The organism is Pseudobutyrivibrio ruminis AD2017 (genome assembly GCF_000424305.1).
GTDB lineage: Bacteria > Bacillota > Clostridia > Lachnospirales > Lachnospiraceae > Pseudobutyrivibrio > Pseudobutyrivibrio ruminis_B.
The window spans coordinates 1-44,490 of record NZ_AUJQ01000014.1; the positions used below are offsets into that span (position 1 = coordinate 1).

48 protein-coding genes, 1 tRNA gene and 2 pseudogenes are annotated in these 44,490 nt (G+C 35.9%); 12 read left to right on the forward strand and 39 right to left on the reverse strand.

The window, feature by feature from the left end:
• The 15 genes and pseudogenes from G611_RS15635 to G611_RS0109450 form a co-directional block, all read right to left on the reverse strand.
• Positions 1 to 153, reverse strand: a pseudogene (locus G611_RS15635) (IS5/IS1182 family transposase); the annotation flags it as partial.
• Between the two features lie 215 nt (positions 154 to 368).
• Positions 369 to 524: a hypothetical protein gene (locus tag G611_RS15915; protein WP_155942278.1), complete on the reverse strand. Its 156-nt coding sequence runs from the start codon at positions 522 to 524 to the stop codon at positions 369 to 371.
• Complete coding sequence (locus tag G611_RS0109390; RefSeq protein WP_028243400.1) at positions 487 to 774, reverse strand: hypothetical protein; 288 nt, start codon at positions 772 to 774, stop codon at positions 487 to 489. The genes G611_RS15915 and G611_RS0109390 overlap by 38 nt, the downstream gene beginning before the upstream one ends.
• On the reverse strand, positions 752 to 1,504 hold the full coding sequence (locus G611_RS0109395) for a hypothetical protein (RefSeq protein WP_028243401.1): 753 nt from the start codon (positions 1,502 to 1,504) through the stop codon (positions 752 to 754). Before G611_RS0109395 ends, G611_RS0109390 begins: the two co-directional genes overlap by 23 nt.
• Positions 1,505 to 1,529: 25 nt before the next feature.
• Positions 1,530 to 2,741 carry an MBL fold metallo-hydrolase gene (locus tag G611_RS0109400; protein WP_028243402.1) on the reverse strand — a complete coding sequence of 404 codons (1,212 nt, stop codon included), beginning with the start codon at positions 2,739 to 2,741 and terminating at the stop codon, positions 1,530 to 1,532.
• A gap of 563 nt (positions 2,742 to 3,304) precedes the next feature.
• Positions 3,305 to 4,906 carry a hypothetical protein gene (locus G611_RS15415; RefSeq protein ID WP_051195196.1) on the reverse strand — a complete coding sequence of 534 codons (1,602 nt, stop codon included), beginning with the start codon at positions 4,904 to 4,906 and terminating at the stop codon, positions 3,305 to 3,307.
• 317 nt (positions 4,907 to 5,223) lie between these two features.
• Complete coding sequence (locus tag G611_RS0109410; RefSeq protein ID WP_028243403.1) at positions 5,224 to 6,171, reverse strand: bacteriophage abortive infection AbiH family protein; 948 nt, start codon at positions 6,169 to 6,171, stop codon at positions 5,224 to 5,226.
• A 20-nt stretch (positions 6,172 to 6,191) separates the two neighbouring features.
• Positions 6,192 to 7,037, reverse strand: a complete 846-nt coding sequence (locus G611_RS0109415) for a GIY-YIG nuclease family protein (protein WP_028243404.1) — start codon at positions 7,035 to 7,037, stop codon at positions 6,192 to 6,194.
• A 32-nt stretch (positions 7,038 to 7,069) separates the two neighbouring features.
• The gene (locus tag G611_RS0109420; RefSeq protein ID WP_028243405.1) at positions 7,070 to 7,687 is read right to left on the reverse strand and encodes a recombinase family protein; all 618 of its coding nucleotides are present in this window, start codon (positions 7,685 to 7,687) and stop codon (positions 7,070 to 7,072) included.
• A 246-nt stretch (positions 7,688 to 7,933) separates the two neighbouring features.
• Positions 7,934 to 9,262 carry an ATP-binding protein gene (locus G611_RS0109425; RefSeq protein WP_028243406.1) on the reverse strand — a complete coding sequence of 443 codons (1,329 nt, stop codon included), beginning with the start codon at positions 9,260 to 9,262 and terminating at the stop codon, positions 7,934 to 7,936.
• A gap of 245 nt (positions 9,263 to 9,507) precedes the next feature.
• Positions 9,508 to 9,987: a YbaK/EbsC family protein gene (locus tag G611_RS0109430; protein ID WP_028243407.1), complete on the reverse strand. Its 480-nt coding sequence runs from the start codon at positions 9,985 to 9,987 to the stop codon at positions 9,508 to 9,510.
• 124 nt (positions 9,988 to 10,111) lie between these two features.
• Entirely contained in the window at positions 10,112 to 10,456 is a 345-nt protein-coding gene (locus tag G611_RS0109435; protein ID WP_028243408.1) for a hypothetical protein, read from the reverse strand.
• Positions 10,457 to 10,486: 30 nt separating this feature from the next.
• The gene (locus G611_RS0109440) at positions 10,487 to 11,077 is read right to left on the reverse strand and encodes a helix-turn-helix domain-containing protein (RefSeq protein WP_028243409.1); all 591 of its coding nucleotides are present in this window, start codon (positions 11,075 to 11,077) and stop codon (positions 10,487 to 10,489) included.
• A gap of 574 nt (positions 11,078 to 11,651) precedes the next feature.
• The gene (locus G611_RS15920) at positions 11,652 to 11,795 is read right to left on the reverse strand and encodes a hypothetical protein (RefSeq protein ID WP_207636295.1); all 144 of its coding nucleotides are present in this window, start codon (positions 11,793 to 11,795) and stop codon (positions 11,652 to 11,654) included.
• Positions 11,796 to 11,817: 22 nt separating this feature from the next.
• Entirely contained in the window at positions 11,818 to 12,378 is a 561-nt protein-coding gene (locus G611_RS0109450; RefSeq protein ID WP_028243410.1) for a TetR/AcrR family transcriptional regulator, read from the reverse strand.
• Between the two features lie 111 nt (positions 12,379 to 12,489).
• Here G611_RS0109450 and G611_RS0109455 point away from each other — a divergent pair, with 111 nt between their 5' ends.
• A complete protein-coding gene (locus G611_RS0109455; protein WP_081657026.1) occupies positions 12,490 to 13,515 on the forward strand; it encodes a sugar phosphate isomerase/epimerase family protein in 1,026 nt (341 codons plus the stop codon).
• 305 nt (positions 13,516 to 13,820) lie between these two features.
• On the opposite strand, the gene G611_RS0109465 is transcribed toward G611_RS0109455, so the two are convergent.
• The 5 genes from G611_RS0109465 to G611_RS0109485 form a co-directional block, all read right to left on the reverse strand.
• The gene (locus G611_RS0109465) at positions 13,821 to 14,081 is read right to left on the reverse strand and encodes a type II toxin-antitoxin system Phd/YefM family antitoxin (protein WP_028243412.1); all 261 of its coding nucleotides are present in this window, start codon (positions 14,079 to 14,081) and stop codon (positions 13,821 to 13,823) included.
• Between the two features lie 492 nt (positions 14,082 to 14,573).
• A complete protein-coding gene (locus G611_RS0109470) occupies positions 14,574 to 15,050 on the reverse strand; it encodes a pyridoxamine 5'-phosphate oxidase family protein (RefSeq protein ID WP_028243413.1) in 477 nt (158 codons plus the stop codon).
• 281 nt (positions 15,051 to 15,331) lie between these two features.
• Positions 15,332 to 16,720 (reverse strand): AmmeMemoRadiSam system protein A, encoded by a 1,389-nt coding sequence (gene amrA / locus G611_RS0109475; protein WP_028243414.1) that lies wholly within the window; start codon positions 16,718 to 16,720, stop codon positions 15,332 to 15,334.
• A 15-nt stretch (positions 16,721 to 16,735) separates the two neighbouring features.
• On the reverse strand, positions 16,736 to 17,572 hold the full coding sequence (amrS, locus tag G611_RS0109480) for an AmmeMemoRadiSam system radical SAM enzyme (protein ID WP_028243415.1): 837 nt from the start codon (positions 17,570 to 17,572) through the stop codon (positions 16,736 to 16,738).
• A gap of 84 nt (positions 17,573 to 17,656) precedes the next feature.
• On the reverse strand, positions 17,657 to 18,769 hold the full coding sequence (locus G611_RS0109485; protein WP_028243416.1) for a 5-methyltetrahydropteroyltriglutamate--homocysteine S-methyltransferase: 1,113 nt from the start codon (positions 18,767 to 18,769) through the stop codon (positions 17,657 to 17,659).
• Positions 18,770 to 18,917: 148 nt separating this feature from the next.
• Here G611_RS0109485 and G611_RS0109490 point away from each other — a divergent pair, with 148 nt between their 5' ends.
• Positions 18,918 to 19,817, forward strand: a complete 900-nt coding sequence (locus tag G611_RS0109490) for a LysR family transcriptional regulator (RefSeq protein ID WP_028243417.1) — start codon at positions 18,918 to 18,920, stop codon at positions 19,815 to 19,817.
• Positions 19,818 to 19,966: 149 nt separating this feature from the next.
• Here G611_RS0109490 and G611_RS0109495 read toward each other — a convergent pair whose 3' ends face one another.
• The 7 genes from G611_RS0109495 to G611_RS15420 form a co-directional block, all read right to left on the reverse strand.
• Entirely contained in the window at positions 19,967 to 20,440 is a 474-nt protein-coding gene (locus G611_RS0109495) for a MazG nucleotide pyrophosphohydrolase domain-containing protein (protein WP_028243418.1), read from the reverse strand.
• Between the two features lie 44 nt (positions 20,441 to 20,484).
• A tRNA-Pro gene (locus tag G611_RS0109500) sits at positions 20,485 to 20,557 on the reverse strand.
• A gap of 208 nt (positions 20,558 to 20,765) precedes the next feature.
• Entirely contained in the window at positions 20,766 to 21,434 is a 669-nt protein-coding gene (locus G611_RS0109505) for a flavodoxin (protein WP_028243419.1), read from the reverse strand.
• A gap of 12 nt (positions 21,435 to 21,446) precedes the next feature.
• Positions 21,447 to 21,686 carry a flavin reductase family protein gene (locus G611_RS14560; RefSeq protein ID WP_028243420.1) on the reverse strand — a complete coding sequence of 80 codons (240 nt, stop codon included), beginning with the start codon at positions 21,684 to 21,686 and terminating at the stop codon, positions 21,447 to 21,449.
• 417 nt (positions 21,687 to 22,103) lie between these two features.
• Complete coding sequence (locus G611_RS0109515; protein ID WP_028243421.1) at positions 22,104 to 22,445, reverse strand: phenylpyruvate tautomerase MIF-related protein; 342 nt, start codon at positions 22,443 to 22,445, stop codon at positions 22,104 to 22,106.
• A 176-nt stretch (positions 22,446 to 22,621) separates the two neighbouring features.
• Positions 22,622 to 24,082 (reverse strand): carbon starvation protein A, encoded by a 1,461-nt coding sequence (locus tag G611_RS0109520; RefSeq protein ID WP_028243422.1) that lies wholly within the window; start codon positions 24,080 to 24,082, stop codon positions 22,622 to 22,624.
• 117 nt (positions 24,083 to 24,199) lie between these two features.
• Positions 24,200 to 25,210, reverse strand: a complete 1,011-nt coding sequence (locus tag G611_RS15420; RefSeq protein WP_028243423.1) for a LytS/YhcK type 5TM receptor domain-containing protein — start codon at positions 25,208 to 25,210, stop codon at positions 24,200 to 24,202.
• 172 nt (positions 25,211 to 25,382) lie between these two features.
• Between G611_RS15420 and G611_RS0109530 the strand changes: the two genes are divergently transcribed.
• Positions 25,383 to 27,383 carry a right-handed parallel beta-helix repeat-containing protein gene (locus G611_RS0109530; RefSeq protein ID WP_028243424.1) on the forward strand — a complete coding sequence of 667 codons (2,001 nt, stop codon included), beginning with the start codon at positions 25,383 to 25,385 and terminating at the stop codon, positions 27,381 to 27,383.
• A gap of 41 nt (positions 27,384 to 27,424) precedes the next feature.
• On the opposite strand, the gene G611_RS0109535 is transcribed toward G611_RS0109530, so the two are convergent.
• Both G611_RS0109535 and G611_RS0109540 read right to left on the reverse strand, forming a co-directional pair.
• On the reverse strand, positions 27,425 to 27,775 hold the full coding sequence (locus G611_RS0109535; protein ID WP_028243425.1) for a hypothetical protein: 351 nt from the start codon (positions 27,773 to 27,775) through the stop codon (positions 27,425 to 27,427).
• Between the two features lie 89 nt (positions 27,776 to 27,864).
• On the reverse strand, positions 27,865 to 28,695 hold the full coding sequence (locus tag G611_RS0109540) for a MerR family transcriptional regulator (RefSeq protein ID WP_028243426.1): 831 nt from the start codon (positions 28,693 to 28,695) through the stop codon (positions 27,865 to 27,867).
• A gap of 145 nt (positions 28,696 to 28,840) precedes the next feature.
• Here G611_RS0109540 and G611_RS0109545 point away from each other — a divergent pair, with 145 nt between their 5' ends.
• Positions 28,841 to 30,544, forward strand: a complete 1,704-nt coding sequence (locus G611_RS0109545; protein ID WP_028243427.1) for a carboxylesterase family protein — start codon at positions 28,841 to 28,843, stop codon at positions 30,542 to 30,544.
• Positions 30,545 to 30,630: 86 nt separating this feature from the next.
• Here the strand turns inward: G611_RS0109545 and G611_RS0109550 are convergent, their stop codons facing one another.
• Together G611_RS0109550 and G611_RS0109555 are read right to left on the reverse strand one after the other, a co-directional pair.
• Positions 30,631 to 33,888: a DEAD/DEAH box helicase gene (locus tag G611_RS0109550; RefSeq protein ID WP_028243428.1), complete on the reverse strand. Its 3,258-nt coding sequence runs from the start codon at positions 33,886 to 33,888 to the stop codon at positions 30,631 to 30,633.
• Between the two features lie 214 nt (positions 33,889 to 34,102).
• Positions 34,103 to 34,300, reverse strand: coding sequence for a hypothetical protein (locus G611_RS0109555; protein ID WP_028243429.1), 198 nt, complete (start codon positions 34,298 to 34,300; stop codon positions 34,103 to 34,105).
• A gap of 104 nt (positions 34,301 to 34,404) precedes the next feature.
• Between G611_RS0109555 and G611_RS15765 the strand changes: the two genes are divergently transcribed.
• Entirely contained in the window at positions 34,405 to 34,608 is a 204-nt protein-coding gene (locus G611_RS15765; protein ID WP_155942280.1) for a hypothetical protein, read from the forward strand.
• Between the two features lie 330 nt (positions 34,609 to 34,938).
• Here G611_RS15765 and G611_RS0109565 read toward each other — a convergent pair whose 3' ends face one another.
• From G611_RS0109565 to G611_RS0109590, 6 genes are all read right to left on the reverse strand, one after another.
• A complete protein-coding gene (locus G611_RS0109565) occupies positions 34,939 to 35,235 on the reverse strand; it encodes a DUF4298 domain-containing protein (protein ID WP_036948962.1) in 297 nt (98 codons plus the stop codon).
• A gap of 104 nt (positions 35,236 to 35,339) precedes the next feature.
• Positions 35,340 to 35,873, reverse strand: a complete 534-nt coding sequence (locus tag G611_RS0109570) for a histidine phosphatase family protein (RefSeq protein WP_028243431.1) — start codon at positions 35,871 to 35,873, stop codon at positions 35,340 to 35,342.
• Positions 35,874 to 36,151: 278 nt separating this feature from the next.
• Positions 36,152 to 36,367, reverse strand: coding sequence for a hypothetical protein (locus G611_RS0109575; protein ID WP_028243432.1), 216 nt, complete (start codon positions 36,365 to 36,367; stop codon positions 36,152 to 36,154).
• Between the two features lie 23 nt (positions 36,368 to 36,390).
• Positions 36,391 to 36,870 carry a cysteine hydrolase family protein gene (locus G611_RS15425; protein ID WP_051195197.1) on the reverse strand — a complete coding sequence of 160 codons (480 nt, stop codon included), beginning with the start codon at positions 36,868 to 36,870 and terminating at the stop codon, positions 36,391 to 36,393.
• Between the two features lie 89 nt (positions 36,871 to 36,959).
• A complete protein-coding gene (locus G611_RS0109585) occupies positions 36,960 to 37,208 on the reverse strand; it encodes a heavy-metal-associated domain-containing protein (RefSeq protein WP_028243433.1) in 249 nt (82 codons plus the stop codon).
• A 22-nt stretch (positions 37,209 to 37,230) separates the two neighbouring features.
• Positions 37,231 to 37,422, reverse strand: a complete 192-nt coding sequence (locus G611_RS0109590) for a hypothetical protein (RefSeq protein WP_028243434.1) — start codon at positions 37,420 to 37,422, stop codon at positions 37,231 to 37,233.
• A gap of 191 nt (positions 37,423 to 37,613) precedes the next feature.
• On the opposite strand from G611_RS0109590, the gene G611_RS0109595 reads away from it, so the two are divergent.
• From G611_RS0109595 to G611_RS0109615, 5 genes are all read left to right on the forward strand, one after another.
• Complete coding sequence (locus tag G611_RS0109595) at positions 37,614 to 38,267, forward strand: DUF4230 domain-containing protein (protein WP_028243435.1); 654 nt, start codon at positions 37,614 to 37,616, stop codon at positions 38,265 to 38,267.
• Between the two features lie 14 nt (positions 38,268 to 38,281).
• A complete protein-coding gene (locus tag G611_RS0109600; RefSeq protein WP_028243436.1) occupies positions 38,282 to 39,031 on the forward strand; it encodes a hypothetical protein in 750 nt (249 codons plus the stop codon).
• Positions 39,032 to 39,179: 148 nt separating this feature from the next.
• Complete coding sequence (locus G611_RS0109605; RefSeq protein WP_028243437.1) at positions 39,180 to 39,506, forward strand: hypothetical protein; 327 nt, start codon at positions 39,180 to 39,182, stop codon at positions 39,504 to 39,506.
• Positions 39,503 to 39,730 carry a hypothetical protein gene (locus G611_RS14575; protein ID WP_036948965.1) on the forward strand — a complete coding sequence of 76 codons (228 nt, stop codon included), beginning with the start codon at positions 39,503 to 39,505 and terminating at the stop codon, positions 39,728 to 39,730. The genes G611_RS0109605 and G611_RS14575 overlap by 4 nt, the downstream gene beginning before the upstream one ends.
• A 9-nt stretch (positions 39,731 to 39,739) precedes the next feature.
• A complete protein-coding gene (locus G611_RS0109615; RefSeq protein WP_028243438.1) occupies positions 39,740 to 40,363 on the forward strand; it encodes an SOS response-associated peptidase in 624 nt (207 codons plus the stop codon).
• Between the two features lie 87 nt (positions 40,364 to 40,450).
• Here the strand turns inward: G611_RS0109615 and G611_RS0109620 are convergent, their stop codons facing one another.
• Both G611_RS0109620 and G611_RS0109625 read right to left on the reverse strand, forming a co-directional pair.
• On the reverse strand, positions 40,451 to 41,713 hold the full coding sequence (locus G611_RS0109620; RefSeq protein WP_028243439.1) for a GntP family permease: 1,263 nt from the start codon (positions 41,711 to 41,713) through the stop codon (positions 40,451 to 40,453).
• 13 nt (positions 41,714 to 41,726) lie between these two features.
• Positions 41,727 to 42,863, reverse strand: coding sequence for a glycerate kinase (locus tag G611_RS0109625; protein ID WP_028243440.1), 1,137 nt, complete (start codon positions 42,861 to 42,863; stop codon positions 41,727 to 41,729).
• 151 nt (positions 42,864 to 43,014) lie between these two features.
• Here G611_RS0109625 and G611_RS0109630 point away from each other — a divergent pair, with 151 nt between their 5' ends.
• Positions 43,015 to 44,121, forward strand: a complete 1,107-nt coding sequence (locus tag G611_RS0109630) for a CdaR family transcriptional regulator (protein ID WP_028243441.1) — start codon at positions 43,015 to 43,017, stop codon at positions 44,119 to 44,121.
• A gap of 216 nt (positions 44,122 to 44,337) precedes the next feature.
• A pseudogene (locus G611_RS15640) lies at positions 44,338 to 44,490 on the forward strand (IS5/IS1182 family transposase); the annotation flags it as partial.

Consider the following 44,490-nt stretch of genomic DNA (forward strand, 5'->3'; position numbering starts at 1 on the left):
ATCAGGAGAATATTTATCTCTGACTAAATCATAAATAAAAGACCAATCAATGGCTTTATCTATGATTCTTAGAAGATGATCCTGGGGAACCAAGTCATCAGTACATACAAATTCAATCTGCTTTCTAGCCTTCTCATTTTGTTCTGTAATCATTATTCTAACCCCTTGTTTTGATACATTTATTATACCAAAAAAGAGGTGAGAAAGCTTGGAAAATCAAGGATTTCTCAGCTTTTAGTTAGCCTAAAAATGAAAGAACTGGAGTCCGCTGACTCCAGTTCCTCCTTATTAAAAAGAAAAGGTCGCGACGAAAGCCGCGACACTTTGTCTACACTCTGAGCACTTACCTAAGTAAGTGCTCATTCTTGCTACATCACGCCTTTAGACTCTTTAATATAAAAATCACCAATTTCTCTGTCAAACTCCAAGACATACTCTGGAGTTCCCTCGATGAATTGCCCATTCTTCATCCATTTTTCAACAATCTTAAGTTTTTCTTGCAATTCCTTTGGTAAAATTGGCATTTTTCAATCCCTCTACTGTTCTATATTCAACATATACCTCATCAAATCTCTTTGCATTATACATATGCCTTGCATATATACTTATCACACCTACATTTTCGGCTGTAATGCCTTTTTTGTCAAGAATTCTCTTACTTTTTTCACACATATAGTCGATAACATTCTCATCAGAATTAATAACATTTCCAGCGTTTATATACTGCTGTGTATCCTCCCAATGAAAGAGTTCATGCAGTTGAATGATAGTCACATTTGTGACCCCTGTATTTGCAAAACGGTTCTATTTTAAAATCAGCTATACCCCCATGTTCAGAAACTGAAATAGTAAAAACATTAACGAGCTTTGTTATTTTTTCCCATTCATTATGGTATCTTTCATCGAGCATTTTTATGATTTTATATTGATATGTCTCCCTTCCATCATCATTCTCCTTAAACACCGCAATTGCTGGTTTTAGAGATAAATCTGAATCATACGTAGATGTATAGGTCAACGTTTCTGCAACCATTCTACTAATTGTTTCAGTACTGTTTGGAGGCTTAACTTCAACGCCATATTTTTCACCATTATAGTTAATGACTAGATCTATACCCCCAACACTATCAACAACACTTTGCATTGGTACTTCATAATCTTCTATTTTTATTTTTCCAACGTTTCTCCAGCGAACTTTCAGCTTGCAATTATTACAATTCTTAGTCTTATCAGAAGCATTATAGTAATACATACAACGACATATTCTTTTTTCAGTCTGCCTTTCAGAATCACAACCTTCGCATAAGTTATGATTAGGATTGGTTTTCCCCAACCCTTGTGAATTTAATAGTTCGCTTTTGAGATAATTTGTTATATTTTCACTTTTAATTGCGTTTTCACATATTAGGGACAATTTTTCTATATTCTCTAATTCTTTCGAATGATGATTAATTCCGTCTCTATCTTTATAATGCGCACTGCTGTTCTTTTTTGAAATTGCCATTGTAATTTCCCTTTCTAGTCATTGACTATATTTCAAATACCTTCGTTTCCCCATCTTCAATAGAAATCTGATTCTTAAGTTTATTGATTTCCTCTGACTTTTCCGTATGTATTACAATCACCTTCTCTGGTTCCACCATCTCGACAAAACTTTCTAGGTCCTGTTTTGTTACATGCCCAGAAGAATGGATTATTCTTAAACATCCCTTGTCATGGGCCATATCTGTTAGTTCTTTAAGCTTCCCTTTTTTCATATAGCCTGACCACATGGAATAAATAAGGACTGTTTTCTCTGGACATTCTACTAGATATTTTCGTAGCAAAGCCTCATGATCTGCCTTACTTGGGCGGATCATCATGATAAATCCCTTATCTTCCATGCCCGCATCAATATTCTTACCATATGTAGTCTTGGTTCTAAATAAGTACCTATCTGGGAGCCTCTTCTCAGCTATCTCAAACAGAGATTTCTGAAATTCATCTATAACAAAGTATTTTCCTCTAGGATAGTTATCCATACGATACCTATCAACGCTATCTGAAATATCTTTAAATCTATCAAAGTTGGTTGATGAAAGAATGGTAAAGCAGTACTTATTCTCATAGATGCAATTCCGCATCAAATTTTCCACTACTTCTTCCGTATACGCTTTGTTCGCATCTTCTTTTCTGGATAACGTAGTCCCTTCTGTAATCAAAAGGTCTATCTTTCCTAACTTTTTTACACTTGAAAGAAGTTCTTCTCTGTACAAGCCATGCAGCCTAAAATCTCCGGTATGAAGTATTTGAAAATTGTCAGCCTGTATAAGAAACATGAAGGACTCAGCAGCCGAATGATCTGATAATATAGGCATTATCCGAAATGATCCTATTGTTATTTCATTTCCAGGGACGAATTCATCTATTCTGTCTATATCGACATCAGCAAAGAAATGTGGATTATACCTTTTATAAGCTGCTATAACATCTTTAGCAAAACCTCCCATATACACAGGTATATCAGAATTAATTCTTCCTATTTCACCAACGTGATCACCATGGTAATGAGTAAACAGCACAGCATCAAATGCACTTTTCCCTTTAGTCAGCCCTATAACATCCAGTTCCTTAGTAGCATCCTCTGGAAGTGGGCTACCAAAATCAATAGCTATACGAGTGTTTTTGTATGATATCTCCGTACAACATCCACCTATTTGTTCAGATCCTCGATAAACAGTGACTCTTATTTTATTATCCATATTATTACCCTACACAAGCTTTTCAGCTATACTTCTTATAAATCTGATAAGCAGCTTTCTTTACACATTCTCTCATACTATCTGGACTTAAAACTTCAGTATTCTGTCCATATTTCATAATCCAGTAGAAAAATGCATCCGGATTACATTTGAGATCAACTATAATATCATTGCCTCTCCCAGCGTTTCCCGGAAATCTTTTCCAAAGTTATCAATGAGTGTGTCCATGAGGTACTCGTTGGCACGCAGTTTTATATGCTCATTTATTGTAGTTAGTATATATTTTTTTTGTGATAAAAATGTATAAGTTCTAATTTACTGAGCTCATACATATTTGCCACACTGTTATTGTGTAATCACAGTACTAAAATAAACGTTCATTTAATTAGTATTAAATAGTGTTGTTACACACGGGGCATTCATATCAGATTATAGTATTAAAATAAACGAACACCTGTAATAATACAAAACAAACAGTACACATGATGAAAAAAAGCATCAGGAATGCCCTGTGCTTAACTTGGATATATATCTTTAGGTAATGTTTGTAAATTACCTATTAATTACAACCGATTAAATATACTTATCGTTTCTCGGCTATCTACATATAATACACCGTCCTCTTTTATAGAGGATAATTTACCTTCATCTACCAATGCTTGGATTTTTTCTTTGGACATACCATAACTAGCAAGCAACGAATATGCTTGTTCAAAGGAATAGTACCCTGGTTTCTTAGGATGCATTTTAGCTGGATGGACATATTCTCGTCGAGGAGGTCTTTTTCGATTGATAAAAGCTTCATCATAAATTGAGATATCAAGTCCTAATAGTTTTACCATCCTAAGTTCATCTAGAGCATCTCCCAATGCATTATGTGTTTCTATATAATTTATTTCTCCAAGATAATGCATCATATCTGAAACTTTGAATCCCTTTTTGATTTTACCTGTAGCACAAAGACTAATATTATTGGGAATTTGCTCATTGTATTGCTTGTAGGCTGCAATATCAGCAATATCGCACCAAGAATAATTACTCAATTCAGGCAATCTATCATAGTCAAATTTTCCACAATAAGCTAAAAGTCTATCTGTGCCGTATGTCTCTAGTTGATTCTTTATTATAGTCATAATATTAGGGCGAGAATCAATAATTGGGTCTTTAATATTTTCTAGGAAGAGCATATCCCCATACATTGAAGGAGTTTCGTAAAGGGAATTAACTATATAATATCCTGACCATAATTCGTGCATGTTTGTTTTATCAGCAATCACAACACCTAAAGAAATAACCTGATCCATAAAATTAGTTTCTATATCAATTATTGCAAAGGTATTCGTTGCTATTTGGGTATTTTTTACGGGAGCAGCATATGCTTGACCATATCCAATTACATTTTTTTCTATTTCATGAATGATGTCTTCTTTGATTTTACTAATCTCACATATATAAGCTTTATTTAAACGCGGGTTATAAATACCTATTTTTGAAATATTATTAAAACAATCAAATGTTGAGTGCTGTCCCATTATCCAATACATAAGGATTTGTAGGTATTGTGCTTCACTCGGATTATTTTTTATGGTTTTTATGTCCCATAAAGTATCTTCGGTTAAAATATCTCCATCCCCAGCACCTATCTTGTCTGTATATCCCCCATCGAAAGTAAAACCTAATTTTTTTATATCACTAGTTTCTATAAAAAATCGATGTGTTCTCATAACCATGTATCTAACGTGTTCACAGGTTACTTTACTAGGTTTTAGATTTCTGTAATCTACTATCTCAGTCGGATTCCTATAATATAGATCAAATGATGCTAGTTGATAAGCGGCTCGTATAGATTCATCGTCCAAATCAATAATAATTTCTCCTAATATCTCTGCAATCTTTAGAGCATTAGTGAATCCAAAAATAGTTTCAGCTATTTTTGCACCTTTATATGAAATATCAAATGCCTTTCGTACATCTTCACCGTTTAACAAAAAGCGACTTAAATAGTCAACAACCGTTCCTGTTAAACCATAATCCATATTTTCTTTTTTGTAATCAGTATCAATATTTGTCCAGTAGTCAGTATTGACGACTTCAAAATTAGAAATGCCTATAAAACCTCCTGAAGGTTGAGGATAAGTTTTTGCCACACTCCAAACGGTACTCATAATATTTTGCCTCCAATTAATTGATTTTTTTGTAAATAAACAAAAAGCACCTAATCCTGACCTAGCCTGTCCTGATTAGATGCGTACATTACCTTTAGTTATCGTATCGTTAGTCTGTATGCTTGTTCTTTTCTAAACTGTTCTGTTCCTTTTCAAAATGGAATTCTTCTTTCGGCTAAAGAATACCATTCTAACCTTTGTAAAAGCTCAAGTAGTGTGCCGAAATAACACCACTGTCAACACCTTGCTAGTATATTACATTAATAAACACAAGTATTCAACAATAATTTATACCATTGACAAAATTTTAAATTAGATTACCATCTTCGGCACTTACAAACTTTATAACCATAATTTCTAATTTTTTGTATGTATTCTGGATTATTATCCCAATCAAATTTATTAAAATACCATTTCACCTTTTTTGGATTGATTTGCTTACTAATTTCATCTATATAACACATATCAACATTAGAAAAAGAGAATCCATATGAATATATTCTATTAATTTTATTAAGATTATTGAAAAAAAACTGATTCCTTTTAATGGCGCCAGCAGTGTCTTTTTCCATAAACTCGACTAATGAATTAAAAGCGTCTTGTATTCCAAAGAATGATGATGGGGTTTGTAGATTTTCTTCTGTTCCATGCCCAAACAGTATCTCAGATTTTGAATCTTTTGCGAAACCATGTATATGACAAACTCGGTTTGCGGGTACTTTATATAAATCTTCTATAGTGCTAGTATAATTGAAATTCAAAAATAAGGCATTTCTAAAAGATGGTTTTCTTATTTTCTTTACTTTCTTAAAATCTATTTGTGCAAGTATCTCAAAAACCCATTCATTAAATAATTCTCTTATTTTAATAAAACCGTTTGTAACACTTTCAGCATTATCCTGGTTATTATATATGGAATTTTTGATTTCATCATCATCTTCTTCATTCCAATCTACATCGTTAAAAAACCAATCTGTCTTATCCAGTACATTGTTAGCATAATCAATACCAATTGATGCTTCTAAATTTCCCCAGGTTTCTCCTGCACAATTATCGATTGCAGAGATTATAGACCCAATAAGATCATCCATATCGTATTGTTCATCACCATCTGGCATAGTCACCGACTCAAGTATTCCATCAAACTCATAATTATAACTTGGATATTTTTCTACAAGATATTTTCGAAAATCGGAATACGTTGTACGTAATCCATGACCATAACAATCAAAACCATTTCCTATAATAAACAATTTTCTAGCCATAATCTTTTTAATACATGCTCCTAATTCATATTTAAACCATAAACAGATTCTCTAGTTAATAATTTATCCTTATAGAGATTTTCAATTTCCACAGCTTCATTAATGGTGATTGGCTTTTGTAAAACACGTAATATGGTGAATTGAAAATTTAAAAATGCATCTGGGTAAGATTTTAGATGTTCTTTTATTTTCGCATCACCGCCATCTTTGGACTTATAGTATTCTGACCATCTACCTAATAATCCTTGTTTACCATAAGTGGAACCAATATATTGTTTACCATTCATTGAATCACATATTAAATATATAGCATTTATGTTTGATAGTGCCTCATTCCATTTCCTATATCTTGGATTAGATATAACATCACCCAATTGGCTGTATTTTAGAATTACAGCCTCGTATCCAGGAAAGCTAATTTCTTCTCTACTAGCAATAGATAAGACCTCTTTATCATGTTTAGCCCACTGTGCCCATGACCTAGCATTAGGCCAGTAAACTATGAGTTTATTCTCCAAATCATTCATAATATCAAGCTTTTCAAGTTCATAATAAGTATGTGTATCATCAAAATGATTAGGATATGGATATCCTGCAGGCATCTGTTTAGCTACTTGAGCCCCACTGAAGAAACTAACAACTCTGTATACACCTATAAAAGTTGCTTCACTACCCATTTCACTTCCAACAAATGAAGCAATATACTCACAATCTTTGAAAGAGGTTTTTGTTTGGGTAGACTGATAAGCTTCAATCATCCCTTTTGCATATATTTCTGCAACATCGGTTTTACTAAGAGGATGTCTTAGAATTTTTGTTTTATTAATGTCTACTCCGTATTCTTTAAAAATTGATGATAAATGCATTAATATTTTCCTCCTTTTGCCGTATACATATCTTAATTGCTTATAATACTAATATATTTATAAATTGTCGTACGCGAACAGCTTAGCAAGTTGGCAAAATCAGTAACATTTATGCTGCCAGCTTTGTACATAGGATAGTATTTCAAAAACTTCTCCGGTAGATTTGAGGCATCAACTTTAGGTCTTCCTATTTTATGCCCCTTTGCCCTGGCGTTTTCCATTCCAGATTTAACTCGCTGCGAGATAATATCACGCTCCATTTCCGAAAAGACACCCCACATCATGAGCATGCCTTTTGTCATTGGATCTATTTCATCAGCAGTACAATCTACAACAAAGCTACCTATCATAAGTTTAAGCTTCTTGTCCTGGACTATCTGCATGATGTCACATAGATGTTTTGTGGAACGAGTTAGACGCGAAACCTCTGTAGTTACAATCGTATCACCTGGCAATACAGTATCGAGCAATTTCTGGAACTCAACTCTATCTGTTTTTGTTCCTGATTCATATTCCCAATAAATGTATTTATCATTGGTTACACCTAAAGATTTCAGCTCACGTTTCTGTCGATCAATATCCTGCCGCGATTCATTCGTGCTGCATCGAGCATATCCGTAAACTCGATTTTTAACATCTTCTTTTTTCATTGAGCACACTCCTGTCCAATAAATGGCTTCTATGTTTCGTGAACACTTTTTACAATAATTTTACGCTCCCCAGAATATCAATCAGATGAAAAAATCCGTTGATATTACTGGAAAACGCATCATTTTGATTAACATAGTGTTATTATAGCATATTTACAAGTTTATGTGTTCACGAAACCAACTGTTTTATTGAACAAACAATAAAACAAAACGGCTACATTTTTATCATATATCTTACTTTACGAGTTACTCTATTGAATTTATCCATTCGGCAGCTAAATAAAGTGGCACATTTACCATCCATTCTTGTTCTTTGTATCCAGACATAGAAAATCTAACTGGTTTTAATTCATTATTGCCATCATAAATAGTTTTTAAACTTTTTGATCTTAGGTTTTCTTCGGCCTTCACTTCTATAGGATATACTGCATCTTTTTGAACTAAGAAATCTAATTCCAACGTAGAATTTTCCTTAGAATAATAATACAATTTTTCTCCAAGAGATATTAGTTCCTGCGCAATGAATTGCTCTGTAAATGCACCCTTATATTCTTCAAAATAGTTTTCTCCAGTTAAAACCTCTTTTGCTGTGACATCAGCCATTGCTCCCAATAAGCCTAAGTCCGAGAGAAAAAGTTTAAAAGCGCTCATGTCTTCATAGAATTTTAACGGTCTCTGTACTTTGTTAACTCTTACAACTTTATGAATCAATCCTGCGTTAACAAGCCATTGGATTGCATCTTCAAAATCTTTGGCACGAGCACCTTTTTTTACTACACCATAAATAAATTTCTTATTTTCTTTTGCTAGCTGTGAGGTTATACTATTCCAAACCATTATAACTTTAGGTAATAGATCATCTGGCACATGTGTCGAAAAATCCTTCTCATAATCGTTTAATATTCGTTGCTGGATTTTTCTGACCTGTTTTAGATTCTCTTCTTCCAAATATTTTTTAACAACTTCAGGCATACCTCCAACATAATAATATTGACGAAGTAAATCTGTTAACCTTGATGAAAATGTTGCGAGTTCTTCCCAACGGTGTTCTCTAATCTGATCCACTAAAATACTATTACCGGTTGCCTCAACGAATTCTAGAAAGTTCATAGGATACATATTTATTTCATCAACTTTACCTACAGGAAATCCTGTCCCTGTATTTTCATTGTTGTTATTTTGACTTTTCTTTGTACGAAGTCTTACCCCCAACAAACTACCCGCGACAACAATATGGTATTCATTAGCATTTTCACAAAAATATTTAAGGCTAGTTATTCCACGTGGTACTGACTGTATTTCGTCCAAAATTATTAGTGTCTCTTCGGGATGAATTTCTTCACCTGAAATCGAAGAGAATCCACGTAATAAACGTTTTGTATCATAATCTGAAAATAGCGATAGCATCTCTGGAGAATCATCGCAATTTATATATGCAACATTTTTATATTCATTACGCCCAAATTCTTTTAAAATCCAGGTCTTTCCAACCTGTCTAGCACCATCTAGTATTAATGGCTTTCTGTCTTTATCATTTTTCCATGCTAAAAGCTGTGAATATACTTGTCTTTTCATATGGCCCTCCATTTTTATGAGCGAATATCTATAGATAGAATACAATTTTATGAGCGAATTATCAAGGTCATAGAACAAAAAAATGAGGGAAACATCTAGGCAATTTAACAATTTTATGAGCGAATCTATGTGCCATTTCTTCTCAGAATATATTTATATACGTAAAACAGATATTTAAAGGAAAGATAGGCGCATGTGAATAACACCCGCCCTAAGACAGCGCCTTAAGACGGTGAATCGAAAAATTATTCTTCGTCATTCCAACCCTTACAAATATCTACCCAGCCTTTGACACTAGCTACGCATTCAAGCTCATCTGGTGTAATTTTAACAGATGTAAACTCATTTCCACCTGCAGGATGTACGTACTCAAATCTTTTAATTGAGATATCTAACCAGATTGGAATGTTTTCAGGCACTGCAAATGGACATACGCCTCCTGGCTGAAATCCAGTGATTTCTTGTACCTGATCACTTGGAATCATATGAGGCTTTGTATGGAAGTAAGATTTAAATTTTGAACTGTTTACCTTACCATCACCGGCCATAACGACAATAACAGGCTTTTCATCTACTACAAAAGAAAGAGTCTTAGCAATCTCTGGTTCGGAACATCCAATTTGCTGGGCTGCATGTTCTACAGTATCAATTGTCTCAGTGTGAATTGTAAGTCTATCTCCAAGAGAGTTTTCTTCAAGATAGTTTTTAACCTTCTCATTAATCATGACTATGTCCTCCAATTAATTGTAATTATAGATTACCATTTCCAAAAAGTGATATAGCCATAATTTATAAGTGGTTATTAATTCTAGTTATCCTTAAATTAAAAATTGATTTAAATCATAAAACTTATTCTACTACTGTTTCTGACTTTTTCTTCAACTCATCCTTGTAATAAAAGAATGCTACCACCTCAACAAAGCTCTGTATGCCTAGTGTAAACATCATAATAATTCCAACCTTAGTAATAGAAAAAGTATTATCTTTACCTAAAAAAGATGCAAATCCTATCCACATAATTACCATATACCAAAGCACATATGATGAAGTAGCCTTTGCCCTTGTTATTAAGGCTTTGATTTCCTCATTTTGATTTGCTTTATATTTCACTCCAACGTAAATCATCCAAATTGCCCATACTAAAACTAAAACTCCTGCTACAACTCCTAATACTGCAAATAAATTCTGATTCATAATAATTATCCTCCTCGTATTTTGTAAACTTTATAAACCAATTACTCTTTTAAAAATAAATACTACTGTGAAACTCAATACTCCGGAAATTAATCCAGCCAGTATCATTACTGCTACAACTTGATAATTGCGCTTTCCGATTTCTCGCTGCTTGCTGATTTCATCAAGATTCTTTCCATTCATGAAAGTAACAATTTCCTTATAAGTAATAAGGTCATTCTCTTTTTGAATGCCATTAAGCTTTGTTGCGAAATAAAACATCGCTATAGCAAGAATACCTTCAGGAATTAGTCCCCATAATCCAGTAACTAAATATAATGGACCGAATGTTACAATCATAATAGCCAAACAAGCTAGCATCATTTTTCCGTAAAACTTCATTTGTTTTACATCTTGATCATTAATAATCTCTTGCATTTGTTCTACATCTCCTTTGACTAGTTGATCTAGAGAAATCTCAAAAAGATTACTTAGTAAAAGAATACTTTGAATATCAGGATAGCTTTTCTCGTTTTCCCAATTAGAAATTGTTTGTCTAGATACGAACATCTTCTCAGCTAACTCATCCTGATTCCAATTGTGTGCGCTTCTTAAATCCTTTATTCTTTTTCCAAGTTCCATTTGCTTTCTCCTTGTTGTCTAAATACTACCCAAAGGGCGATGCTTCTTCCATCAAAAGGCTTTTACATTAGCCAAAAATACGGATGTAAAAACCCTTTTACATACCATTTTTGCCCCATTTTACGGGGTTTGGAAACGTTTTTATTTTACCTGTTTCTAATATATAAATAAAGATAAAGAAAGAAAAATATGCCTAGGCACAGTGCCTAGACATATTACGAATTACTATATTAGTTATTTCCCTCAAGGAATACACAATTCAAATGTAATTTTTTTCAACTCCCGAGCAGTACTAACTTCATTTTTCTTTCTAGCACTGCTCATTTCTCTTCTCTCGAATGGGCTTTGTGGCTTTGGGATTTGTGATGCTACGGCAATATGGTATGAATAGTTATTTCTTACCGTAATATTTCGCTGAGATTGGACTGATTTTCTATTACTTATTTTAGTTTACTTTAGTTAATTAAAGTATATTTCACCATATTTCAAATACGTTGCCAAGTTACGCCACACTACCTGAAGACATTACATCACAAATTCATATTCTCACTATTTTCACGTAATAAGCCATATCTCACATAACATAACCTCTATCTACAGCAGCCTTTTCAACTAATTCCATAAGTTTATAGGAAAGTCCCTGACCTTTAGCAGCCAATCCTCTCAATAAAATGACTCCAAGCTCTGTCTCATCGACATATGAAGAAACTATCGGCACATTTAAATTCATAGAATGCAATTCATATTCCGATTACTCTTCCGGATGCATTTAATATTAAACTGCACATTTTCTGACAGCTAAGGCTGCATCCGTCAGATATCCAGTCACTTATCATTTTGACACTTCCGTGTAAAACAAAGGAGGACAGATATTTTTTTTCATATTCTGTGATAGATGAATTACGCATGGATGCCAGCACAAATTTATTAAAATCCGGTAGTAATGAGCTTATATCTGATATAGGATTTAAGTTATCTTTTCCCAGAAATAAGATAAAAAAATCCGCATTGTCTTTTATGAACTGAAGTGCATTTACCAAATCATCAGCTATTTTCCGATCCTCGGCTAAATTCTCCATAAGCAGAGCGGTTGTTTTAGATATATATATTGAAGCAATTTCGTTTAACACGTCATATTGACTGCCATAATATTTATAAAAAGTTGTCCTGTTTATGCCGGCTGTCATACATAATTCCTTTATAGTTATCTTTTCTATAGTGATATTTCCAAGCATTTGTATAAGAGAATTTCTTATACGCTCTTTTGTATGTAAAATCTTGGTCTCTCCGGAGGCTGTCATTGATACTCCTTTCCTGAAATCAACAGAAGTTAAATATTTGTCGGTTGAAATCAACACGTGATGATTATATTATAAGCAAAAATAAACCGAAAGGAAATATAGGTATCTAAAATGAGAAAGCTAAAGGAAAAAAAGCCACTGCTATTCACCGTCTTAATTGCCGTGTTGTGCATGATTATTGCCTTTTTGATAAGAAATATATATCGAAATGCCACAGCAGGACCTTATGAAGTTACAAGAAAAGAAATAGCTGATTATTTCAGTGCACAGCTTAATACTCAGGATAATACTGTAAAAAAAGGCGTACAGCAGATTATGCTCGGTACAGTATCGGATAATTACGACACTACGCTTGACGCTTTGAAACATGTTAAAGCTGCCGGATATGATTATATAGAGATAAATGATTTCATGATAGAAAAATCTCCTTTTATAGTAAAGCTTTTGACAAAATTTGGTGGAATGGACATAGGAAACAGCTGTAATCAGGATTGGCATACGCTTATTTATGAGAGTGGGCTCAAGGTAAGCAGTATGCATTCAAATCTCGGTGCAATAGAAGCAGATCCTGAGAATGTTGCGAATCTTGCAAAAAGCTATGGCACAGACGTAGTTGTTATAACAGGAATGTACAGATTTGATTATAGCGATTTAAACGAGGTTGAGAGTCTGGCAGAGCGGTTAAATGCTGCAGGAAAAGCTCTGAAAGAACACGGCGTAAAGCTTTTATATCATAATCACAACTGTGAATTGCAGAAGGTTTCAACGGATAAGACAGCTTATGATGTGATTATAGAAAACACTGACGATGAATATGTGAATTTTGAGCTGGACACATATTGGATGACTGACGGAGGCGCTGACGTCTATCCAATAATAGAAAAGCTCGGCTCACGTCTTAAGTACTGGCATATTAATGACAGAGGAAACACTCAAAAAGGACCATATATGACACCCATCCTTAAAGAAAAGGCCACAGAGCTTGGAAAAGGCAATATGAATCTTAAGGGCCTTTCTGAAGTCATAAAGGAAAATGGTGTTATGGCAGTTATTTTGGAAACTCACATGAACTGGATTGACAATGATCCGGTAAAGAGTATCGAAGTGAGTTCCGAATTCATGAATAAATATTTTTAAACGTGGCTGAGATGAGGAAGATAATGCTATGCGCAATGTCTCCTTTGGGCATACTTTGATTGACAATCCGGAATTACTGAGCTATTTCAAATCTTTGAGAACATACAGCAGCTCAAAGTGCAGTTAGAATAGTAACTGTTAACGAACCTTGACAGCCCAAAAGCCATTCTCAGGAAGCTATAGGGATAGTCTACCCTTTTATTTTTTCGTTTCTGTCAAAAAAAGGCTACTACATTTTTGTAGTAACCTTTGTAAAATCAGGGTATATATGATTTTTTGCATTTACCTCTGGAAGTGACGTTAAATTATAAGCCATATTTGCTCCTTAGCTTACCTAGAGATTCTCTTGCGTCATGTGTTTTTCCCTCGGCTATTTGTTTTTCAGAAGTAAGTAAACTTTGATACATTTTTAAGGCATCTGAAACACCTTGAAATGTTTCCATGCTCATTAAAACCATGTCACCGTATCCATTTTTTGTAACATAAATTGGCTCATCTACACTATGAGCTAATTCTGATACTTCTGATGTATTTTTTAAATCTTTAATTGGTATTATCTGCGGCATAGTTACACCTCCACTATATTATGGGATAATTATACCATAAAAAGTACATCTTGAACATAGGCACAACATATTACTTTTCTAGCTATGCCCATTTCTCTTCTCCAGAATGGGCTTTGTGGCTTTGGAATTTGTGATGCTACGGCAATATGCTATGAATAGTTACTTCTTACCGTAATATTTCGCTGAAGTTGGACTGATTTTATATTACTTATTTTAGTTTACTTTTGTTTGTTAAAGTGTATTACACCATATTTCAAATACGTTGCCAAGTTACGCCACACTGCCTGAAGTCATTACATCACAAATTTATATTCTCACTATTTTCACGTAATAAGCCATATCTCCTAAGTAATCTTCTACTATCTTTTACCACTGTATCTCACCATTCTAATTTCACAGGGGTAATTCTCCACTACAGGGCAGTACTGGAAAGCTTGTGTTAAAGGCCTTTTTGGTATACCCAAATATTATTCATAGAATATATAAAATTTTTCAAGATTCATTCACCAGCTTACCCGTCATGTGCTCTGGTATAAACTCTAGGCATTGTACATTACGAAATGAATTTTGGATTTCCTTTTTTAAATACTCGTCATCATTAGTAAACTTTTTGGTGAGTTCAGAGCAGATTTTAAGTGCTACGGCTTCATCTTCGACCAAATGAATTCTTCCAAAAGCAATTACACTTGTAATGTTAAGGGCCCAATCTCCTTCTTTGCGATAGCCATCATTATATACACAGAAGCTGGCCTTATCACAAGTCTTTATAGCATCAATTTTGTGCCCTGCTTTTGCTCCGTGGAAGTATATTTTTCCATCTTCTTCACAATAATAATGGTTAATAGGCAAACCATATGGATAACCATCATCACCAATTACAGAAAGTACACCTCGTTTTGTAGTCTTTAATATCTCGATACATTCTTCAGCGGATACTTGTTGTTTAAATCTTCTCATTTCTCTAAACATGATTAACCTCCATATAATAAAACACGCCACTCCTTCACCTACTAAGACCTAACGGTAAAGGAATGACGTGAATCCCATTACTCGGTAGCAATGGGCGTATGTAATAAATTAGCTGTTGCTTTCATTTCAGCCGTAAAGTACTAATTAAAAAGACCTCCTGCAATGTCCTTAATTTCTTTCATATCGATTTTACCGTCAGCTAAAGCTTCTTTAACTTTCTTGATGTCAGCATCATCAACTTTAACACCAGCCTTGTTTAAAAGGTCTTTTGCCCTTCACTATCAAGTTATGTGTCTAATCACTTCAAATCTTTGCAGGCTGATTGGCTCATTTTCAGATATACCACCCTTTTGCCTTGCAATAGATATTTGTTGTGCTACAGAAGTTACTCCATCTAAATCCGGAAGAAGTAATCCTCTTTTATGTCCGCTACTCACTATTACGCCATATTTTTTAACGTCTAAATACTCGGGTGAATCTATAGGCTCTGGATCACTAAGTACATCTACATTTATTTCTAAGTCAGGTATTTCCTCTGGACTTATAGGATTAAATCTAGAATCTCTTGTTGATGCACTGATAGCATTTTGAATTATTTCTTCTGCTACACAGCTTGTAGTAGGAAGGATGGTTCCAATACAGCCTCTTAAGCGACCTGATTTATGAATGGATACAAAGGCACCAGCCTGTTTTTCTATTAATTCACTAGGCAAATCCTTTGGTAAATCAAGCACCTTGTTGCTTAAAATATAGCTTTCTAATGACTGCCATGCTAAGTTGACATATGCATCAGAGGAATGCTTTGTTTCACTTATAGATTCTTTTAGCTTTGTTATATAGCGCTCTCTAAAATGGCGCTCATTATTTTCACCAATAGGATAAAAGGATGCAATACCATAACCTACTCCAGTAACATCTTGGTGAGAATAGACTTCAGCTTTAATCTCTTTTCCATCTAATGCACCTGCCATAATAACAAATGAACGATGTCCACATTCGGCAGCCTTTTCACAGAAATCTTCTTTGAAATCAAACATTTCATCAAAGGCAGCACGTTTTGCCACATCCACGATTCGTTCATCATAAACTGGCCCTTCTTTTGAAAAACCGTAAGGTCCATAGTCTTGTAATTTGTGAGATAAATCGCCACTGGCCACGAAGACTACTCTTCTATTTGTATCAGCTACCGCTTTTTGAATCATTTGCCCGAAGCGATAATGATCAAGTAATCCAAGTCCAGATAGACCGATTCTAACTATTTTGCCACCCTTATATTTATTTCTTATAAACCATAGGGGAACCATGGTGCCATGATCAAGCTCTGGGTCTCGTTCACCTAAAGTTCCAGCAGGGAAGCTTTCTTCATAAGCAATATCATTAATTGCTTCCACTAACTTCTCATCATACTCTTCGTCAAAAGAAACCTCTGGTGCATTAAATCTAGCGAATGAACCTTTCGCACCATTACCTGGAGAAATATGGAAATAATCAGAATACATGATGCTATGTGGGCTTGTGATAATAATAGTTTCAGGTGCAATCTTTGCTATTTCATCAGCTACTCTTTCATAAGCATCAGTTGTTTTTTGAATTTGTTTTTCACCACCTCTTCCAACAGCTGGGACAATTAGTGGTGGATGTGGAACCATAAATGCAGCTTCTATTGCCATAGTCGTATCCCCCCCTTAACAGTTTCCTGTATAAACGTATGTCAAATGCTTTTCTGCTTTAGATTTTAGATGATATATAGTATCAACTGGTGTTGCTTCTTTATCTGTCATATGAAATCTCGGAAAAAACCTAGATATGTGAAGCGGTATGTTTTTATCTAGTGATGCAATCCATGAACTAAGTTCATCCATTTCCTCGTCTGAATCATTTTCGTTTGGTATCACTAATGTGGTTAGCTCCACATGGCAGTGTTTTACAGCTTCTTTTATGAACTCCATTACCATCTTTCGATTTCCAAGTAAAACATCTTCATAGTAATGGTCTGTAAAACCTTTTAAGTCTATGTTCATGGCATCAATGTAACCAAAGAGCTTTCTTACAGTCTCAACATCAGCCATTCCATTTGATACAAGAACGGTTTTCAAGCCTTTTTCTTTTAAAAGCTTTGCCGTATCAAGCACGTACTCATAAGAAATAAGTGGTTCATTATATGTAAAGGCTACACCAATGTTTCCATTAATTGTTTGCTCTTCTGCTATTCTTGTAAGCTCAGCTGGTGAAACATATGTTGCTTTTCTTTTAAAAGATGCTACCTCATCACCCCATGAAATATGATAGTTTTGGCAAAAAGGACATCTTAAGTTACAACCATAGCTTCCAACAGAAAGTATCATGCTACCTGGATAAAAACGATTTAAAGGTTTCTTTTCTATTGGATCTAAAGCAATGGATGTTAGTTTCCCGTAATTATCAGCAATGACTTTGCCATCTTTACATGTCCTTACTTCGCAAAAGCCATAGCTTCCTTCAGAAATGTTGCAATGTCTGAAACAAAGGTTACATTTTGCCATAAAACCCACCTCTTAAATATGCTTCATACTAATAATTATTATATTTAATAATGCCTTATACTGCACTTTATTTTTTGTTTTATCTTAAAACACTTCCTCAGCAATTTCTTTTACCAGAGCAAGCTTTGCCCACTGTTCTTCTTCTGTGAGTTTATTTCCTATTTCACAGGATGCAAAACCGCATTGAGGGCTTAAACACAGTCTTTCGAGTGGTATATATTTTGCTGCTTCGTATATACGTTTTTTGATTGCGTCTTTATCCTCCAGCTTAGGTGTCTTTGTTGTTATTAATCCAAGCACAACAGTCTTATCTGGTGATACCTTAGCCAGCGGTGCAAACCCTCCAGATCTGGCATCATCATATTCCAAGAATAACGCATTTACGTTTTCCTGAGCGAAAACATAGTCTGCAACTGAATCATAAGCACCACTATTAAAGAATGTAGAATGATAATTTCCTCTGCAAATATGAGAAGTTATAATCATGTCTTCAGGTTTGTTTTCTAAAGCAAGATTATTTACATCTAAAAGCTGTTGTTTTACATCCTCCAAATCTATTCCAAGAGATTTGTATCTCTGCTTTGCTGCATCACCAACTATCGCACCCCAAGTACAATCATCTAGCTGTAAGTTTCTACATCCTGCATTATAGAATTGTTTAATAATATCTTGATAAGCAACTCCTATATCATGAATTAATTCCTCATTTGTTGGATAAAACTTTCGTGTTATTTCATAGTTACCTGGGACTATCATCTGCTGAAAAGTCTGTGCAGGCGCAGGGATAGTGTATTTAGCAATTGTATTTTCATCTTCAAACTGTTTTAAAAACTTAAAATACTCTACAAATGGATGTGCCTTTGCTCTTATTTTTCCTATTAAAAATGTATCATCCAAAAGAGCTAACTCTGCGTCAAACTTTACTCCCGAACCATTATTTTCATGAGCCACACCTTCAAGACCCCACATAAAATCTAAATGCCAAAAGCTTCTTCTAAATTCGCCATCTGTAATAATGTGAAATCCTAACTCTTTTTGTTTTGCAACTACCTTTGCAATTTCTTCGTCTACAACTTTGTTGTACTCTTCTTCTGAAAGCTTGCCATTCTGATATAAGGCCTTAGCATCTTTTAATGCCTGTGGTCTTAAAAAACTGCCTACAAAATCATACTTTCCTGGGATATTTACTAAACTCATCATCATTCTCCTTCTCTGTTAATAATGTTAAGAAGAATTATATGCCTACTATAACGATAGGCAAAATACAAAAAATCATCTTGTAGCCATAGATTTTATCTATGGAAAAGGCTATTATATAAATTAATATATATTGTGAGGTATTGTAATGACTTTAAAACAATTAAAATATGCTGTAACAGTTGCTAAAACCGGCAACATCACAGAAGCCGCAAAACAACTATTTATAGCTCAGCCTAGTTTGACCTCGGCAATTAAAGATTTAGAAAAAGAATACAATATTACTATTTTCTATCGTTCGAATAAGGGAATAGAAATTACTCCAGAGGGAGATGAATTTTTGGGTTACGCAAGACAGCTTCTAGAACAAGCTAACCTCATCGAAGAAAGATATACTGGTGCCAATCATGGTAAACAGCGATTTTGCGTCTCAGCCCAACATTATTCTTTCGTAGTAGAAGCTTTTGTTGAATTGCTTAAAAAATATGGTGGTGATAAATATGAATTTCATATGAGGGAAACACAGACCTTTGATATCATCGATGACATTGCCCATCGCCGAAGCGAGATTGGCGTATTGTATCTTAATACATTTAATGAAACTGTTATTCGAAAAACTCTCAGAGACCACGGTCTAGTATTCAGCACGCTTTTTACGGCTAAGCCCCATGTTTTTATAGGTAAAAACAGTCCTCTAGCTAAGAAAAAAACTATTACTTTAGATGATCTTGCAGCATATCCACGATTATCATATGAGCAAGGAAGCCATAATTCCTTTTATTTTTCCGAAGAAATCCTTAGCACCATCGACTCCGACAAGGAAATCATCGTCAGAGATCGCGCCACACTTTTTAATTTGTTAGTTGGACTCAACGGCTACACCATTTGTAGCGGTGTTATCAGCGAAGAACTTAATGGCCCTCATATTATTGCAAAACCGCTTGATGTGGATGATTATATGGAAATTGGATACATTTTGCCTTCAGGTATGCCCCAATCAGTTCTCACCCAACAGTACATAGATATTCTTAAAAATCGTTGTTGTTAAGATTTTATTATTCTTTTAATCTACTCATTTTTACCCCCTCTTACATCACATCTTTTAATATACCAAAGGTCTCTCTGACCATATTGTTCGGAAGATATTGATATTCAGTGAATGCAGCAATGCCTGTTACATCTACAAGATTCAAAGCATTACTTATACCCCTTTCGTTCTTTAGCCTTTTCGATAAGCTCTTTTGCCTCTTCAAAAGCTTCCGGAAGAGTATCAGCAAACCATTCCTTGCCTTCTTTTTCCTGTTTCTTTATTTCTTCCCAGGCTGCATGTTGTTCTTCCTTGGAATTATAGGTCACTCCAGCAAAAACATGAGGGTGACGTCTTATCATCTTTTCAGATACAGTCTTTGCCACATCATCAAATGTAAACAGGCCTTCCTCATCTGCTATGACCGAGTGGAACATTACCTGTAGAAGTAAATCGCCTAATTCTTCCTTAAGATTTTCTGCATCACCGGTCTTAGTGTAATTATTAATTCCATTAATGACCTCGGCAGCCTCTTCTATACACTCTGGTTTTAAGCTTTCATGTGTCTGCACTCTATCCCAAGGGCAGCCGTTTTCACTTCTTAGGGTTTCAACTATTTCTTTTAATCTATCGATTTCTTCCATAATTCATTATCCTCGCAAAAATTTTTCTCTACTAGTTTTATAAATCGGAGTGACGCGATTCGAACGCGCGACTTCTACATCCCGAATGTAGTGCTCTACCATCTGAGCCACACCCCGTAAAGGAAATGGGCTACAAAGATTACTCCTTGCAGCCCGTATATATTTTAGCGGGTAAGCTTAGCTTGAACCCGCAGTGTCGAGTTTAGGCCTCCACATAGTGGAGGAAATTAGAGTAATTGTTCATTGGCAACTACCTCCTTTTCCTAAATTCGATTTAATTATAATACACTTTCGTCTTCCTATAAACTCATGTTCCTCACTCTTTCTAATCAATCTCTAATCCTGATATCCAATTTTTTATCTCATCTTCTGTGGCACTTCCACTAAATCTGTTTCCAGATAGCCAGTTTCCTGTTCCGGCTTTTTCTACCAGGTTTGCACTACTACTCTCGATACCACTACTTCCAGAAGTACAGAATGGTATGATAGTTTTTCCTTCAAAATTATAGCTTTCAACAAAGGTATCCATAATTCGTGGTTCCTGCCCCCACCATATTGGATAGCCAATGAAAATGGTAGAATAATCATTCTCAATATCCAACTGAATATCTTCATATTCAGGTCTTACATCTGGGTCATTTTGCTCTTTTGTAGCACGACTGCCATCGTCATTATAATTTAAGTCCTCATCAGTATAAGGTTCTTTTGGCACAATCTCATATAAATCTGCACCTGTAACTGAAGCAATCTTTTCAGCTACGCCCTTAGTTGTTCCTGTAGCAGAAAAATATATTACAAGCATTTTTTCATCAGAGCTTTCATCCGCTGTATCCTGTATATCACTTGTTTCTACTTCATTGGTGACAGTAGAGGTTTCAGCTTCACTGATTTCTTTAGTAGACACAGTTTCATTATTCGATGATTCCTCACCACATCCAACAAGTCCTAATACAGTAAATATTGAGATAAGTAACATTGAAATTATTTTCTTCATTTTGCACCTCTCTTATTTTCTTATAAAATCAGCATCCTTGTCTGGCATGCTTGTATCATAATCAATCTTACCTGCCTCGTTTAAGACAGTTTCATCTGCGTAAGTAGCAAGAATCTTTCCGATGAAATTATCAAAATTCTCAAGCTCGTAGTTATAATCCATCTCACACTCAATGAATACCTTTGCATCATCAATAAGTGGAGCACCGTTTTCTCCAACGGTATATTTAAATGCTTTGTTTGGGAAATTCACTTAACTGGAGATTGGAAAAAAGTTAAGTGAAATATGAATTTCTATTTTCTCACTTAAAATCGCAAAAGTCTGTTAAGTGTGAGAAAAATTTCTAAAAATAAACTTAAATAAATCATTAAAAATCTTTTCCTAGTTAAGTGAAAATAGCCTTTTTACAAAATAAACTTAATGAAAAAAGAAATCTGTTAAGTGAAATAATAAGGAATTCCAAATAGACTTAACTTTAGCTAAAACTATTTAACCTAAATTAAGTGAAAAAATTTTTCTTCTAAATAAACTTAACAGCCATAATGATTTTTAAGTGAATATATAGAAAAGGTAAATTCACTTAACAAACGCCACGCTTGGGGACAATATACCCGCCGCATCATGACAGTACGAATAGCAGTAGCTACTCTTCCCCCATTTGGCTATTCATTAAAAATTACTTCCATTCCAGCCCCAGTCAGTTACAGGGTGATATGTTACATATACAGCATTGCCTGGTATGCCAAGTTTTTCTTCAAATAAATCGCAGATTTGGCCAGTGAGCTTATCATATGATTCTGCAGGTGCATTTCCATATAGACATACAGACACATAAGCTCCTTTATCAAGCTTTTTTCCACCAAGCCATAAATCATAGGCATCGTCGATTCCTACCATTAGATAGGTTTCGCTTTTCCCTAAAGTGGTTATTAATTTTCCTAATTCTGATTTGATTTCTTCCTTTAATTCAGAAGTAACAGGTACTGTGATTTTTGAATCAATAAATGGCATAACAATAATCTCCTTTGCTAAAAGCTTTTCATCCGTCTCATATATCTCATGTAATAATTATAACGAATGGCCTATGACATCGCAATTATCCGTGCCTTATTGCACCCAGGCAATAAAAAAGCCCAGCCGCATAAACGGCTGAGCCAAGAATATTTTACTGAAATGCTATCCGTCCACTATACGTGATGCATCATCTTGAAATGTGTAACTGTGCCGTGCTCCTTCAATGTTGCTCTGATGAATAATCCAAGGAATATAGCTGCTGCCAAAATTCCGATTGGATATGCTACTGCAGTTGAAAGATGTAAGCATTCAGGTGCGCAGAAGAAATATGTTACGGAAACCGCTGACATGAATGTTGCTGGGACTGCAGTGAGCCAATAATTCTTAGCATTCTTAAACAGATACATTGAAGCTGTCCAAAGAGCTATCATTGCAAGTGTCTGATTTGACCAGCTGAAATATCTCCAAATTACACCGTAGTTTAACTGGCTGATAAGTGCTCCAGCTGCAAGAAGTGGAACACAAATGTATAGACGTTTGAGGTAAGGCTTCTGGTCAATCTTGAACCAATCTGCGATAACAAGTCTTGCAGATCTGAAGGCTGTATCGCCAGATGTAATAGGACATGCGATAACGCCAAGCATTGCAAGAACGATACCGATGCCACCCATTGTCTTTGTGCAGATATCGTAAACACAAGTTGCCTGACCGTTTGCGAGCATTGCTGTTAATCCTGTTGTAAGTCCGCCTGTTGTTGCATAGACTGCACTACCTGCAGCTGCCCAGATAAGAGCGATGATACCTTCGCTAACCATTGCCCCATAGAATACCATGTGACTTTCCTTTTCTGATGAACAGCAACGAGCCATAAGTGGTGACTGTGTTGCATGGAAGCCTGAAATAGCGCCGCAAGCAACTGAAACGAACATCATTGGCCAGATAGGTGTGGTATCTGGATGCAAATTAGCTAGCTGAATCTCAGGGATTGTATATCCATGTGTGAAGATACCAACTGCAACACCGATAGCCATAACGATGAGGCAGATACCAAATACAGGATAAAACTTTCCGATGATTTTATCGATTGGAATAAATGTTGCAATAAAGTAGTAAATCAAAATAATTGCAAGCCAGAAATATGTGTTAGTAAGAAGGCCGGTGCCACCCTGATTTCCAATTAATAGGGAAATAAGACCTGCAGGACCAACTGCAAACACTGTACCTACCATAACAAGAAGAACAACGCTGAATACTCGCATGATTGTTTTCATAACGTTGCCCAGGTAGATGCCTGTCAGTTCTGAAACGCTGGCGCCATCGTGACGCATGCTCATGAATCCTACTGAAAAATCATGAACACCTCCAGCGAAAATAGTACCAAGTGTAATCCAAAGGAATACGGATGTACCCCACTGAGCTCCAGCTAAGGCACCGTAGATTGGACCAAGTCCTGCAATATTAAGAAGTTGGATTAAAAACAGTTTCCATTTTGGCATTACTACGAAATCAACGCCGTCATTGATTCGTACTGCTGGCGTCTGTCTGTCATCTGGTCCGTAGATTCTCTCTACAATCCTTCCATAGACAAAGTACCCACCGATAAGTACCGCCAAACACACAATAAAACTAATCATACATAACACCCCCATTACATTATTTGTCCTTAAAGGACATCTCTTAACTTGGAGTATAGTATCTGTTTTGGCCTATAACAATGGGTTCGGACTGAAATGCAAAAAATGGGGACTGATTTACATGCTGTAATAATCCCTGATTTCGTGAATTACCTTTCGGCTGATTGGAATGATGGTGTGATTTTCATCCTTCATGCAAAGTGCGTAACCGTTGTTGGCATCTGGCTGCAAAGATTCCCCTTTGGTTAGATTGGCGATGTAGCTTTTGTGGATGCGCACGAAATTGCTGTCATCACTGCCCAGCTTCTTCTCCCATTCGATAAGAGGCTCGTTGCTGTAGAAGGCCTGGTTTTTGCAATAGACTTTGGCACCCTTGTGGATAGCTTCGATGTAATATATGTTGTCCGCCTCCACTAGTTCAGTGTGGTCGCCTGCCTGCAGACCAAAAGGACCTACCTTTGGCTTTGGCCTCGCCTTTTCCAGCAAGTCGTTGTTCAGTGTCTCCAGCCTTTCGTTGTCGGCCTGAAGCATCTGTCGCATGTACACATCTTTGAAGATGGAAAAAAATAAAAGCATGCCGATGGAATTGATGATGACCATAGGAACAGTTAACGTCTTTACGATATCCACCGCCATGGAAAATGGCTTTACAAAGAACAACAGATTAAGCATGTGAACGCCCTCTGCTATTGCTGTTATGATAAGAAGCTCACTCCATCGTAGAGTATGATTTTTCTTTTTGAGAATTTGATAGATGGCCGCTGCGAATATTCCTTCTAAAAAGGTAGAATAAGCGCAGGCAAATGTGGTAAGGCCATGAGGATCGAAAAGGAAGCGATGAATGGCGCCAATGGTCCCGGCAGTGATGCCGACTATAGGCCCACAAAGTAGCCCGCCAGCCAACACGCCCAGCACTCTGGTATTTGGAATGGCACCCTGCACTACTCCACCTGTGCATGTTGAAAAAATGCAGAAGCCACCAAATATTGCTCCCAGGACAAACTGGCCCAGCCTAGCCTGCCCGCTATCCTGGCATAGAATATGGTCCACCCATGGAATCTTCGTGAGTGCAAGTGCAATCAGCGCCAATAAAGCAATATTTATAACCATGTTATAACATAATTCCATAAGCTCCCTCCTTTACATAGTTTTATTTTACGACCCTGTGCCACAACTTTCAAGAATCTGAGAAACATAAATCTATACTTTTCCCTTCTAAAATCAAAACTTTCTATGTGTTTTTAGTCGGCGATTTAATTGATAATGGTAGCAGAAAATACACACTGAAAGGAGCTTTACTATGATTTATTATGTAGATGCAAAGGCCTTCCGCGATGGGGATGGTTCCAAGGAAAGACCTTTTAAGCATATTGGGGATGCAGCCGCCATTGCCGTTGCTGGCGATGAGGTGTTGGTTGCAAATGGAATTTACAGGGAGACGGTTACTCCAAGAAATGCGGGTACTAAGGAAGCACCTATTGTTTACAAATCCATGGAAAAGCTAGGGGCTGTTATCACTGGTGCCGAGAAAATATCTGGCTGGGAAAAATTAGATGGGGATGTTTGGACTGTTCGCGTAAACAACGGTATTTTTGCTGATTACAATCCATACACAACAAGAGTTTTCGGAGACTGGTACTTCTCACATAACATCAGACATACTGGTGCAGTTTTCCTTAATGACACGATGATGTACGAGTGCGATTCATTGGAAGATTGCAAAAAGGGTGAGCCACATCCTTGCGCTTGGAACTTGGAGGAGGCTTCATATCTTTGGTTCACAGAGCAGGACGAAAAGACCAACGAGACCATTTTATACGCAAACTTTAGAGGCCTTGATCCTAATAAGGAAAATGTTGAGATTCTTGTTCGCCGCAACTGTTTCATGCCAGATGAAAACGGAATTAACTATATTACAGTGAGCGGCTTTAACATCAACAAAGCTGCTACCACTTGGGCTCCCCCAGCTGCTTATCAGGATGGTATGATTGGCCCTCACTGGAGCAAGGGATGGATTATTGAGGATTGCGAGATTTACGGAAGCCGCTGCTGCGGTATCTCACTTGGTAAATATCTGGACCCTGAAAACGATATGTATTTCACAGTTAGAAAGGTGAAAAGTCCTACTCAAATGGAGCGCGATGCAGTTTGTCGTGGTCAGTATCATGGCTGGTTGAAGGAAAACATCGGTCACCACATCATCAGACGCTGCCATATTCATCACTGTGAGCAGACAGGTATTGTTGGTCGAATGGGTGGAGTTTTCTCTACAATCGAGGATTGCCACATCCACCATATCTGTAACTCTCAGCAGTTAGGTGGCGCCGAGACAGCTGGTATCAAATTACACGCTGCAATCGATGTGACTATCAGACGAAATCACATCCACGATAACATCATGGGTATCTGGCTTGACTGGGAAGCTCAGGGCGCAAGAGTCACAGGAAATTTGATGCATCATAACTGCCGCCCAGAAGGTCGCGCTCAGGCAGATGGTGCTATGTTCAATACAGATGTATTTGTGGAGGTTGGTCATGGTCCTACACTTATCGACAACAATCTTCTGCTTTCACCTGTTGCAATTACCATTCCTAGTGAAGGAATTGCATGTGTGCACAACCTGGTGCTTGGCAGCTTCAGCCTTATCAACTCAGGTGTAGATAGCATTATTAACAATCAGCGTGAGCCACGTTACACTCCTTACCACATCCGCCACAGGACTGAGGTAGCTGGATTCATGACTATTCTTCATGGTGATGACAGAATCTACAACAACATTTTCGTACAGCAGTACCCTATTACAGACGCCACAAAGACTGCTGCGGACGCTGATTATCAGGCTGTTGGTACTGCGCCATTTGACATCTTCCCTACATACGAAGAATGGTACAAGCCTTTCGCACCAGATACTGACCCAGACATGGGTGGACTTGCAGAGGCTCATTTCGGACATCTTCCTGTTTGGGTGGATGGAAATGTTTATTTAAACGGCGCAAACATTTATAAAAATGAAAAACACAAGCTTGAAGATAAAGATTTTAATCCAGAGATTGCTGTTGTGGAAAAAGATGGAAAGTATTATCTTTCCGGCAAGTTAAAGGCTGCCCTTAAGGACTTCACAGATGAAATGATTTCTACAGAATCTTTAGGTCTTGCCTTCGAGCCAGAGCAGGCCTTCGAAAATCCAGATGGCACTCCTATCATCTTCGATAAGGATTACTTTGGAAATCATAGACCTATCACTCCTGCCCCAGGACCATTTGCTAGCTATGGGGATGAGGATGTGCTGATTATGTTATAGGATAAAAAAATTGGGCGACTTTTCAGCCGCCCAATTTTTAATTAGCTGTCTACTTCGACTAAAGAGCATGAAGCATGTTTTGTAGTTACGCTTCCGTCCTCGTCTTCTTTGACAATGTCGTAATCGAACGCATGTGAAATAAAAATAATGCTATCTGATGTATCATAAAATCTATATGTACATTCATAATCAGGAGCTTCTTTAACAGAAACCTTAATATCCTTAGATACGTTAGTTACACGATAATTGAAAAAGATCATTCCACCTAATATAAAATCACGCATATAGCGTTCAGCATCCTGAATATTAGTAGCCTTCCCCATTAGTTCTTCGCTGATAACCTCTTTTTTGTCGTTGTACTCGGTTACCTTAAGCTTAAATTTTTTCCCCATTACATTATGCCTCCTCAATATATTTCAGTAAATATTACTTAGCATATATATAATATCTAATTTTTCTATATTTTTCCACTAAAATCGAACTATTCTATCGGTATTATAGTTTGTACCTGTAAAAATTCCCCATCCGCCTCATGACTAACGCAAAGTCTCTTCTGCCATACCACTCCCTTATTCTTAAATCCGTTATCTTTAAGAATCTTAAGAGGCTCAGATAAATCCCACACTCTATCACTTAATTTCCCCTCTTCGTCATAGTCTGTTGGAATAGCGTGCTCATAAACAAAGCATTTTGAACCTCCCACAATCAAAATTTCATTGTTAGGATTGCTGCTTGCTTCTTTATAAATTATTTCCCCAAATGGTTGTATGGCGCCCCAATAACGTTCAAAATTTCCAGACTCCAGTCTATCGCAATTTCTGTCCTTCAATTTCACGTACTGAGTAATATTCATACTGAAATTATCTTTCCAAACTGGATTTTTTAGTGATTCACTATTATCAAATGTTTTTGGGTAAACAAAATAAGCCACTGGAACTTCGGAAATGCGCCATCCTCTTTTATTTACAATATTCTCGATAGCAACTGAAGTATCTTCTATTTGCATCAGGAACAATTCCAGCTGTTCCAATTCCTGGCGCTTCTCATCGCAGGCTTTTTTATAAATCTCCAAACGTTCTTTAAGATTTGCATGTTCTTGGATTTCCTTGGCGTCTTCCAATGACATGCCCATTCGACTAAGCTGCTGATATTCTAAAAAATGCGTTACTTGATAATCCCCATAATATCTATAGGAACGGTCATCCTTCCAAGCGGGAGACACTAATCCTTTCTTTTCATAAAACTTTAGATATTCAGGAGAAACCCCTACTTTTTTAGAATAATCTCCTATGGAAAAAAAACTTTTTTTCATCTCAATTCTCCTAAAATGATGATTTAAAAATTATATATGCAATTTTACTAAATTTCAATTAATGGATTTTTTGTTGCATGGTAGTTACTACCACCCCCTATACTCGTCATGTAATAACTTTTTGGGAAGAATAAGGAGAAGAAAAATGAAAAAGAGATTATCAAGAATTATGGCATTATCACTTGCCATCGTAATGGTTAGCGGCTCAAGCTTAACAGCTCTGGCTGCACCAAAATCAACAACAAATGTAAAAATTGAAAATGAAGTGAATGCCACATCTTTAGTAAAGCAGACACAATACGGTGCGGTTAAGGGAACCAGCACTGACACATGTAATGTGTGGTACTCAATTCCATACGCTGCAGCTCCTTCGGGTGATTTAAGATGGGCAGCTCCTACTGCTCCTGCAAGCTGGAATGCAACAATGGACTGCTCTAAATTGGGAAACAAGGCTATCCAGAGCGGAACCGATTATGCCACAGGTAAGACTGTCGTTTCTGGTTCTGAGGATTGCCTAAACCTGGATGTTTACGCACCAGCTAATGCAAAAAATCTGCCTGTAATGGTTTATATCCATGGCGGAAACAACCAAACTGGAAGCTCTACAGAAATCGACGGTACACAAATTACTGTAGATGAAAATTGCATCTACGTTTCTCTTAACTATCGTCTTGGAATCCTTGGATTTAACGCTCTTCCAGCGTTCCACACATCAAAGGATTCAACTGGCAACTATGCTATGTTAGATATTGCCATGGCCCTTGATTGGGTTAGAAACAACATTGCCCAGTTCGGTGGAAATCCTAACAACATCACTGTTTCTGGATTTTCTGCAGGTGGTCGAGATGTAATGGCTATGCTTATCAGTCCTCTTTTTGAAGGCAAATTTGATAAGGCTGTAGTTTATTCAGGTGGTATGACAGTAGCTGACAAGGATGAAAGTGCTGAAATCATGGCTAAAGCTGTTGCACCTTTGGCAGTAGAGGACGGCTTGTTTGCCGATGCAGAAGCAGCTAAATCATGGTTACTTTCAGATGACCCAGCTGTTGTCACTTACATGAAGGGTATTGATGCTGACCGACTTTGCCAGCTTATGTCAAACGCTGGCATTCGAATGAGTGTCTTCCCACATCTTTACGCTGATGATGTAGTTATTCCTTCTGAGGGATTCAAAACAACTAAATATAATAATGTACCTGTATTAATGCTTACTGGCGAGACCGAATTTAGTTTGTTCTCAGCTTTTGACTCATACTTCTCAGGTGCTGATATGAAGACACTTGATGAGAATACACAAAATCTGGCAAAATCTTATGCTATCGAATATGGCTCAGAGATGTACAGAATCTTTAACGCTCAGTGTTCTGCAGAAGAAATGTATGGCAAGTACAAAAACAACATGTACCTTTGCCAGGTCAGATATGGAAGCACTGACAGCGCTACAAGAATCCCAATAATGGGTTCATTCCACGGAATTTTCGTACCAATGCTTACAGATAATCATTCTTATGGAAGTTTTGCAGATTTTAGCACAGCAGGTTACCAGAACATGGCACATGTATTTGATCAGTATCTCACTAACTTCATGGTTACTGGAAATCCAAATGGCGCAGGATTAGATAATTGGAGCAATTGGACAAGCTCAAATCCTGTATCATTAGTTCTGGATGCCGATGCTAATAACGCTATTGTTTCTGTTGAAAACGTATCTTCATCTTACGGAAAAATAATTGGCCAGATGAACGCCGATGATATTGTTTCCGAAGATATAAAGGACCTTATGGGCAAAAATGTTTTGAACGGTAGATGGTTTTCATCAGCATTAGATCAGTATTACGATAATAAATAATTTTAGAGGGCTTCAGAAAATATTCTGAAGCCCTTAGTTATTTCCAGGAAGCTACCGCCACTTAAATGGATATTCTAACAAGTTGCTTATAATACTCGCGCCCAATCTTCTCTTAATCTACCAACAGATTCATAATATTTGATCAAATATTTTTTTTGAAATTCATATCTAGTCATTAGATTTTTAATATATCTTCCAGATTTACTATCAAAATGTTTTTTTATTATAGCTAGTGCTTCATCCAATTCTTCAGAAACATGAGCTCCGGACCACGTATATTCTTTTTCAAATTCATTTTTGTTTCTTAAATAGGAGGCAATTGATGACAATGACATTGTTTTTCCGCCTTTTAATCCGTATTTTTTTATAACAATTTCACGTTGAGCCGGTGATACTTCCCTAAGAGCTAATGTTAAGTCTCTAAACATTTTATATTTCCATCTATTTTCCTCTATTGTGTCTGTTAATAAGTGAAGATAATCAAAATAGTTCATGTCTATATCAAAACTACATATATCTTCATTTGGATGTATAAAGTCAAAATAATCTGGCCTAGAAATGTCAAACAGCGACTCATTCAGTGAATCAATGTAATCTATACCACTTTTCTGTGTAGACAATTTCTTTTCAATATTATTAAGCTCCCAATAAGAAGGTTCATCTATCTGATCAAGATAATCAATAGTAGTGTAATAATCCTTCTTATCAATATCATTTATCTTATGTTCAGTTTTTATTCCATGTTTCTTAGTTATTTCAGAAGCAAAAATATTTATTTCGCCTTCTTTGGTTTTTATTGCCTCTTTAATCTTAGCGTCAGAAACAGGTTTTAATGCATCATAATCTATTCCATGAGCAGCGCAATCTTTAACTAATGCTTCAAAAAATTCTGCATCTGTTAGTTTATGCATAACTTTAGCAAACATTATTTCATCTATTGTGTCTGCAGCTTGCAAATATATGTATGTACATTTCTGTGTCTGCCCAAGACGATAATTTCTATCATGTGACTGGTCATAATCTTCCGCACTATAAGAAAATGAATAATAAATGGTATACTTACAATTTGTGAATGTTACTCCATACTTAAGTGTTTTAGGATGTGCAATTATAAATTTTGCTTGTCCGCTTTTAAAAGCTTCTATACTAGCCTCTATGTTTTTGGTTTTTCCATAAGCTGTGACAGTATATGCGCGCTTTGATAATTCTTCTTCGATCATCTCAATTTCATGCTGAAACTGACACCAAATAATAACCTGCTCATCTTCTATTTCATCTAGCACATTATTTAGTTCTAGTATTTTGCTTTTATGAATATCTAAAATTACTTTTTCTTTTTTTTCGCCACCCTCATTTAAGATAAAAAAACCTGATGCCATTTGCCTTAATTTCATTAGAATTGACAATCTAGAATTGGTACTATAGTATATTTGTGAATCATCCATTCCTTTTATAATTGTCATGCACTTAAAATACAAATTGTTATAATCTTGCATGATAGATTCTGGCAATTCTATCAAGCGTACTACATCCACTGCATCTGGCAAGTCTAGACAATCTTTTTTAGAGATAATTAACGATTTCAATGATACAAGCTCAGCAAATGTCTTCTCATTCTTTGGTATCATAAAGTATTTTTGATACTTTTTATAACAAAAAATATCGAGAAATTCTTTATAATCCATTGAAAAAGTTTTTGGATCAACTATCTTCATTTGAGAGAAATATTCAATACTATTATTTGGCGCAGGCTTTCCAGAAAGAAGATACACATATTTCATTCCCCTGCATACCCTTCTCATTACTTGAGCTGTACAACTATCATAGTTTTTTAATAATGCGCTTTCGTCCATGACAATTCCATTTATACAATAGTGATTTATATAATAATCAGGATTTCTTATAAATAGCTCAGAATTAATAATAAAGTGTTGCGCTTCTGCTTCCATTTGTTTATCAATGTTCGTATCTTCATTACTCTTTATTGAACCTAAATCATATAGATCTAGAAACAACTGAGCAAAATTAATTAGCTGTTTGTCTTCATCAACATATTTCCCACCATATTTAAATTGATTCCACCTATTATATATCTCTTGCTTTCTGCTTCGAGAAATCCCCTTATATAATGGCATGATTTTCATGTCAGGATAGTATTCTGCTGCGTCATCTAACCATGCAGTTTTAATAATAGCTTTTGGAGCTATTATTAGAAAACGAGCTTGCTCTTTTTTGGTCTTGGATGAAATGATATCAAGCGACATAACTGTCTTCCCTGTACCAGTATCATAGAAAAAAGCAAATTTATCATATTTGTTAGCTAAAAGAACGCCTGCCTTCTGGTGTCTATATAAAGAGTCATTACAAGCAATTTTATCTGCGTCACTAAAAAAATCGTTCTTGTTTATTATTCTATTTTTTATTAACTCATTACTAGCAATTTGTTCTTCTTCAGTTTTCTGTATTAAGGCATTTCTTTTGACAGGATTAGAGCCCCTGCGAACTAATCTTAGTTTTTCAATTGGAACAGATTCTTGACAATTTTGACAAACTACTTTTTCGGGTTTCCCATATTCTTCCTCATATGATGTAACTCTATAACTTACAGTGGCAGTTCTACCATAATTGTACAGATGAATAATTGTTCCTGTAACATCTGCGTAATGTGTGGAACTGTGAAAAATAACTATATCATCAATTTTAAAAGGTCTAGCCTTTTCAACTTTTTCGTTGTTTAGTATTTGATCAATCGATATGTTTTCATATACCTCTGTTTTTATAGTCCCATTATCATTAATTGTAAAATGGTCAAGGTTTATTAATTTATTAGCTTTGTCGTATAAAGAAATAATTCCGATTATTATTTCATTGTTTGGTGATATAAGCCTTACGCAGCCTCCTTTCTGACACTTTACATTTTTAGGTAATATTTCTTCAATAGTTGAATCATTAACCTTGCATACATCGTTAAGATAGCTTTCACCTAACTCATAAAATGAACTACATGAAATATTATAGGAATTGTCATTTTCATTATATGTGTCAATGATTCCTATATGATTTTTGTTGTTTCTTTTAAACAGAACCCTATCTCCAATATCATATTTTGTGGCATTTGTCGTCTCAGCTGTGCCTGTTTCTAAATGCACATCAAAACCTAAACTTTCGCAAATCACCTTTGCAAAATGTATATTATTAGAACTATTAGTATTAAACCAAACGTCTTTATTTGAGTTCCATCTCCATCCATAATATTTCATTGAGTCCAATAGCATTGAATTAGGCTTACATTCAAATGAAATTTCTACAGTATTATTCTCGTTATTTGTTTCAATTTTTGGCATTTTTCTTTTTAGGTAAAACCTTTTTTCTCCCTCATTTTAGATAAAACAGCATTCACCATTATATCGTTTTAAAGTATATATACAACTCAGAATGTTTATGTATTTAGAACACTCTTTTACGTATCAACAACTATACTATGTATTCTGAACCCTTATATATATTTAGTAATTTCTTTAAAAATTTATTAGTCATTATTCTCATTCTCCAGCTCTATTAAAAAATGATATATCCGATAATCCCTGCTACTAAACTAATAAATGCAAATTGAAGTAAAAACCAAAGCCCCTCCATCTGAAGCGCCATGATTGGTGTTGAAACCATAATGATTACAAACGTAATCATCATACTCGTCACATAAAAGTTCATTTTACTAATGTTTGTTTTTGTTTTGTCTGTGATAATTTTTCCCATTTGTTCAACATCTCCTTTTAATAGTTGGTATACTGAGACATTAATTTTTTAGCCATCAAAAGGCTTTGACATTTATTAGTTTTCGGATGTCATAATACTTTGACATGCACTATTTACATGGTTTTCATCGCGTTGCGATAATTAAAACTTATTATCCTCTTCTATACGTAACAGCAATTGCCAGAGATTACATGGATGGCGCGCTTATTTTTGAATTAGATGGACATAACGGAGGAGATGAAGCAATGGATAATCAGGTTGCAGGAGTTTTTTCAGATATGATAAATTCATTGGAATTTGCTAACTAAACATTTTCATTTTTTCTCTTCTTTTTTGAGGCATGTCATTTTAGACATGTAGAGGCTTTTAAATAAAAGATTTATTACAGAATAAATTGAGGATGAGGGAATAGTTCCTTCATCCTCTTTTTCAGCTTGCGGCCATACCATCCTTAATAGCTTTTGAATGATTCTCAGCTCTCTCAATTATCATATCAATTTGTGTGCCATCAGTATCATCTGACCTTTTTGACCATAGAGAATGGCTGGTATTTTCACCACTTATACCTAACGCTTTTTTTATTTGATTCTCATGGTTAAAACAAATATTCTCAAATGCAAAACCCCTCCATGAAATGATTAGCTATTAAATCCATTTGTCAACTCCAGGTAGTCTTTGTTTCGCTCTAGCATAGACGAAATACCATCTTCTGATAAGACTCCGCGCTTCAATTCTTTTGGAAGAAGCCCCTGCTCGTCAGCAGTGAAATCATCAACCCATTGTTTACTAGAATAATAGCTTTCAAGGTTTTTTATTTTTGATTGAATTGCATTTAGACGATTAAGATTTTCATCCAATGTATCCAGAATTTCATTTGCCTCATCCAATATTGCTTCCATTTCAGATATATGTTTAGTATCAATAGATTTACTCATAATGCTATTCCTTTCTACTCTTTATGCACCACATCATGCTCACGCATCATCCAGTTTTCTTTCCTGTGCTGGCTTTGTTGAATTAACATATAATGGCTAATCACCTAAAAATTGTATCTCTTAATCTCACAATTTTTGATTCCACAAGATGAAAACTCTTCGTTAGTCATTTCTCTGAAGTAGGATTCCACCATTCTTGTAATTCCATTATGGGCTACCAAGATGACTTCTCTATCTTCTGCCTTGATATCATCTATAAGATTATATATTCTCTGGGCCAGATGTAGCATGGATTCACCGGTTCCAAATCTGCTTGCCATATCTTTTTTGGCCTCATGAAATTCTGCGCCATCTCTAGGAGTAGATTCGTATCTACCAAAATTCTGCTCTTTAAGTCTTGGCTCTATTTCCATAGGAATTCCTGTAATCTCCGAGATATGTCTTGCAGTTTCTTTCGCTCTAACAAGAGGTGATGCAAGGATTACATCCGCAGTAATGCCCTGTTCTAATATCTTCTTTCCTGTTTCTATTGCTTGCTCATGTCCTCTTTCTGTAAGCTCAATATCTGTCGTTCCGCAGATTTTATTTTCTACATTCCAAACGGTTTCACCGTGTCTAATAAAATAAAAATGATCCATATTTATGATTTTTTCCTTTCTATCATCGCTTTTAAGTTTATATGACTGGTTAGAGAAATTCACTTAACTAGAAATTAGAAAAAAGTTAAGTGTAATATGAATTCTTATTTTTCCACTTAAATTCTCCAAAACCTGTTAAGTTTAATAAGAATTTCTAAAAATAAACTTAAAAAAATCATTAGAAATTTTCTTGGAGTTAAGTGAATTGGCAGTCTTTCTTAAATAAACTTAACCGCCTTAGCGATTTTTAAGTGAAAATAAAAATAAGTCAAATTCACTTAATAAATCTTTTCAATTTCTCCATCAATACCATACATTTCTTTAAAAGCTGATAAGTCTTCCTGATTCCGTATAAGCATTATTTCTTCAAACAATCCCGTATTAATGTCTTTAAAACCTGCTACTTGTTCGCCATTGCAAATGCTGGCTTTGATTACAGGTTTCTTTGCGGTTTTATCATACTTTTTCTTTTCAATCCTTTTTCTGAAAAACATGTGCTACCTCAAGATTATCTTTTTCATTCTATGCTTCTGTAGGATACTATTTCTATCCCTGCTTTCTGCATTTCAGGAAGCTCTTTTAAAAAGAATTTATCATTAGTTGCTGCAACAGAATCTAGGTAAAGCTTAACTTTATATCCTCTTTTTTTAGCATCAATGGCGCTCCTGGCTACACAGCATCTACCATCAACACCAATCATATTGATAGTATCTACCTTAAGTTGTTCTATGAACTGGACAAACTCTTCCGAAGAAAAAGCACTTGGCCATCTTTTAGCAAATACAAATCCAGATACTACATCAAGGCCTTCTGCCAGTACATACTTATCTTCATTCTCAGGCTTTCCTACATTTTTCACATAGACTACCGGCATATCTGTAGCAACAGCCTTTTGAATACGCAAGTTAACTCTCTCAAGCAAGCTTGGCTCGTAGCTGTTCATATATTTTTGTTGCATATCAATTACAAGAAGAATTTCATTAGCCCCCTTAGGCATAAAAATACCCCTCCGTATATACGAATTAACTTAAGTTAAGTATATCACAGAAGGGGATATTATTGGCCTATATTATTAGCAGACCTCTTCTAATGGAAAAACAGGCCCTTTTTCTTATACTCCTCACTCTCTATATCTAAAACAGTGTACCCCATTTCTGAAATAGCCTGAATCAACTTCTCTTCATTAACTTCTTCTGCTAAAAAAGTAGAAATGCCTTTGCTATGAGAGGATGTAACCTTCTTTGCTCCTGGTACAATTTTTCTAATTACATCATTGATATGAGCCTCGCACATACCACACATCATACCATCTATTTTTACTGTATATTTCTTCATGTAATTTATTACCTCCAAATAATTATTTCCTTGCTACCAAATGCAATCGAAATTTCTTGCCTGCTTCTAATTTGTCTATTTCTAGCTCCTCCGAAATATATGGATAGTCGTCCTTGCACATCTCATAGATACCGGCATGGCCGGTTTCATATATATCTGCGGCTTTTGAAAATTCTTTAATTGTTAATTCCTTGTATTCTGTAGCTGATTTCATTTTATCACCATCTATCTATGAACTTTAAACGTTTTATATCTTTGCTAACTAATAATATCACATCGAGTTAGAGAATGCTAACCTATGTTGTATAACAATTGGGAGACTATGCCTAAAACCTAGAATCCTGCTACTAATTAGCATATAATGAAAAAGGCATTTAATTTACACAATGCTAAAAGGGGGCATATATGAATATAAAGCAAAAGAAATTATTAAATCTATTAGGAATCATTCTGATTATCATCTTTGCCGTTGGCTCATTGTATTTAATCAAAACCAGCCATGCAAAATCAGGCGATTCAAATTCAACCTTTCAAAATCTGGTTCCAAAATCATACGACGATTCAAACACAAGCTATACTACTAACTTTTCAATAATTGAAGATGGGCTAAAGGACATGGGCTTTCTGATTACTCAAGAGTATTACTTTACTCAAGTTGAAGAATATTCCAAGTCAAAGAAAATCGCATTTTGGACTTCTAAATCATCCTTCACTTACAGTTACGACGGAGTTGTAGAAGCTGGCGTAGACTTTTCAAAGATAAAAGTTTCAATCAACGAAAAAACCAAAACGATTTCTATAGCAATTCCAGATTCAGAAATACACACCGTAACTGTAGATGAAAACAGCTTCAAGGAATATGATCTTGATACAAAATTCTGGAATCCACTAAAGCCAAAGGATTTTAATAATGCGCAAAAAGAATTTAAAGAAAGCGCCAAAGCTAATGCTATAAACAAAGGTGTATTGGAAAGAGCAAATACACAAGCTGAGACTATAATCAAAAACTTTGTTGCGCAGCTTATTGATGTTAATGAATATACAATAGAATTTAAATAATAAGGGGGCTAATAATGAATTCAACTATCAAAAGAATTTGTCTTATCATGCTATGCGTTTTCGTAGGCATATTCTCTTTTACAAAACTTAGTAAAATTACAACTGACCCAGAGTTTTCTCTTAATAAAACAAACATAGAATCATTTGATGAAAAAATCAATACTGTTATGGGCCTTTCCGCAGGTTCCGCAATAGCTTCTACCGCCATCTCGCTCATCCCAGGCGATGCAGGTACCCCTATTGCAGAGCAGCTAGCCGATTTTTCAAAATACTTTTTACTTGTTTTAAGCGCTCTGTTTTTTGAGCAGTATTTTGCTCTAATTTCAGGATATATCGTATCGAATATTATTATTCCAGCCATCTGTTTATTGCTGGCTCTCAACTTAATCTTTAAGAACGTAAAATTTAAAGAGATAGCCGTTAAACTCCTGCTCGCTGGCATTATTATTTATCTAATCGTTCCTTGCACCGTTCAGATTACAAATATAGTTTCCAAAACATACGAAGAGACCATATCAGCTGCACAGAACAATGATTTGTCCTCTACTGATGTGGAAGACAAGGGCGTTATTTCTCAACTGGCAAATTCAGCAGAAGCAACTGTATCAAACGCCGGAAACTATTTATCACAACTCATCCGTGCTTTGGCCGTAATGGTAGTGGTAACTTGTCTAATTCCTATATTGATTTTAGTTTTAGCTTTTTGGCTGCTAAAGATTATTATGACTCAAAACTCCTCTCTCCTATCCATAAAAAACTTATAGTAGGTCTACACATTCTTATAGATAAATCTTATAGATAAATTTTATAATTTGTTCGATTTACAAGAATGCATGTTCGGGTGTATTATCTTCTTACAAGCAAACATATTTTCGGAATCTTTGTTCGCTTATTATAAAGGAGGTAAGAGATATGGAACTTAATAATACAATCATAGCAGTAGATTTTGATGATACATTATGTTTTTCAAATTGGCCTAGCCTTGGCGCACCTAATCTTCCGCTAATCAATTATCTGCAAAAACAAAAAAGCGCTGGCAGCAAAATAATCTTATGGACCTGCAGGGCCGGGAAACCTTTAGAAGATGCCATCGAATGGTGCAAACACTATGGTCTTTTCTTTGATGCCATCAATGATAATCTTCCAGAAATAGTAGAGCTTTACGGAAACAACAGCAGAAAAATCACTTGCGACATATATATTGATGATAGAAACATGAAGCTGGACGAAATGATATGATTGCAGATAAATACAAAAAAGTGTATGAAAAAGGCAAGCCTGCGCATGCACCTTTTGATGATTTTTCCATCAAACATCCACCAATGGATTTAACCAGACGTGCCAAAATATTCAGCCCTTTCGATGCGCTAAAAGGATTCAATGACGAAATCGAAGATACCGAGCTGTCTTTTGAAACTAGCTATTCTGACTTAGAACATATACCTGCAGAAGAATACCCATAGGCGAATGCCATGTGTACCAGATATGCCTTTGATATAACTCAACCAGAACTAAAAGAAATAATAGATATTGCAAAAAACTCTGCCCTCACGGCCAAATTTGTGGACACTCATGCCAGACCTCTCACTACAGATGGTGAAGTCCGCCCTACAGACATAGTCCCAGTAATCGCGCCTAATTCAAAAGGAGAAAAATGTATATTTCCTATGCAGTGGGGATTCACCGCCAGAGATAATAAGAGAACCTTATTCAACGCAAGACTGGAGACCGCCAGCGAAAAACCTACATTCAAATCTTCCTGGCAGTCACACCGCTGCATCATCCCTGCTTCCCACTACTACGAGTGGGAGCACTTCAAAAGCCCTAATGGAAAGGTAAAGACTGGGGACAAATACGCCATTCAGCCAACTGGCTGCGCCACCACCTGGCTATGTGGTTTGTATCGCATCGAAGATGGCTATCCTGTCTTCGTAGTCCTCACTAAAGAACCCACTGAAGACTTGGCCAAAATCCACGATAGAATGCCACTTATGCTCCCTAAAGAAAAAATAAATGATTGGATTAATCCATCCTCAAATCCAGCAGACTTGATACAATTTGCCTTATCAGACACCGTTGCCGAACCTGTAAATTAGCATTCCGTTTAGTTATTCTTGTTCCAATTTTCAGCTACTTTAAAAATATCTGTCAAACTCCGCCTGCGCCGATATTCAAAACGTAATTTATGCAAAAACTAAATAAATAATCACTGAAACAACTGTACTTGTTAATCCTACAATTGCTTCAAAAGCAATTAATTTCATTCGCTCAGAGATATTCATATTCACTGCGCCACCAGTTGCATGGAAGAATGAACCATGTGGAAGTGAATCGATAACTGTCGCACCTGCATGAATCATCGCACCTGAAGCTAAAGCATCAACTCCCTCGGCTGTAAGAACAGATGAGAATGTCTGAGATGCAACTGTTGCACCAGCTGTAGTAGATGCTGTAGCGCCCGCCATCAAAATACCTGCAATAGGAGCAAGCAAGAATGCTGGCATGTTGAACATGTTAAGTAAGCTAACAACGTCTTGCTGCAATGCCGATGCTTTAATAATTCCAGCGATTGTACCTGTACCTAAAAGAAGGATTGATACACCTGTAACCTTGCTTAAACCAAACTCTGAAAAGCTGCCGAACTGCTTAACGTTTCCTGTAGCGATTGTACATACTAATCCACCTATTGGTAAGGCAATCATTGGGTCGATTGCAATATCAGCAATTGGTCTTAACGCCAAAAGAATAATAACCACTGCAGGTCCTACAATAGACTTTAAAAATGATGGCAATTCCTTTGATTCAGATTTTTCCAAATCTGTGTCTAATACTTCCAACCCCTTCTTTTTAGAAAGGAAATTTGCAAGAATAACTGTAGTGATTAATGCACAGATGGCTGGAACGATGTTTCTTACCATAAGTGATGTCAAATCAACTCCGAATGACTCTGATACTGCGATAGTGTTAGGGTTTGGAGATATAATATTTCCAGCTTTTCCACCGCCGATCATGGCAATCAACAACGATTGCTTGTTGTATCCTGCTTCTTTACCGATGGCAAGAGCGATAGGTGCAACTGTGATTACAGAAATATCTACAAACACACCTACAGCACAAATAATCATTGTGGCAACAGCAACTGCAAATAATGCTCGCTTGCTGCCCATTTTTTTGACGATTACCTGGGCGATTTTCTCTGCAGCGCCAGTCTTTATAAGTGCACCAGCCAATATACCAGATGTCATGATTCTAAGCACTGATGTAATCATGCTACCTGCGCCATCCATCATTGTTGATACGGTAAGCGCCAGGTCTCCGTATGAACCGATAACTCCACCAACCAAAGCTCCAATGATTAAGCTGTATGCTGGGTGAAATTTCTTGACTATCAATATGATTGCAAGAACCATTCCAATTATGGCTCCAATTGTGGTAAATTCGTACATTTCATTCTCTCCTCTATCTTGTCATCAACAGTCTCATTGCCTGCTCGGCAGCTGCTGACAAATTATATTTAGCATTAACTGTATTCATGGCCTCATCCAATGTAGTAACACCTCTTACGATTGGGAAGAAGGCATCTATTCCGTTTTTATTACATTCAGTTGCTTCTTTTGTCACACCACCTGCAAAGCCGATTACAGTTTTGTTATATTTCTTTGCTAATTTTGCTACACCGATTGGTGCCTTTCCCATAGCAGTCTGGAAATCAAGCATTCCCTCGCCAGTGATTACGATATCCGCCTCTTTTATGTAATCCTCTAATCTAGTTTCTTCTAAAACTATCTTTATACCAGATTCAAGCTTAGCGTTAGTGAATGTCATAAAGGCAAATCCCATTCCGCCTGCAGCGCCTGTTCCAGGGTACTTTGGATCAGCGTGTGGATATTTTTCTCTAGCTGTTGCAGCATAATAATTTAACCATTTATCCATATCCATAATCATGGAAGGTGTTGCGCCCTTCTGTGGACCATAAACTGCACTACATCCTTCTGTACCGCAAAGAGGATTTGTTACGTCGCAGGCAACCATGAATTTGCACTCTTTAAGCTCAGGGATAACATAGTCATCTGTAATTCTTTCTAATTCTTTTAATCCCTTAGCGCCAAATGGAATCTGTTTTCCAGATGCATCTAAAAATCCATAGCCTAAGGCCTGCAACATTCCAACGCCACCATCGTTTGTTGCACTTCCTCCGATTCCCACGATAAATCTGCGGCAGCCCTTACCGATTGCATCTTTGATTACCTCGCCAACGCCGTAGGTTGTAGCATCCAATGGATTTAAATCCTTCTTTTCAACAAGTGTAATGCCCGCAGCTCCACTCATTTCGATGACTGCTGTCATTGATTCTTTTATAATTCCGTAAACACAATTAACTGGAGCACCTAATGGTCCCGTTACAAGAACTTCATGTCTTTCACCGTTCATTCCTTCGATAAGGGCCTCTACTGTTCCTTCGCCACCATCAGCTAGCGGTCTGACAACAACTTCAACATCCCTGTTAGCTCTCTTAAATCCTTCGGCAACAGCTTGACCTGCTTCAATCGAAGTCATGCTACCTTTAAATGAATCTATGGCAGTTACTACCTTCATAAGTAATCTCCTCTCTCTACGTTATTTCTTTAATTTAAAAATATTTTACATATAATGTATTTAAATTTAAATGTTACCTGTACCATCTTTACGGATGTTTAGTTTTATATTATGTTATATATAACACTTTTGACAAAAAGAGGAGTCCATTATGATTAATTCCATTTCCAAAATCCTGGCCCAGGAAATCGTAGATACCATCCATGATGTTTGTGGATATAACGTCAATTTCATTAACACCAAGGGCATAATCTATGCTTCCAACGACTATAGTCGCCTGGATACATATCATGAAATAGGCCGTCAGGTAGCTTTGACCGGCGAGACTATCGAAGTTCTATCAGATGAGCAATATCCTGGCACCAATAAAGGCATTAATATTCCTATTTATTATCATAAAAGAATTATCGCTGTAGTTGGTATCACTGGAAATCCTGTAGAGGTAAGAAGATTCGCCCACTTAGCTGAACGAATCGCCATTTTATTACTTCACGAGCAGGAGCTTGACATGGTTCATCGAACACTGGAGGAGAAGAAACAATATTTAATGCACTCTATTCTTTATTGTGAATTTGATAACCCTGAATATTTTGATGAATGCTTAACCGAATTTAAAATAGACAAAACAAAAGATTACCGAATCGTTTCTATAGAAGTTAACAACAGATATAATCTACTTAACAAATCACTAATGGACCAGGATATAGAAACGTTATTTAGTCAGATTCAAAATGGATTATATGTATATATTTATCCAAATGAATTTATTGGTCTTATTTGCGATGAGTCATTTAAACATGATGAATATACCCTGAAGACTTTTGCAAACCTCCACTCAGGAATTGTAAAAACAGCTGTGGGCAAAGCAATGCCTCTTTACAAGTGTAATGAATCCTATTCTTCCACTAAAATAGCTTTAAAATCATTAAATACGATGCACAATTTGCACACGGGGGGCGACAATCAGACTATCGATTACATTGTATTTGACGATTTGACAATAGAACTGTTCTTTTCATCTATTCCTGCAAATATAAGAAGTGAGTTTAATAATAAAGTCATCGGAAAATTGGATGAAAACGACCGTATATTCTTAAAAAGCTATTACGACAATGATATGTCTCTCCAAAAAACCGCTGACGCGTTATTCCTACACAAAAACACTGTCCAACAACGCCTAAATAAAATAATGACAAAGACCAACTACAACCCTCGCAATTTTAGAGATGCTGTTATCTTGTATTTGGCATTGTATTAAAAAAAGCACTGAATCAATATGATTCAGTGCTCAGAGTGTAGACAAAGTGTCGCGGCTTTCGTCGCGACCTTTTCTTTTTAATAAGGAGGAACTGGAGTCAGCGGACTCCAGTTCTTTCATTTTTAGGCTAACTAAAAGCTGAGAAATCCTTGATTTTCCAAGCTTTCTCACCTCTTTTTTGGTATAATAAATGTATCAAAACAAGGGGTTAGAATAATGATTACAGAACAAAATGAGAAGGCTAGAAAGCAGATTGAATTTGTATGTACTGATGACTTGGTTCCCCAGGATCATCTTCTAAGAATCATAGATAAAGCCATTGATTGGTCTTTTATTTATGATTTAGTCAGAGATAAATATTCTCCTGAT

Bases quoted from the DNA above. Each gene is read 5' to 3' on its own strand.
- G611_RS15915 (WP_155942278.1), bottom strand. From the start codon at position 524: ATGCCAATTTTACCAAAGGAATTGCAAGAAAAACTTAAGATTGTTGAA.
- G611_RS0109395 (WP_028243401.1), bottom strand. From the start codon at position 1,504: ATGGCAATTTCAAAAAAGAACAGCAGTGCGCATTATAAAGATAGAGAC.
- G611_RS0109400 (WP_028243402.1), bottom strand. From the start codon at position 2,741: ATGGATAATAAAATAAGAGTCACTGTTTATCGAGGATCTGAACAAATA.
- G611_RS15415 (WP_051195196.1), bottom strand. From the start codon at position 4,906: ATGAGTACCGTTTGGAGTGTGGCAAAAACTTATCCTCAACCTTCAGGA.
- G611_RS0109410 (WP_028243403.1), bottom strand. From the start codon at position 6,171: ATGGCTAGAAAATTGTTTATTATAGGAAATGGTTTTGATTGTTATGGT.
- G611_RS0109415 (WP_028243404.1), bottom strand. From the start codon at position 7,037: ATGCATTTATCATCAATTTTTAAAGAATACGGAGTAGACATTAATAAA.
- G611_RS0109420 (WP_028243405.1), bottom strand. From the start codon at position 7,687: ATGAAAAAAGAAGATGTTAAAAATCGAGTTTACGGATATGCTCGATGC.
- G611_RS0109425 (WP_028243406.1), bottom strand. From the start codon at position 9,262: ATGAAAAGACAAGTATATTCACAGCTTTTAGCATGGAAAAATGATAAA.
- G611_RS0109430 (WP_028243407.1), bottom strand. From the start codon at position 9,987: ATGATTAATGAGAAGGTTAAAAACTATCTTGAAGAAAACTCTCTTGGA.
- G611_RS0109435 (WP_028243408.1), bottom strand. From the start codon at position 10,456: ATGAATCAGAATTTATTTGCAGTATTAGGAGTTGTAGCAGGAGTTTTA.
- G611_RS0109440 (WP_028243409.1), bottom strand. From the start codon at position 11,077: ATGGAACTTGGAAAAAGAATAAAGGATTTAAGAAGCGCACACAATTGG.
- G611_RS0109450 (WP_028243410.1), bottom strand. From the start codon at position 12,378: ATGACAGCCTCCGGAGAGACCAAGATTTTACATACAAAAGAGCGTATA.
- G611_RS0109455 (WP_081657026.1), top strand. From the start codon at position 12,490: ATGAGAAAGCTAAAGGAAAAAAAGCCACTGCTATTCACCGTCTTAATT.
- G611_RS0109465 (WP_028243412.1), bottom strand. From the start codon at position 14,081: ATGCCGCAGATAATACCAATTAAAGATTTAAAAAATACATCAGAAGTA.
- G611_RS0109470 (WP_028243413.1), bottom strand. From the start codon at position 15,050: ATGTTTAGAGAAATGAGAAGATTTAAACAACAAGTATCCGCTGAAGAA.
- amrA (WP_028243414.1), bottom strand. From the start codon at position 16,720: ATGGCAATAGAAGCTGCATTTATGGTTCCACATCCACCACTAATTGTC.
- amrS (WP_028243415.1), bottom strand. From the start codon at position 17,572: ATGGCAAAATGTAACCTTTGTTTCAGACATTGCAACATTTCTGAAGGA.
- G611_RS0109485 (WP_028243416.1), bottom strand. From the start codon at position 18,769: ATGAGTTTAGTAAATATCCCAGGAAAGTATGATTTTGTAGGCAGTTTT.
- G611_RS0109490 (WP_028243417.1), top strand. From the start codon at position 18,918: ATGACTTTAAAACAATTAAAATATGCTGTAACAGTTGCTAAAACCGGC.
- G611_RS0109495 (WP_028243418.1), bottom strand. From the start codon at position 20,440: ATGGAAGAAATCGATAGATTAAAAGAAATAGTTGAAACCCTAAGAAGT.
- G611_RS0109505 (WP_028243419.1), bottom strand. From the start codon at position 21,434: ATGAAGAAAATAATTTCAATGTTACTTATCTCAATATTTACTGTATTA.
- G611_RS0109515 (WP_028243421.1), bottom strand. From the start codon at position 22,445: ATGCCATTTATTGATTCAAAAATCACAGTACCTGTTACTTCTGAATTA.
- G611_RS0109520 (WP_028243422.1), bottom strand. From the start codon at position 24,082: ATGATTAGTTTTATTGTGTGTTTGGCGGTACTTATCGGTGGGTACTTT.
- G611_RS15420 (WP_028243423.1), bottom strand. From the start codon at position 25,210: ATGGAATTATGTTATAACATGGTTATAAATATTGCTTTATTGGCGCTG.
- G611_RS0109530 (WP_028243424.1), top strand. From the start codon at position 25,383: ATGATTTATTATGTAGATGCAAAGGCCTTCCGCGATGGGGATGGTTCC.
- G611_RS0109535 (WP_028243425.1), bottom strand. From the start codon at position 27,775: ATGGGGAAAAAATTTAAGCTTAAGGTAACCGAGTACAACGACAAAAAA.
- G611_RS0109540 (WP_028243426.1), bottom strand. From the start codon at position 28,695: ATGAAAAAAAGTTTTTTTTCCATAGGAGATTATTCTAAAAAAGTAGGG.
- G611_RS0109545 (WP_028243427.1), top strand. From the start codon at position 28,841: ATGAAAAAGAGATTATCAAGAATTATGGCATTATCACTTGCCATCGTA.
- G611_RS0109550 (WP_028243428.1), bottom strand. From the start codon at position 33,888: ATGCCAAAAATTGAAACAAATAACGAGAATAATACTGTAGAAATTTCA.
- G611_RS0109555 (WP_028243429.1), bottom strand. From the start codon at position 34,300: ATGGGAAAAATTATCACAGACAAAACAAAAACAAACATTAGTAAAATG.
- G611_RS15765 (WP_155942280.1), top strand. From the start codon at position 34,405: ATGCACTATTTACATGGTTTTCATCGCGTTGCGATAATTAAAACTTAT.
- G611_RS0109565 (WP_036948962.1), bottom strand. From the start codon at position 35,235: ATGAGTAAATCTATTGATACTAAACATATATCTGAAATGGAAGCAATA.
- G611_RS0109570 (WP_028243431.1), bottom strand. From the start codon at position 35,873: ATGGATCATTTTTATTTTATTAGACACGGTGAAACCGTTTGGAATGTA.
- G611_RS0109575 (WP_028243432.1), bottom strand. From the start codon at position 36,367: ATGTTTTTCAGAAAAAGGATTGAAAAGAAAAAGTATGATAAAACCGCA.
- G611_RS15425 (WP_051195197.1), bottom strand. From the start codon at position 36,870: ATGCCTAAGGGGGCTAATGAAATTCTTCTTGTAATTGATATGCAACAA.
- G611_RS0109585 (WP_028243433.1), bottom strand. From the start codon at position 37,208: ATGAAGAAATATACAGTAAAAATAGATGGTATGATGTGTGGTATGTGC.
- G611_RS0109590 (WP_028243434.1), bottom strand. From the start codon at position 37,422: ATGAAATCAGCTACAGAATACAAGGAATTAACAATTAAAGAATTTTCA.
- G611_RS0109595 (WP_028243435.1), top strand. From the start codon at position 37,614: ATGAATATAAAGCAAAAGAAATTATTAAATCTATTAGGAATCATTCTG.
- G611_RS0109600 (WP_028243436.1), top strand. From the start codon at position 38,282: ATGAATTCAACTATCAAAAGAATTTGTCTTATCATGCTATGCGTTTTC.
- G611_RS0109605 (WP_028243437.1), top strand. From the start codon at position 39,180: ATGGAACTTAATAATACAATCATAGCAGTAGATTTTGATGATACATTA.
- G611_RS14575 (WP_036948965.1), top strand. From the start codon at position 39,503: ATGATTGCAGATAAATACAAAAAAGTGTATGAAAAAGGCAAGCCTGCG.
- G611_RS0109615 (WP_028243438.1), top strand. From the start codon at position 39,740: ATGTGTACCAGATATGCCTTTGATATAACTCAACCAGAACTAAAAGAA.
- G611_RS0109620 (WP_028243439.1), bottom strand. From the start codon at position 41,713: ATGTACGAATTTACCACAATTGGAGCCATAATTGGAATGGTTCTTGCA.
- G611_RS0109625 (WP_028243440.1), bottom strand. From the start codon at position 42,863: ATGAAGGTAGTAACTGCCATAGATTCATTTAAAGGTAGCATGACTTCG.
- G611_RS0109630 (WP_028243441.1), top strand. From the start codon at position 43,015: ATGATTAATTCCATTTCCAAAATCCTGGCCCAGGAAATCGTAGATACC.